This window comes from Mesorhizobium sp. M0664, assembly GCF_040320565.1.
GTDB lineage: Bacteria > Pseudomonadota > Alphaproteobacteria > Rhizobiales > Rhizobiaceae > Mesorhizobium.
The window spans coordinates 172030-227731 of the sequence record NZ_JAMYPW010000002.1 but is presented as its reverse complement, the minus strand read 5'-3'; the positions used below and the strand labels follow the sequence as shown (position 1 = coordinate 227731).

At 62.8% G+C, this 55702-nt stretch carries 56 protein-coding genes and 1 pseudogene (2 of these 57 running past the window's edge); 39 read left to right on the top strand and 18 right to left on the bottom strand.

Annotated elements, in window-relative coordinates; translation table 11 throughout:
- Positions 1-220, top strand: partial view of an adenylate/guanylate cyclase domain-containing protein gene (locus tag NKI39_RS03830; protein WP_352748784.1) — the 3' portion only. Its footprint begins 1511 nt before the window's first position; the window shows 220 of its 1731 coding nt (coding positions 1512-1731); its start codon lies off the left edge, out of view; the stop codon is at positions 218-220.
- A gap of 10 nt (positions 221-230) precedes the next feature.
- On the opposite strand, the gene NKI39_RS03825 is transcribed toward NKI39_RS03830, so the two are convergent.
- A complete protein-coding gene (locus tag NKI39_RS03825; RefSeq protein ID WP_352830723.1) occupies positions 231-809 on the bottom strand; it encodes a hypothetical protein in 579 nt (192 codons plus the stop codon).
- A gap of 173 nt (positions 810-982) precedes the next feature.
- Here NKI39_RS03825 and NKI39_RS03820 point away from each other — a divergent pair, with 173 nt between their 5' ends.
- The 4 genes from NKI39_RS03820 (at position 983) to NKI39_RS03805 (ending at position 5469) form a co-directional block, all read left to right on the top strand.
- Entirely contained in the window at positions 983-2350 is a 1368-nt protein-coding gene (locus NKI39_RS03820) for a S8 family serine peptidase (RefSeq protein ID WP_352748778.1), read from the top strand.
- Positions 2341-3498, top strand: a complete 1158-nt coding sequence (locus NKI39_RS03815) for a DUF1501 domain-containing protein (RefSeq protein ID WP_352748772.1) — start codon at positions 2341-2343, stop codon at positions 3496-3498. Before NKI39_RS03820 ends, NKI39_RS03815 begins: the two co-directional genes overlap by 10 nt.
- A 530-nt stretch (positions 3499-4028) precedes the next feature.
- Complete coding sequence (gene fabI / locus NKI39_RS03810; protein WP_352830720.1) at positions 4029-4850, top strand: enoyl-ACP reductase FabI; 822 nt, start codon at positions 4029-4031, stop codon at positions 4848-4850.
- Between the two features lie 31 nt (positions 4851-4881).
- Positions 4882-5469, top strand: coding sequence for a histidine phosphatase family protein (locus NKI39_RS03805; RefSeq protein WP_352456876.1), 588 nt, complete (start codon positions 4882-4884; stop codon positions 5467-5469).
- Between the two features lie 63 nt (positions 5470-5532).
- On the opposite strand, the gene NKI39_RS03800 is transcribed toward NKI39_RS03805, so the two are convergent.
- Positions 5533-5796, bottom strand: a complete 264-nt coding sequence (locus NKI39_RS03800) for a DUF1344 domain-containing protein (RefSeq protein ID WP_023716902.1) — start codon at positions 5794-5796, stop codon at positions 5533-5535.
- Between the two features lie 275 nt (positions 5797-6071).
- Here NKI39_RS03800 and aroC point away from each other — a divergent pair, with 275 nt between their 5' ends.
- On the top strand, positions 6072-7172 hold the full coding sequence (aroC, locus tag NKI39_RS03795; RefSeq protein ID WP_352830718.1) for a chorismate synthase: 1101 nt from the start codon (positions 6072-6074) through the stop codon (positions 7170-7172).
- A gap of 128 nt (positions 7173-7300) precedes the next feature.
- Positions 7301-8401 (top strand): 3,4-dihydroxy-2-butanone-4-phosphate synthase, encoded by a 1101-nt coding sequence (gene ribB / locus NKI39_RS03790; protein WP_352449900.1) that lies wholly within the window; start codon positions 7301-7303, stop codon positions 8399-8401.
- A 58-nt stretch (positions 8402-8459) separates the two neighbouring features.
- Here ribB and NKI39_RS03785 read toward each other — a convergent pair whose 3' ends face one another.
- A complete protein-coding gene (locus NKI39_RS03785) occupies positions 8460-9683 on the bottom strand; it encodes an MFS transporter (RefSeq protein ID WP_352737068.1) in 1224 nt (407 codons plus the stop codon).
- A 118-nt stretch (positions 9684-9801) separates the two neighbouring features.
- Here NKI39_RS03785 and NKI39_RS03780 point away from each other — a divergent pair, with 118 nt between their 5' ends.
- The 7 genes from NKI39_RS03780 (at position 9802) to NKI39_RS03750 (ending at position 15574) form a co-directional block, all read left to right on the top strand.
- The gene (locus tag NKI39_RS03780; RefSeq protein ID WP_352830716.1) at positions 9802-10413 is read left to right on the top strand and encodes a TetR/AcrR family transcriptional regulator; all 612 of its coding nucleotides are present in this window, start codon (positions 9802-9804) and stop codon (positions 10411-10413) included.
- A gap of 175 nt (positions 10414-10588) precedes the next feature.
- A complete protein-coding gene (locus tag NKI39_RS03775; protein WP_023674116.1) occupies positions 10589-11515 on the top strand; it encodes a histone deacetylase family protein in 927 nt (308 codons plus the stop codon).
- A 3-nt stretch (positions 11516-11518) separates the two neighbouring features.
- A complete protein-coding gene (locus NKI39_RS03770) occupies positions 11519-11770 on the top strand; it encodes an exodeoxyribonuclease VII small subunit (RefSeq protein WP_031211056.1) in 252 nt (83 codons plus the stop codon).
- A gap of 109 nt (positions 11771-11879) precedes the next feature.
- The gene (locus NKI39_RS03765; RefSeq protein ID WP_023716908.1) at positions 11880-12146 is read left to right on the top strand and encodes a DUF2277 domain-containing protein; all 267 of its coding nucleotides are present in this window, start codon (positions 11880-11882) and stop codon (positions 12144-12146) included.
- A 9-nt stretch (positions 12147-12155) separates the two neighbouring features.
- On the top strand, positions 12156-13076 hold the full coding sequence (locus NKI39_RS03760) for a pirin family protein (protein WP_352540104.1): 921 nt from the start codon (positions 12156-12158) through the stop codon (positions 13074-13076).
- An 81-nt stretch (positions 13077-13157) separates the two neighbouring features.
- Entirely contained in the window at positions 13158-15071 is a 1914-nt protein-coding gene (gene dxs, locus NKI39_RS03755; protein ID WP_023674120.1) for a 1-deoxy-D-xylulose-5-phosphate synthase, read from the top strand.
- Positions 15072-15280: 209 nt separating this feature from the next.
- Positions 15281-15574 carry a hypothetical protein gene (locus NKI39_RS03750; RefSeq protein WP_352830714.1) on the top strand — a complete coding sequence of 98 codons (294 nt, stop codon included), beginning with the start codon at positions 15281-15283 and terminating at the stop codon, positions 15572-15574.
- Between the two features lie 27 nt (positions 15575-15601).
- On the opposite strand, the gene NKI39_RS03745 is transcribed toward NKI39_RS03750, so the two are convergent.
- Positions 15602-16003 (bottom strand): GFA family protein, encoded by a 402-nt coding sequence (locus NKI39_RS03745; RefSeq protein WP_352830713.1) that lies wholly within the window; start codon positions 16001-16003, stop codon positions 15602-15604.
- A gap of 175 nt (positions 16004-16178) precedes the next feature.
- Here NKI39_RS03745 and NKI39_RS03740 point away from each other — a divergent pair, with 175 nt between their 5' ends.
- From NKI39_RS03740 to NKI39_RS03730, 3 genes and pseudogenes are all read left to right on the top strand, one after another.
- Positions 16179-16958, top strand: a complete 780-nt coding sequence (locus NKI39_RS03740) for a TlyA family RNA methyltransferase (protein WP_352678148.1) — start codon at positions 16179-16181, stop codon at positions 16956-16958.
- Positions 16955-18196 carry a class I SAM-dependent RNA methyltransferase gene (locus NKI39_RS03735; RefSeq protein ID WP_352830710.1) on the top strand — a complete coding sequence of 414 codons (1242 nt, stop codon included), beginning with the start codon at positions 16955-16957 and terminating at the stop codon, positions 18194-18196. Before NKI39_RS03740 ends, NKI39_RS03735 begins: the two co-directional genes overlap by 4 nt.
- A 96-nt stretch (positions 18197-18292) precedes the next feature.
- Positions 18293-18644: pseudogene (locus tag NKI39_RS03730) on the top strand (antitoxin Xre/MbcA/ParS toxin-binding domain-containing protein).
- A gap of 54 nt (positions 18645-18698) precedes the next feature.
- Here the strand turns inward: NKI39_RS03730 and NKI39_RS03725 are convergent.
- From NKI39_RS03725 to NKI39_RS03710, 4 genes are all read right to left on the bottom strand, one after another.
- On the bottom strand, positions 18699-19088 hold the full coding sequence (locus NKI39_RS03725; protein ID WP_023674128.1) for a type II toxin-antitoxin system VapC family toxin: 390 nt from the start codon (positions 19086-19088) through the stop codon (positions 18699-18701).
- Positions 19075-19350, bottom strand: a complete 276-nt coding sequence (locus NKI39_RS03720) for an AbrB/MazE/SpoVT family DNA-binding domain-containing protein (RefSeq protein ID WP_352449889.1) — start codon at positions 19348-19350, stop codon at positions 19075-19077. Before NKI39_RS03720 ends, NKI39_RS03725 begins: the two co-directional genes overlap by 14 nt.
- Before the next feature lie 141 nt (positions 19351-19491).
- Complete coding sequence (tldD, locus tag NKI39_RS03715) at positions 19492-20904, bottom strand: metalloprotease TldD (protein WP_352501957.1); 1413 nt, start codon at positions 20902-20904, stop codon at positions 19492-19494.
- 128 nt (positions 20905-21032) lie between these two features.
- Complete coding sequence (locus tag NKI39_RS03710) at positions 21033-21557, bottom strand: invasion associated locus B family protein (protein ID WP_352449887.1); 525 nt, start codon at positions 21555-21557, stop codon at positions 21033-21035.
- 372 nt (positions 21558-21929) lie between these two features.
- On the opposite strand from NKI39_RS03710, the gene coxB reads away from it, so the two are divergent.
- From coxB to rnhA, 11 genes are all read left to right on the top strand, one after another.
- Entirely contained in the window at positions 21930-22808 is an 879-nt protein-coding gene (gene coxB / locus NKI39_RS03705; protein WP_352830708.1) for a cytochrome c oxidase subunit II, read from the top strand.
- A 38-nt stretch (positions 22809-22846) separates the two neighbouring features.
- Positions 22847-24499 carry a cytochrome c oxidase subunit I gene (gene ctaD / locus NKI39_RS03700; protein WP_352470655.1) on the top strand — a complete coding sequence of 551 codons (1653 nt, stop codon included), beginning with the start codon at positions 22847-22849 and terminating at the stop codon, positions 24497-24499.
- Positions 24500-24575: 76 nt separating this feature from the next.
- Entirely contained in the window at positions 24576-25520 is a 945-nt protein-coding gene (locus NKI39_RS03695) for a heme o synthase (RefSeq protein ID WP_352470654.1), read from the top strand.
- Positions 25517-25684, top strand: a complete 168-nt coding sequence (locus NKI39_RS03690) for a cytochrome c oxidase system small membrane protein (protein WP_023674135.1) — start codon at positions 25517-25519, stop codon at positions 25682-25684. Before NKI39_RS03695 ends, NKI39_RS03690 begins: the two co-directional genes overlap by 4 nt.
- A gap of 7 nt (positions 25685-25691) precedes the next feature.
- The gene (locus tag NKI39_RS03685; RefSeq protein WP_352593359.1) at positions 25692-26324 is read left to right on the top strand and encodes a cytochrome c oxidase assembly protein; all 633 of its coding nucleotides are present in this window, start codon (positions 25692-25694) and stop codon (positions 26322-26324) included.
- Between the two features lies 1 nt (position 26325).
- On the top strand, positions 26326-27207 hold the full coding sequence (locus tag NKI39_RS03680) for a cytochrome c oxidase subunit 3 (RefSeq protein ID WP_352449883.1): 882 nt from the start codon (positions 26326-26328) through the stop codon (positions 27205-27207).
- Positions 27208-27289: 82 nt separating this feature from the next.
- Positions 27290-27676, top strand: coding sequence for a DUF983 domain-containing protein (locus NKI39_RS03675; protein WP_352449882.1), 387 nt, complete (start codon positions 27290-27292; stop codon positions 27674-27676).
- Entirely contained in the window at positions 27673-28428 is a 756-nt protein-coding gene (locus tag NKI39_RS03670) for an SURF1 family protein (protein ID WP_352830706.1), read from the top strand. The genes NKI39_RS03675 and NKI39_RS03670 overlap by 4 nt, the downstream gene beginning before the upstream one ends.
- 107 nt (positions 28429-28535) lie before the next feature.
- A complete protein-coding gene (ispH, locus tag NKI39_RS03665) occupies positions 28536-29540 on the top strand; it encodes a 4-hydroxy-3-methylbut-2-enyl diphosphate reductase (RefSeq protein WP_254818458.1) in 1005 nt (334 codons plus the stop codon).
- A 5-nt stretch (positions 29541-29545) separates the two neighbouring features.
- Complete coding sequence (locus NKI39_RS03660; protein ID WP_352830705.1) at positions 29546-30508, top strand: homoserine kinase; 963 nt, start codon at positions 29546-29548, stop codon at positions 30506-30508.
- Positions 30505-31044, top strand: coding sequence for a ribonuclease HI (gene rnhA / locus NKI39_RS03655; protein ID WP_352470651.1), 540 nt, complete (start codon positions 30505-30507; stop codon positions 31042-31044). Before NKI39_RS03660 ends, rnhA begins: the two co-directional genes overlap by 4 nt.
- Positions 31045-31062: 18 nt before the next feature.
- Here rnhA and NKI39_RS03650 read toward each other — a convergent pair whose 3' ends face one another.
- The 3 genes from NKI39_RS03650 to NKI39_RS03640 form a co-directional block, all read right to left on the bottom strand.
- Positions 31063-31542: a DUF2938 domain-containing protein gene (locus NKI39_RS03650; RefSeq protein ID WP_352470650.1), complete on the bottom strand. Its 480-nt coding sequence runs from the start codon at positions 31540-31542 to the stop codon at positions 31063-31065.
- Positions 31543-31690: 148 nt separating this feature from the next.
- Complete coding sequence (locus NKI39_RS03645; protein ID WP_352612420.1) at positions 31691-32191, bottom strand: peroxiredoxin; 501 nt, start codon at positions 32189-32191, stop codon at positions 31691-31693.
- Positions 32192-32273: 82 nt separating this feature from the next.
- Positions 32274-33080, bottom strand: a complete 807-nt coding sequence (locus NKI39_RS03640) for a protein-disulfide reductase DsbD domain-containing protein (RefSeq protein WP_352456894.1) — start codon at positions 33078-33080, stop codon at positions 32274-32276.
- Positions 33081-33227: 147 nt separating this feature from the next.
- Between NKI39_RS03640 and NKI39_RS03635 the strand changes: the two genes are divergently transcribed.
- A complete protein-coding gene (locus NKI39_RS03635; RefSeq protein ID WP_031211061.1) occupies positions 33228-33836 on the top strand; it encodes a YqgE/AlgH family protein in 609 nt (202 codons plus the stop codon).
- Positions 33837-33859: 23 nt separating this feature from the next.
- Here the strand turns inward: NKI39_RS03635 and NKI39_RS03630 are convergent, their stop codons facing one another.
- Genes NKI39_RS03630 through thrC form a run of 4 tightly spaced genes read right to left on the bottom strand, consistent with a single transcriptional unit; the run spans position 33860 to position 40067 of the window.
- On the bottom strand, positions 33860-36748 hold the full coding sequence (locus NKI39_RS03630; protein WP_352612424.1) for an EAL domain-containing protein: 2889 nt from the start codon (positions 36746-36748) through the stop codon (positions 33860-33862).
- A gap of 2 nt (positions 36749-36750) precedes the next feature.
- Entirely contained in the window at positions 36751-37347 is a 597-nt protein-coding gene (locus NKI39_RS03625) for a GNAT family N-acetyltransferase (protein WP_352470647.1), read from the bottom strand.
- 15 nt (positions 37348-37362) lie between these two features.
- Positions 37363-38655, bottom strand: a complete 1293-nt coding sequence (locus tag NKI39_RS03620) for a M16 family metallopeptidase (protein WP_352470646.1) — start codon at positions 38653-38655, stop codon at positions 37363-37365.
- A gap of 14 nt (positions 38656-38669) precedes the next feature.
- On the bottom strand, positions 38670-40067 hold the full coding sequence (thrC, locus tag NKI39_RS03615; protein ID WP_352501950.1) for a threonine synthase: 1398 nt from the start codon (positions 40065-40067) through the stop codon (positions 38670-38672).
- A 128-nt stretch (positions 40068-40195) separates the two neighbouring features.
- On the opposite strand from thrC, the gene NKI39_RS03610 reads away from it, so the two are divergent.
- Entirely contained in the window at positions 40196-40894 is a 699-nt protein-coding gene (locus tag NKI39_RS03610; RefSeq protein ID WP_352830703.1) for a hypothetical protein, read from the top strand.
- Positions 40895-40932: 38 nt separating this feature from the next.
- On the opposite strand, the gene NKI39_RS03605 is transcribed toward NKI39_RS03610, so the two are convergent.
- Entirely contained in the window at positions 40933-41622 is a 690-nt protein-coding gene (locus NKI39_RS03605) for an HAD family hydrolase (RefSeq protein ID WP_254818468.1), read from the bottom strand.
- A gap of 180 nt (positions 41623-41802) precedes the next feature.
- On the opposite strand from NKI39_RS03605, the gene NKI39_RS03600 reads away from it, so the two are divergent.
- On the top strand, positions 41803-42936 hold the full coding sequence (locus NKI39_RS03600; RefSeq protein ID WP_352470643.1) for a site-specific DNA-methyltransferase: 1134 nt from the start codon (positions 41803-41805) through the stop codon (positions 42934-42936).
- Positions 42937-43001: 65 nt separating this feature from the next.
- Here the strand turns inward: NKI39_RS03600 and NKI39_RS03595 are convergent, their stop codons facing one another.
- Together NKI39_RS03595 and mutY are read right to left on the bottom strand one after the other, a co-directional pair.
- Positions 43002-43613, bottom strand: a complete 612-nt coding sequence (locus NKI39_RS03595) for an HAD family hydrolase (RefSeq protein WP_352830701.1) — start codon at positions 43611-43613, stop codon at positions 43002-43004.
- Between the two features lie 11 nt (positions 43614-43624).
- A complete protein-coding gene (mutY, locus tag NKI39_RS03590; RefSeq protein ID WP_352830700.1) occupies positions 43625-44737 on the bottom strand; it encodes an A/G-specific adenine glycosylase in 1113 nt (370 codons plus the stop codon).
- A 49-nt stretch (positions 44738-44786) separates the two neighbouring features.
- Here mutY and NKI39_RS03585 point away from each other — a divergent pair, with 49 nt between their 5' ends.
- The 8 genes from NKI39_RS03585 to nadE all read left to right on the top strand — a co-directional run.
- Positions 44787-45287, top strand: coding sequence for a DUF721 domain-containing protein (locus NKI39_RS03585; protein WP_023674157.1), 501 nt, complete (start codon positions 44787-44789; stop codon positions 45285-45287).
- A gap of 129 nt (positions 45288-45416) precedes the next feature.
- Complete coding sequence (locus NKI39_RS03580) at positions 45417-46142, top strand: DsbA family protein (RefSeq protein ID WP_023674158.1); 726 nt, start codon at positions 45417-45419, stop codon at positions 46140-46142.
- A gap of 117 nt (positions 46143-46259) precedes the next feature.
- Positions 46260-49718, top strand: a complete 3459-nt coding sequence (smc, locus tag NKI39_RS03575) for a chromosome segregation protein SMC (protein ID WP_352830698.1) — start codon at positions 46260-46262, stop codon at positions 49716-49718.
- A 109-nt stretch (positions 49719-49827) separates the two neighbouring features.
- Positions 49828-50799 (top strand): NAD-dependent epimerase/dehydratase family protein, encoded by a 972-nt coding sequence (locus tag NKI39_RS03570; RefSeq protein WP_352470637.1) that lies wholly within the window; start codon positions 49828-49830, stop codon positions 50797-50799.
- Between the two features lie 185 nt (positions 50800-50984).
- Positions 50985-52922: an asparagine synthase (glutamine-hydrolyzing) gene (gene asnB / locus NKI39_RS03565; protein ID WP_352470636.1), complete on the top strand. Its 1938-nt coding sequence runs from the start codon at positions 50985-50987 to the stop codon at positions 52920-52922.
- 19 nt (positions 52923-52941) lie between these two features.
- Positions 52942-53205 (top strand): acyl carrier protein, encoded by a 264-nt coding sequence (locus tag NKI39_RS03560; protein ID WP_352470706.1) that lies wholly within the window; start codon positions 52942-52944, stop codon positions 53203-53205.
- A 22-nt stretch (positions 53206-53227) separates the two neighbouring features.
- Positions 53228-54790 carry a class I adenylate-forming enzyme family protein gene (locus NKI39_RS03555; RefSeq protein WP_352470635.1) on the top strand — a complete coding sequence of 521 codons (1563 nt, stop codon included), beginning with the start codon at positions 53228-53230 and terminating at the stop codon, positions 54788-54790.
- Positions 54787-55702, top strand: the 5' portion of a protein-coding gene (nadE, locus tag NKI39_RS03550; protein ID WP_352470634.1) for an NAD(+) synthase. The gene runs 92 nt beyond the window's last position; the window shows 916 of its 1008 coding nt (coding positions 1-916); the start codon lies at positions 54787-54789; its stop codon lies beyond the right edge, outside the window. The genes NKI39_RS03555 and nadE overlap by 4 nt, the downstream gene beginning before the upstream one ends.

Below are 55702 nucleotides of genomic sequence, written 5' to 3'. Positions count from 1 at the left end.
GGGCCGCTCGTCCACCATGCCGACCTGGGTTAAGGTCTATCTGGCCGCAGCGAACGCCCTACTTGGCCGAAGCCAAGAGGCGAAGAGCTACACGTTGCTGGTTCTGCGTGGCGCACCGGAGTTCTCCCGGCGGCGGTTCGCCGCCAAGGAACCTTACAAGCTGGACGGAGACCGCAACACGCTGCTCAACGGCATGCGGGAAGCGGGATTGCCCGAGTAGGGACTGGCGACTATCTGCAGCCAAAGAGCACGGCCGTGGCGAGCTCGTCATGGTAGTGCCTGCCCTGGGCGTATTTGTGATAGTCGTGGAGATAATCGATCAGATCGCTGCGGGTCAGGACCCCCCTCGGCACCTGGGGCACCACCACGTTGATCAAGTTCGGTTCGTCCACGTGAACTTCGACAGACACTCCCGTTTCCACGATGTCTTCCAGCACCAATTTGAGATCACGCTTCAGGTCCGCATACGCGACAGCATTCGGGATCGCGTCGCCCCCGTCGAGAGGGTCATCCTCGTATTTTATGGGCTGACCATTCAGATCTTCTATCGTCAGCGTCTGCGAATGTGGCGCTGTTCCGGCGGCGGCGGTCCGGACCCTGATGTTGCCGATGGCACGGCCTGCTTCCGGCCGAAGTCTGATAGTATCACCGACGGCGAAAATCTGCCGATCAATGGTAATTGTTAGGGGATCTGTTGAATCCATGGACAAGATACGTGACGAGGCCGGCAAAAGCTTGAGCCAGGCCCCTACGATCGCTGCGCCGATCTCTTGGACTTGCCGACCTGGCTTCAATTCTGCCCTGGGCATCGCCGAGGCTCCCCTCCGAGGTCAATGCAAATAGCCTAAACGCATTTTGCATCTGTCGCAAGCAATGCGCAGGCGGCATGCTCGCATCGACTCGATGTTTTCATGGACAGAAAGCCGTATTGGGAGCATTCTGATCCTCGCGGTATCAGTAACGACAGCCGGAGGGTGTACGAATGATACTTGCTCAACTTCGTGTGCTGTTGCTCGGCTGTCTCCTCGCCGTTGTCGGAACAGCGAGACCGGAAGCGTCAGGCGAGGAGGGCTTCACCGACAGCGGTGACATCGAAAAGACTTTCATCGTCGACATCGCCAGGGCGGCGGAGTTACGCAAGGATATCGGCGCGCTAAACAAGTTCATCGCAGGCAAGGGCAAGCTGGACGCGGTGGACATGCCGGATATCGGTATCAGCATCGTGACGGGGACCTTTTCCGAGAGCGAGATCGAAGAGCTGCGCTCCAGGGGATATGAGGAGCCGGATCCTTTCGTGGTGAACCTGTTCGATGGTGCCACCTGCGAGGGGCCGGAACTCCTGGGCATCTCGCCGACTGCGGATGTTGTCCCTCCGAGCGTCTGCAGGGTCGTCGGGTCACCACAGCCGGTGGCTTCAGGATCGCCCACCGTATGGATCATCGACAGCGGAGTGGATTGGAGCGTTGTCACCGCCGGGCTCCTTAAGGTTCAGGAAGCCATCGATTGCACGAGCAGCCCATGCCAGACCGTGTCGAGCCTCGACGACACAGTAGGGCACGGGACGATGGTGGCAGCAGTTATCGGCGGAAAGCGTGTCAAGCAGGGCGACCAGTATATAGGTCTGGTTGGTGTCAGCCCCGACGCCCCGCTCAAGATCGTAAAGGCCTTCAGTAAGCTGAAGACCGAAATTTTCGGCCCGCCTCTTCTCGCGCTTCGCCATGTTCGGGACAACGCGGTCGCTGGGGATATTCTGAACTTGAGTTGGGGTGCATTATATCTGGAGAGCACCAGACGCGGAAGCACGTTGCAAGATCTTAAATTTCTCGACGCCCTTCTTTATCAGATCGCCGACCGTCAGGTGCGCGTTGTGGTAGCTGCGGGCAACCCCCGGGAAGACGAAGAGGGCCCTTGGGTACAGTCTTATTTCCCGGCCAATGCGGCGACTTATTTTTCGCCTGTGACGACAGGAAACAAGGTGGGAGCGATATACAGCGCTTCGGCTTCCAACAGCGAATATATTCAGGTGGCAACTCCTGGGAAATGCCAAGGCATCAGCAACGCCTGGTGCGACACGCTATGGCGCGGGGGGGCGTTCGGCGCGTCCTATGCCGAACCGGGCGTCAATGTCCTGTCACTGTGGAAGAGCCGAAAGAACGGCAAGCTCCGGAGGAACATCTGTTCGGGCACATCTTTCGCAGCCCCGGCACTTGCCGGCCTTTTGGTTCGCAACGCGCAGCCGACTAACAAGGCTCTGACAACGGGAAGTCTTAGCCCGAATACGGATCTGCTAGGGTATATGACCGCGGGTACGCCGGTGAACCCAAGTTCGGACGAGCCTAAATGCAACTGACCCGAAGGGCAGCGCTGCAAGGTTTGGTCTTGGCGTCCGCGTTCGGTAGCGTGCGTCTGGCCGGTGCCTCGCTTGTGGACGAAGATCCTCGCCTTCTGCTCGTCCACGTGCGTGGCGGACTAGATGCACTAGCTGCTGTGCCGCCCTACGGCGATCCGCATTTTGCCTCGGTGCGCGGGCCCCTCGTGCCTTTCCCGAACTCTGGCGTCGCCGAGATGCTCAAGCTCGACGGGCTCTTCGCGCTTCATCCGGCGCTCGGGTCTCTCCTGCCCCACTACTCGTGCGGCGAGTTGCTCATCGTGCCCGCGACCGCCATTCCGGATGCGGGCCGGTCCCACGCGGCCGCCCAGGCGGCGCTGTTCGACGGCGATATCGACGGCGGCAGCGCCGGATGGCTCGACCGGGCTTCTTCTGTACTGTCGCGCCGGCAGAAGGCGGTGTGGCGGGGCAGACCGGCCGATCGATCGATGGACATGCTGGCCCATCTTGCGCTGGCCAATCCTCGGCTCGAACTCGTCCGCCTCTACGCCGAGGGCACTTGGCCGTCCGGCGCAAAGGGCAGCGAAAGCCTGCTGGAACAACATGCCGCATGCGACGCGGCTCGCTTCGGCGACGCGGCCAGGAGCGCGGCGCTTGCCCTGTCAGCTACGGGCGGACCGCGGATCGCGATGCTCGAGGTGGCCGGCTTCGACACGCATGTGGCGCAGGGAGCGGACTTCGGAAGGCTGGCGCGGAGTTTGAATGGGCTCGCGCGGGGCCTCATTGCATTTGCCCAAGCGTCCGGGCCTGCCTGGAACAGGACGGCGGTGCTGGTGGTCACGGAGTTCGGCCGTTCCGTGGTGCCCAACACCGACGGCGGCACTGATCACGGCGTCGCGAGTGTCACCTTGTTAATGGGTGGCGCCGTTGCCGGCGGGCGAGTAGGCAATCGCTGGCCCGGTCTTGCTCGAGACCTGCTTCATGGCGGAACAGACTTGGCTGCTACGACGGACGTACGATCGATCATAAAGGGCGTGCTGACGGAACACCTGCGTCTTCCTGACCGAGCAATGGCTGAAATTTTCCCAGGCGCTGCCGGGATACCGGCGGTGCGTGGACTGTTTATCGGGAGCCGTTGTCCAGGCGGAGGTCGACTGGCTTCGATATGATCTCCAGCGCGGTTTAGCTTCTTATCCGCGTTTTCGTCGGCTACGGGACGCATCGGACTGCAATAGGCGACACCTAGTCTTAAGTGGCCGCTTCTAAGAAGCTTCCGGAATCACGGCTATTGTGAAGGGTTTCGAATGCCGGCCCCCAGCGCGGTCGCCTATAATGTCCGGTTTAAGGGAATGGCCGAGCTAACTTGAATGGCCGAGATGAGGCGCAAAGCGATCGTCCACGGCCCAAAGCATGGAAGTCGGCTTGGGGTCATGAGCGTGACTTCGGCCGCTGGCCAACGAAACTTCCGCCAAAGGCTCATCTTCCGCCGTGCCACACGGACACCAAGTGTCGGGTTTGCCCACCGGCCCACGACCGCAAGGTCAAAGCGCTACAGCGTCCTTTGCACGTCCAAAGGACGCGCGGCGCTGTTGAGCAAACGCTTTTGTCCCCCGAACTGTCCGCTTTGAACGCTTGAAGGGGCACTGTGGCTGTGCGATAGGCACTCCACAAAGCAGAGAACCTTTCGGAGAGCGCTGACATGGCGGGTGGACGGGGCCTTATGGCCGGCAAGCGCGGCCTTATCCTTGGCATCGCCAACAATCGCTCGATCGCTTACGGCATCGCCAAGGCCTGTGTCGACCATGGCGCCGAGATCGCGCTGACCTATCAGGGCGAGGCGTTCAAGAAACGCGTCGAGCCGCTCGCGGCGGAACTGGGCGCGCATGTCGCCGGCCATTGTGATGTGACCGACCCGGCCAGCCTCGATGCGGTGTTCGAAAATGTCAGCAAGCACTGGGGTGGCAAGCTCGATTTCCTCGTCCACGCCATCGCCTTTTCCGACAAGGACGAACTGACCGGCCGCTATGTCGAGACGACGCGCGACAATTTCCTGCGCACCATGGATATTTCGGTCTATTCCTTCACCACCATCGCCAAACGTGCCGAGGCGCTGATGACCGACGGCGGCTCGCTGCTCACGCTGACCTACTACGGCGCGGAAAAGGTGATGCCGCACTACAACGTCATGGGTGTCGCCAAGGCGGCACTCGAAGCCAGCGTGCGCTATCTGGCCGTCGACCTCGGCGCCAAGAAAATCCGTGTCAACGCGATCTCCGCCGGCCCGATCAAGACGCTTGCCGCATCCGGCATCGGCGATTTCCGCTATATCCTGAAATGGAACGAATACAATTCGCCGTTGAAGCAGACGGTCACGCAGGAGGAGGTCGGCGATTCCGCCGTCTATTTCCTGTCCGACCTTTCGCGCGGCGTCACCGGCGAGGTCCATCATGTCGATTCCGGCTATCATGTCGTCGGCATGAAGGCGGTCGACGCGCCGGATATTTCGACGGTCAAGGACTGACGCCACCGCCTGACCTCTTCCGGAAGACCTGATGTACCCGCTCGTCTATATCGTGCGCCACGGCCAGACGGCGTGGAACGCCGAGGCCCGGCTGCAGGGGCAGGCCGATACCGACCTCAACGAGCTCGGCCGCGAGCAGGCTAGCCGCAACGGGCGCAGGCTGGCCGAACTCATCGACAAGCCCGAAGATTTCGACTTTGTCGCCAGCCCGATGCGGCGCACGCGCGAGACGATGGAGCGCCTGCGCGCGGCGATGAAGCTCGATCCGCACGCCTATCGCACCGAGCCGCTGCTCGTGGAATTGAGCTTTGGCGACTGGCAGGGTTTCACCTTTGCCGAACTCGAGGCGAACAATCCCGGTTCGACCAGGCGCCGCCGCCTCGATAAATGGAATTTCCAGCCGCCCGGCGAGGGCGCCGAAAGCTACCAGATGCTGCTCGAACGGGTGAAGCCGTGGTTCGACGCGCTCGATCGCCAGACGGTCTGCGTGACCCATGGTGGCATCATGCGCGTAATGTTCCGCTTGGTACTTGGGATGTCCGAACAAGATGCGGTCAGCATGGAAGTGCCGCAGGATCGCGTGCTCAGACTGGACGGCCGGCGCCTGGAGTGGCTCTGAGACCGATGACGTAGCGTATGTTGAGATCAGGTCGGGCCGGCATCAGCTGAATATCGACGCGTCCTACTCGGTCGATCCGGTGTCCGGCAGTTCCATATCGGTGACGACGTTCTCGCCATTGGTCACGTCGTAGGCGAGGACGATGTCCATGCCTGGCTTCAGCGCATCGAGGTCGGTTTCGGCGTTCAGCTTGTAGGACTTGCCGTCGTCCAGCGTCAGCGTCAGCGCATCCTTGTCGACCTTCTTGATCAGGCCTTCGGTCTGGCCGGCGAAGGCGGCGGTGGAAATCAACAGCGTGGCGGCAACAGCGCCAATCAGGATACGCATCATCGTCCTCTTTAATCATTGCCGGTACAGCGGCTCGGTCCAACGGAACGGAACTGAGCAGAAACCAATCGAATGTGTCAAAACTAAATCCGCGGGATCACAGTTTGACCACTGTGGAAAACGCCAATAGAAGGCAGGCGACAGCGCCGCGCGTCCTCCTGGACGCGCAAGGGACGCTGTAGCACTTTTGATTTTGTGCATGATCCTTTCCGAAAATCGCTCCGATTTTCGGGCTCATGCGCTGAGCCGGCTCCGACGCCGGCAGGGCTGGTTCCATGTCGCACAACACGTTCGGCCATCTTTTCCGCGTCACCACCTGGGGCGAAAGCCACGGGCCGGCGCTGGGCTGCGTCGTCGACGGCTGTCCGCCAGGCATCCGCTTCACTCGCGACGAGATCCAGGCCGAACTCGACAAGCGCCGCCCCGGCCAGTCACGTTTTGTAACGCAGCGTCGCGAACTTGACGAGGTGAAGGTCCTGTCCGGCTTCATCCTCGATGAGGACGGTGAGACGATGGTCACCACCGGCACGCCGGTGTCGATGCTGATCGAGAACGTCGACCAGCGCTCCAAGGACTATGGCGACATCGCCCGCCAGTTCCGGCCGGGCCATGCCGATTACACTTACGAGGTCAAATACGGCCTGCGCGATTACCGCGGCGGCGGTCGCTCCTCGGCGCGTGAGACGGCGGCGCGGGTGGCCGCCGGGGCGCTTGCCCGAAAGGTCGTGCCCGGCATGGTGGTGCGCGGCGCGCTGGTGTCGATGGGCGATAAATCGATCGATCGCGCCAATTGGAACTGGAATTTCGTCCGCGACGCCGAAAACCCGTTCTTCACGCCTGATCCGGCATCCGTCGCCGTCTTCACGAAATATCTGGACGGCATCCGCAAGGCGGGCTCCTCGGTCGGTGCGGTCATCGAGATCGTCGCCGACGGCGTTCCGGCGGGGCTTGGCGCGCCGATCTATGCCAAGCTCGACCAGGACATCGCCGCCGGCCTGATGTCGATCAACGCCGTCAAGGGCGTCGAGATCGGCAACGGTTTCGAGGCCGCCCGCATCACCGGCGAGGAGAATGCCGATGAGATGCGCATGGGCAATGACGGCAAGCCGGTCTTCCTGTCCAACAATGCCGGCGGCATCCTCGGCGGCATCTCGACCGGCCAGGCGATCGTCGCGCGTTTCGCCGTCAAGCCGACCTCGTCGATCCTGACGCCGCGAAAGTCGATCGACAAGGACGGTAACGACGTCGAGATCATGACCAAGGGCCGGCACGATCCATGTGTCGGCATCCGCGCCGTACCGATCGGCGAGGCGATGGTTGCCTGCGCCATTGCGGATCATTATCTGCGTCATCGGGGACAAACGGGAAGGGAGTAGGGGAGTAGGGGAGTAGGGGAGTAGGGGAGTAGGTTACGCAGCTCCCACGACAGCATTTTTTCCTTTTCCCTACTCCCGTACTGCCCTACTCCCTTACTCCCCTGTTCCCGCGAGCGAAGCGAGCACCCATGCCTTACGACCAGAAGAAAATCGTCGAAGCCCTGCGCGCCTTCGAGCGCGGCGAGATCGTCGTCGTTATGGACGATGACGGCCGCGAGAACGAGGGTGACCTGATCGTCGCCGCCGTCCATTGCACGCCGGAAAAGATGGCGTTCATCGTCCGCAACACGTCGGGCATCGTCTGCACGCCGATGCCGCGCGAGGAAGCAAAGCGGCTCAACCTGTCGCCGATGGTGGCTGACAATGATTCCGCCCACACCACCGCCTTTACCGTCAGCGTCGACTTCAAGCACGGCACCACGACCGGCATTTCGGCGGACGACCGCACGCTGACGGTGCGCAATCTCGCCAATGGCAATGTCGGTGCTTCCGATTTCGTCCGCCCCGGCCACATCTTTCCGCTGATCGCGCGTGAAGGCGGCGTGCTGATGCGTTCGGGCCATACCGAAGCCGCTGTCGACCTCTGCAAGCTCGCCGGCCTGCCGCCGGTCGGCGTCATTTCCGAGCTGGTCAATGATGACGGCACCGTCATGCGTGGCCCGCAGGTGCAGGCCTTCGCCGAAAAGCACGGGTTGAAGCAGATCTCGGTTGCCGACCTTATCGGCTACCGGCAACGCAAGGAAACGCTCGTCGAGCGCGTCGCCTGTTCCGACATCGAGACGCCCGGCGGCAAGGCACAGGTCTTCACCTACACGCTGCCCTGGGATTCCATGCATCACGTGGCGGTCGTCTTCGGCGATATCCGCGACGGCGTCGAGGTGCCGGTGCGCCTTCATTCCGAGGACGTGGTCAGCGACGTCTTCGGAACCAGCCACAGGCTGGACGCCATCATGAAGGCGATGGGCGAGCGCCAGCGCGGCGTCATCGTCTATCTGCGCGAAGGCTCGGTCGGCGTCGCCCATCAGGAGCGCAAGCGCCCGGCTGCCGGCGACCGCGAGGATCACGAAGAGGCTCGCCGCCGCGAAAACGAATGGCGCGAGATCGGCCTCGGCGCGCAAATCCTCAAGGATCTCGGCATTTCCTCGATCAACCTGATCGCCTCGCGCGAGCGCCATTATGTCGGCCTCGAAGGTTTTGGCATCCACATTGCCAAGACCGAGATTCTTTAAGCCATTCTCACGATGCTGGTATGCGTCCGGCCCGACTCGGGACCGGACGCGCCGGAAACTATTCCGCAGCGACCGCCGCTGCGTCGCATGCAGCCATGTCGCAGCCCGGCGCGGCAAGGCTGCGCTGGCCGGCGAGCACGATGACCAGCGCGATTGTGCCCGATGCCACCGATACCCAGAACCCGTTCTGCGCGCCGAAAGCGTCCACCACCCAGCCGGCGGCGAACGAGCCGAGCGCCATGCCGATGCCGATGCCGGTCATCACCCAGGTCACGCCTTCGGTCAGCACCGCCTCGGGCACGCGCCGTTCGATCAGGCCGAATGCCGTGATGAAGGTCGGCGAAATCGCCACGCCGCTGACGAAGACGGCCAGTGCCAGCAGCGGTACTGTGTCGGCGACGAGCAGCGGCAGCGTGGTAAGCGCAATGATGGCGATTGCGATGGCAAGCTGAATTTGCAGCGGCAGTTTCAGGTTCAGGGCGCCGATGATGATGCCGACGACGAACGATCCGAGCGCGTAGACGCCGATGACGAAGCTGGCGGCCCCTGGCTGGCCAAGCTCCTTGGTGATCGCCACCGTGCTCACCTCCGTGGTGGCGAAGGTCGCGCCGATGAAGATCAGGGCCAAGGTGATGATCTGGACCGGCCGCAGGCGGATTGCCGAGCCGCCTGAACCATGTTCCACCGGTCGGGCTCGCGGTTCGGTCGAGCGCTGCAGGATGAAGGCCGTCGAACCGAAGGCGAGGAACAATGTGCTCGCGAGCACTCCCGCTTCCGGAAAAAGCGCAACGCTCAGCCCTACCGACAGCGATGCGCCGGCGATGTACACCAGTTCGTCCGCCGCCGACTCGAAGGCGAACGCCGTGTTCAGCTCGGGGCGGTTGCGAAAAATCTCGGTCCAGCGTGCGCGCACCATTGCCGGGATGCTGGGCATGACGGCGGCGAGCAGCGCCGAGACGAATAGCGTCCATATCGGCCAATGCTGATTGGCCGCTGCAATCAGGATCGCGAAAGCGAGCGTGGAAATCATGGTGGTCGGCACCACAATCCGCGTCTGGCCGAGGCGGTCCACCAGCCGTGATACCTGCGGGGCGACGAAAGCGTTGGCCAGCGCATATGTCGCTGAGACGGCGCCGGCCAGCCAGTATTCGCCATCGGTCTGCGACAGCATCGCGACGATCCCGATCGGAGCCATGGCCATCGGCAGCCGGGCAACGAAGCCGGCCGCGGCAAAGCCCTTGGCGCCGGGCGCGCGAAAGATCTGGGAATAGGGATTTTGCATGGTCTGGCTCCTCGACAACGGCCGGTTCGGCGATTACATACGTGGCGTATGAGTTTAAATAGATCATACGCGGCGTATGTCAATTGGCATACGAGACGTATGTTAATAGGGCCAGAGCATGCATAGACCACGCAAGGAGATGATTGCCGAAACCCGCGCCAAGCTGATTGCCGCGGCACGCCACGCCTTCGGTACGCTCGGCTATGCCGAAGCCTCGATGGACGATTTCACGGCATCGGCCGGGCTGACGCGCGGTGCGCTCTATCATCACTTCGGCGACAAGAAGGGCCTGCTCCAGGCGGTCATTGCCGAGATCGATGCCGAAATGTCGGCCCGGCTGAAGGTCGTTTCGGCCAAGCCGGACAATCTCTGGCAGGGCTTTGTCGACGAATGCACCGCTTATATCGAGATGGCGCTGGAGCCGGAGATCCAGCGTATCGTGCTTCGCGACGGGCCGGCGGTGCTCGGCGATCCATCGCAATGGCCAAGCCAGAGCACATGCATCCGCTCGATGACAGAGAGCCTGCAAAGACTGAGCGACGAGGGGACAATTCTCGCCGTCGATCCCGAAGCCGCGGCAAGGCTGGTCAGCGGCGCCTCGCTGCATGCGGCGCAGTGGATCGCAAATTCGAACCATCCCGAAGCGACGTCGAAGAAGGCAGTGAAGGCGTTCAAGGTTCTTCTGGAAGGGCTGCTCAATCGCACCGGCAAGCTGCCTCAGCCTGACTGACCGTCGGCGATGCAGCCCGAGGTTGACCGATCACCGGCCTGAGGTCATCTTTTCGCCGATCCCAAGGCGGCTCGCGGTGGGCTCAGCCGACGCCGGTTGCCTAAACCCTGTTGAACATCGCGTCACCAGCGCGCGAAAACATGGCCAAAGCGGCGAGGCGCGCCTATATCGGGGCATGGTCACGAGACTTTACACCCACCCGATTTTTCTCGAGCACATAACCCCGCCCGGTCATCCGGAGCGACCGGACCGTCTGCGCGCCATAGAGCGTGTGCTTGACGACGAGGCCTTCGCGGCGCTCGATCGCGTCCAGGCGCCCGAAGGCGACGAGGCAACCATCCTCTACGCGCATCCGCCCGAATTCGTCGAACGTGTCCGCGCAGCGATTCCGGACACCGGCATCGCCCGTATCGACGCCGACACCACCGCCAGCCCGAAGAGTTGGCAGGCGGCCGTGACCGCGATCGGCGCAGCCAACGCCGCGGTCGACGACGTCTTCACCGGCCGTGCCGAAAACGTCTTCGTCGCCGCACGGCCGCCCGGCCATCATGCCGAAAAGACCACCTCAATGGGCTTTTGCCTGTTCAACACCGCCGCGATCGCGGCACGCTACGCGCAGAAGAACCATGGCGCCGACCGCGTCGCCGTCGTCGATTGGGATGTGCATCACGGCAACGGCACGCAGGACATTTTCTGGGACGATCCATCGGTGCTCTATTGCTCGACACACCAGATGCCGCTTTACCCGGGAACCGGGGCCGTGAGCGAAACCGGCGCCGGCAACATTGTCAACGCGCCGCTGGCGCCGCAGAGCGGCAGCGATAGTTTCCGCGACGCCTTTCTGTCACGCATCCTGCCGGCGCTCGACAATTTTGCGCCCGACCTCATCATCATCTCCGCCGGTTTCGATGCCCACCACCGCGATCCGCTGGCCGAGATCAACCTGACCGAGGATGATTTCGACTGGGCGACCGGCCAGTTGCTCGAACGAGCCGGGCGCCGTAGCCGCAACCGGCTCGTCAGCGTGCTCGAGGGCGGCTACGATCTGCAGGGATTGGCATTTTCAGTCGCCGCCCATGTCGGGCGGCTGATGAAGGGATAGACGATGGCTGGTGAGACCAACGAGGATGTCAAGGCGATGAGCTTCGAGCAGGCGCTCGAGGCGCTGGAGAGGATCGTCGACGATCTGGAGCGCGGCGACGTTCCGCTCGACCAGTCGATCCGCATCTACGAGCGCGGCGAGGCGCTGAAGGCGCATTGCGACCGGCTGCTGAAGGCGGCCGAGGACAAGGTCGAGAAAATCAGGCTGTCGCGTGACGGCAAGCCGGTGGGGACAGAGCCGTTGGACGCGGATTGAGGCGCGGCCTCGAACGACAATTTTGCTTACCGGCTTTGGACATCATCACGATTGAGGATAAAACTCATCCCGTTTGAAACGGCTCCAGGACGAGAGGAGATTGCGAACGATGTGCAGAAACATCAAAACCCTGTTCAATTTCGATCCGCCGGCAACCAATGACGAGGTCCGCGATGCCGCGCTTCAGTTTGTCCGCAAGCTGAGCGGAACGACGCGGCCGTCGAAACAGAACCAGCATGCGTTCGACCATGCCGTCGAGGCCATTGCCGCCTCGGCGCGCGAATTGCTCGACAGCCTCGAGACGACACAGCATCCGCGCAATCGCGAAGAGGTGGCGGCCAAGGCGAAAGCCAAATCTGCACTTCGCTTCGCCTGAGGGGACCGCGTGAGCTTCTTTCCCGGAAACGATCCGCAGATGGGCGATGCCTTCGCCAGCGATCAGATCGAGCTGATGGTCATTCCGAATGCCAAGGACATCGGCGGATTTCAGGTTCGCCGCGCCTTGCCGACGGCCAGGCGCCGGCTGGTCGGACCCTTCATCTTCTTCGACCGCATGGGTCCAGCCGTTCTGCGAGCGGGCCAGGCGCTCGACGTGCGTCCGCACCCACATATCGGCCTGTCTACGGTGACTTACCTGTTCGACGGCAAGATCAGGCACCGCGATTCGCTCGGCACCGAGATGGTAATCCAGCCCGGCGATGTGAATTTGATGACCGCCGGCCGTGGCATCGTCCATTCGGAGCGGACACCGGAAGAATTGCGCGGCGCGCCGATGTCGGTTTCCGGCCTGCAGACATGGCTGGCGCTGCCGGACGGCAAGGAGGAGGTCGCGCCGGTCTTCGAGAACACCGCAGCCCTGCGCCTGCCCGAAGTCGAGGCCGAGGGGGTCAGCGGCCGTGTGATCATCGGTGCGTTTTCCGGACTGCGCTCCCCGGTCGCCACCGCTTCGGACACGCTTTATGCCGATCTCAGGCTGGCGCCGGGTGCCAGCGTGAAAATCCCGGCCGATGCCGAGGAGCGCGCCATCTATACGCTGGAAGGCGAGGTTTCGATATCCGGTGACCGCTTCCCGGCCGAGCGGCTGCTGGTTTTCCGGCCCGGCGATGAGATCGTTGTCTCATCGGAACGCGGCGCCCATTTCATGCTGTTTGGCGGCGCTTCGCTCGGTTCGAAACGTTATATCTGGTGGAATTTCGTATCGTCCTCAAAGGAACGCATCGAGCAGGCGAAAGAAGAATGGAAGACGGGCCGCTTCGATATCGTTCCTGGAGACGAGCAAGAGTTCATCCCGCTGCCCGAAAGCTGATGCGCGTTACCGCCACATTTACATTCGCCGGCCAGCGGCATATTTCACGATGAACAGAAAATCTGACCAGGCTCGCAAACAGTGAACGCAAAGCCCGATACGCCGCTTCTCGACAAGGTCCGCGTCCCAGCCGATTTGCGCACGCTTGCCGAAGGCGACCTGCCGCAGCTGGCTTCCGAGCTTCGCGCCGAACTGATCGACGTCGTTTCCCACACCGGCGGCCATCTCGGCGCCGGCCTTGGCGTGGTCGAGTTGACCGTCGCGCTGCACTACGTCTTCAACACGCCGGACGACCGGCTGATTTGGGACGTCGGCCACCAGGCTTATCCACACAAGATCCTGACCGGCCGCCGCGATCGCATCCGCACGCTGCGGCAGGAGGGCGGCCTGTCCGGCTTCACGCGTCGCGTCGAGAGCGAATACGATCCGTTCGGCGCAGCCCACTCCTCGACCTCGATTTCAGCCGGCCTCGGCATGGCGATGGCGCGCGATCTGTCCGATGGCCGCAACAATGTCATTGCCGTCATCGGCGACGGCGCCATGTCGGCCGGCATGGCCTATGAGGCGATGAACAATGCCGGCGCACTCGATGCCCGGCTGATCGTCATCTTGAACGACAACGATATGTCGATCGCTCCGCCGACCGGTGCAATGAGCGCCTATCTGGCCCGTCTGGCGTCGGGCAAGACCTATCTGGGCTTGCGCGATTTCGGCAAGAAGCTGACGTCCTATCTCGGCGAGCGCGCCGATCGCGCCATCAAGCGAGCGGTCGAGCATGCGCGCGGTTACGTCACCGGCGGCACGTTGTTCGAGGAGATGGGGTTCTACCACATCGGCCCGATCGACGGTCACAACCTCGAGCACCTGATCCCGGTGCTGAAGAACGTCCGCGACAATGCCGACGGCCCGGTGCTGATCCATGTCGTGACCCAGAAGGGCAAGGGCTACGCCCCGGCCGAGGCGGCGGCCGACAAATATCATGGCGTCAACAAATTCGACGTCATCACCGGCGCCCAGGCCAAGGCGCCCGCCAATGCGCCGAGCTACACCAAGGTGTTTGCCGAAAGCCTGATCCAGGAGGCCCGAGAGGACGACCGCATCGTCGCTATCACCGCCGCCATGCCGAACGGCACTGGGCTTGATCTGTTCGGCGAAGCGTTTCCGGCGAGGACCTTCGATGTCGGCATCGCCGAGCAACATGCGGTGACCTTCGCCGCCGGCCTTGCCACGGAAGGCTTCAAGCCTTTCGCGGCGATCTACTCGACCTTCCTGCAGCGCGCCTACGACCAGGTCGTCCACGACGTGGCGATCCAGAAATTGCCGGTGCGCTTTCCGATCGATCGCGCCGGCTTCGTCGGCGCCGATGGTGCCACCCATTGCGGCGCCTTCGACACGACCTTCCTGGCGACGCTGCCCGGTTTCGTCGTCATGGCCGCGGCCGATGAGGCCGAGCTGCGCCACATGGTACGCACCGCTGCAAGCTACGATGACGGCCCGATCGCCTTCCGATACCCGCGCGGTAACGGCGTTGGTGTCGAGATGCCGCAACGCGGCTCGGTATTGGAGATCGGCAAGGGTCGGATCGTCAGGGAAGGCACCAAGGTTGCGCTGCTTTCCTTCGGCACCAGGCTGCAGGATTGCCTGGCCGCGGCCGAGGAGCTTGGCGCGGCCGGGCTTTCGACCACGGTCGCCGATGCCCGTTTCGCCAAGCCGCTCGACGAGGACCTGATCCGGCGGCTGGCCCGTTCACACGAGATACTGGTGACGGTGGAAGAGGGCGCGGTCGGCGGCTTCGCCAGCCATGTGCTGCAGTTCCTGGCCCATGAAGGGCTGCTGGAGAGCGGCCTGAAGGTGCGCCCGCTGGTGCTGCCCGATACATTTGTCGACCATGCCAAGCCGGAAAAGATGTATGCCGATGCCGGGCTGGACAGCGCCGGCATCGTGCGCACCGTGTTCGTGGCGCTGGGGCATACCGCGCAGGCCCAGCGCGCCTAGCTTTTAGACGCATTCCCACGACGCCGACGCGATTCAACTTGGCTGCAAGATGCTAGTCTGAATCAATATCTCAAACGCTTGAATCAAATTGCCGGCGAACAGTCGTAACATGCTGTTTACGCTGCCGTTTGGCGATTTGCTTACCGTGTCCTTTGGCCGTTCTTCAACGCTGCCCTGCTAGAAGGCAACAGGCAGGGGAAAGCAGACCAATGAGATCGCTTTTGGGCGGCATCGCGCTTGCGGCCATCGTCGTCTTGTCGGCTACAGCCGAAACGCGCTACGACCGCAAACTCGAAGAGGCGGTGATGGGCGTCGTCGCCGGCAAGATCGGCGAGATCCGTGGCGGCTTCTCCTACAAGCAGGCGCCGCAATTCGTCGTCGTGCCCGATACCTTGCCGAAGGCGTCCAGTTCCGCTGACCGGCCGCGCACACAGGTGTCCGGCGACAGCAGCGACGGTCTGACGCCGGCCGTCGAACGGCGGGTTTCGCGGACCATCTTCTAAAGCATGATCCCGAAGAGACTCTAGAAACTAGAACCACATGTCCCGCACATAGCGACCATCTCTCGGCAAATCCTCGAATGTATCGAGACCCTCGAAATGGTCGATCGGGAGATCGGCGACGGCCTCGGGCGGCGCAAGCCTCACATTGACGGCGATGCGGTAGCGCCCAGCCGCATCGGGATGCAAACCGCGCCAGGCCAGGACGCAAGCGCAGGTTGGGCAGAAGAGAATCTCAAGCGAAGGATGAGCCTTTCCGACGCGCCGATAGGCGCTTACGGGCCCGGCAAGGCGGATGCGTTCGTCGACATAGTCGTAAGCCCAGAGCGTGCCGTAGCGACGGCAAAGTGTGCAATTGCAGGCAGTGATCGAACCGGGATCGCCCTCCAGGGTCCAGTGGGCTGCGCCGCAGTGGCAGGTTCCCGTCAGCATGTTCCTCCTCCACGTTTCGACGGCTAAACGGCATCTCTTTCTTAGCATTGCGTCGGGTCTCGTGCGAGGCTCGACAAACAGCGCAGCGGCTTGATGCGCTCACCGCCTTTCCAACCATGCCTTGTCTGATCGCCAAATTCCTTGCCATCATCGTTGGCTTTCGCCATGAAGGCCGATGACTTCCCTTCCGCCAGCCAGCATACGCCAGCGGCTCGACGAATTGCTCGTCCAGCGCGGCCTGTTTGCCAGCCGCTCGCGTGCCCGCGACGCGGTCGAGCGCGGCACCGTGACGGTCGATGGCATCGTCGCCCTCAAGCCGGGCCAGGCCGTTCTGCCTGAGTGCAACATCGTCGTTGACGATCCGGCGCAAGGTTACGTGTCGCGCGCTGCACTGAAGCTGAAGGCTGGTCTTGACCATTTCGCCCTCGACCCCACCGGCAGCGAAGCGCTCGATGTCGGCGCCTCGACCGGCGGCTTCACGCAGGTGCTGCTCGAACGCGGCGCGGCGCATGTCACGGCGATCGATGTCGGGCACGGCCAGATGCACTCCAACATCGCCGGCGATCCGCGCGTGACGGTAATTGAAGGCCTGAATGCGCGCGAACTATCGGCCGCCGATCTCGGCGGCCGTGTGCCGGATTTCATCGTCTCGGATGTCAGCTTCATATCGCTGAAACTGGCGCTGCCGCCGGCGCTTGCCTTGGCCAGGAATGGCGCAAAAGCTGTGTTTCTGGTCAAGCCGCAATTCGAGGCCGGCCGCGAGGCGATCGGCAAGGGCGGCCTGCTGAAGGACCCCTATGATGCGGCGCGCATTGCCGGCCTGATGCAGGACTGGCTCGATGCCATTCCCGGCTGGCGCTCGCTGGGGCTTCATCTGTCACCGATAGAGGGCGGCGACGGCAACCGCGAGTTCCTGCTCGGCGGCATCAAGGACGTCGAGACCCAGAAGCGATGAGCACCCGTTTCACGATCGCAAGGTTGGGCTCGCAGGGCGACGGCATCGCCGAGACGGAAACCGGCGAGGTTTTCATTCCGTTCGCGCTGCCGGGAGAGGTCGTCACCGCCGCGCGGGAGAAAGATCGCGCCACCTTGATGTCGGTCCTTGAGGCTTCGCCGTTGCGGGTCGATCCGCCGTGCCGGCATTTCGGCGCGTGCGGCGGCTGCGCCGTCCAGCATCTCGAGACTGAAGCCTATCACCGGTGGAAGCGCGAAAAGGTCGTGCATGCGCTGAAGAGCAAGGGCATCGCTTGCGATGTCGGGGCGCTGGTGCCGTGCGCGCCGCACACGCGCCGCCGCGTCGTCTTCACCGCCCGGCGGAGCGAGGCGCGAATGCAGTTCGGCTTCGTTCGCGCGCTGTCATCCGAGATCATCTCGATCGAGGAATGCCCGATCTCGGCGCCGCAGATCGTCGCTGCGCTCGACCGTTTGAGGATGCTTGCCGGACTGATCTGCACCACGACCAAATCGTTCCACATGGCGGTGACGGTGACCGGTTCCGGCCTCGATGTCGCGGTTCACGATTCCGGCAAACTCGGCGAGAACCAGCGCCGCGTCGCCTCCAACTTCGTCATCGCCGAGGGGCTAGCCAGGCTGTCGGTCGACGGCGAGGTCATTATCGAACCAAACAAACCGGTCGTCCTGTTTGGCGGCGTCGCCGTCGCAGTGCCTCCGGGCGCTTTCCTGCAGGCGACCGAAGCTGCCGAACAGGCGATGGCCAACATTGTCGGCCAGCATTTCGCGCGCGCCAAAAAGGTCGCCGATCTCTTCGCCGGCTGCGGCAGCTTCGCGCTGCGCCTGGCCGCAAGATCGGAGGTTCACGCGGTGGAAGGCGATGCGGCAGCACTCGCGGCGCTCGACCGGGCATTCCGTTTCGCCAGCGGCCTGAAGCGGGTGACCGGCGAACGTCGCGACCTGTTCCGGAGGCCGCTCACATTCAAGGAGTTGAATGCCTTTGACGGCGTTGTCTTCGACCCGCCTCGCGCCGGCGCCGAGGACCAGTCGAAGCAGATCGCGCGCTCCGACGTGCCGCTCGTCGCCGCGGTGTCTTGCAATCCGGTAACGCTGGCGCGGGACCTACGCATCCTCATGGACGGCGGCTATACCCTGAAGAGCGTGACGCCGATCGACCAGTTCCTGTGGTCGCCGCATGTCGAGGCCGTGGCGCTGTTGGAGAAGCCGAGACGAAGACGCTAGCAGCCAGGGCCTGAAACGCGCACCAAAAAAGCACATTTTTAGCGCACGTCGTTCAGACCGTGCTAGGGAATTGCCACGAGCACCGCAGCCTTCGAAATTTCGCCATCGTGCTTCGGCGAGGAGCGGGCGCCGTTTCTCTCGCCAAGGCGGGTCGCTGAACTGCTAGGGGGTCAATACGACAGAACTGGCGGGGCTGACCGGTCTCGCGCGCAACACGCTTGCCGCCGAGTCCGGTGCGCGCAAGGTCGACGCCGCATTGAGTCCCATCGTCCGTATCCTGGCGATGGCCGGCGAGATGGCCGGTGATGAACATCGTGCGGCGATCTGGTTCAAGCATCAGCCGATCCCCGGTTGGGCCGGAAAGACCGCCTACGATCTGGTTCGCGAAGGCAAGACGGACAAGGTGCTTGCCTATCTGGAGGCAGTCCGCTCCGGCATCTATGCCTGAAACCAGGCTGACCCTGTGGCGCGCTTTTGTGCCGCGCTGGGCCGCTGTGAGCTGCTATGCTTCTTGCACGCGTTCGTATCCGGCCGCCTTCGCGGCCCTGACGAACTTGCGGTCAAAAGTCGCGAAGCCAGCGCAGTGAGCGGACTTGCCCAGATGCAGCGCATCAGCGAAATCCAACCCCTGTTCCGAGAGGTCGAGCGCGGACGACACGACCGCCCCGTCTTCCACCTCTACCGTGGGAAGCCCGCTAAACACCCGTAGCGTACGGGCGATTTCAAGCGGCGCAAAACCGTAGGCGCTGCGCAACACCCATTCGACTTCCAGCATCACCGTGACGGCGACAAAGACCGGCTGGCTATCGATCAGCGCCCGGGCGCGGGAAGACTGCGACGGGTGATCGCCCGTCAGGTAGCGGACGATCAGGTTGGTATCAATTGCGAGCATGGCGCCGCCGCGCTTCGGCGAGCACGCCCGCGTCCATTTCCTCCAACGTCTTCGGCCTGCCACTATAGCGCAGCGATCCAAACACGTCCTCTGGCCGTGTCTCGGCGAAGACTGGCGCAGGCTTCAGTAGCACGCCCTCCGGGGTATCCTCGACCAGAAGGCGTGTGCCGGCATGCCATTCCCTCCGTTTCCGGATCGCGCTGGGCAGGATGACCTGTCCCTTGGTCGAGACCGTAGTTACGAGCTTCTTTGCGGCAGCCATCTGCGCACGTCCTTAGGTGTAAGACGAATGTAAGATAGTCGAAGCTCTCCGCAAATTCAAGGCGCAAGCTACTCCTACTTCAATGCAGTGGGCGGCGGGGATTGGTTGTTCCGGAGCGGCGATAATTCGGCGTCAACTCCATCAAACCCTGGTGCCGCCGACTGTCATCTGGTTCATCCTGAGATGCGGCTGGCCGACGCCGACCGGCACGCCCTGTCCGGCCTTGCCGCACATGCCGATGCCGGTGTCGAGCTTCATGTCGTTGCCGATCATCGCCACACGATGCATGGCATCCGGCCCGTTGCCGATCAGCATGGCGCCCTTGATCGGTTGCGTCACCTTGCCGTTCTCGATCATGTAGGCTTCGGTGCAGCCGAACACGAACTTGCCCGAAGTGATGTCGACCTGGCCGCCGCCGAACGACACGGCATAGATGCCGTTCTTGACCGAGGCGATGATCTCGTCCGGCTCCATGTCGCCCGCTGTCATGTAGGTGTTGGTCATGCGCGGCATAGGCTCGTGCGCGTAACCTTGGCGTCGCCCGTTGCCGGTGGCTTTCATGCCCATCAGCCGGGCGTTCTGGCGGTCCTGCATGTAGCCGACCAGCTTGCCATCGTCGATCAGCACGTTATGGGCCGATGGCGTGCCCTCATCGTCGACGGTAAGCGAGCCACGCCGCTCGGGCAGGGTGCCGTCATCAACGACGGTGACGCCTTTCGCTGCCACCTGCTGGCCAAGCAGGCCGGCAAAGGCCGACGTCTTCTTGCGGTTGAAATCGCCTTCCAGCCCGTGGCCGACGGCCTCGTGCAACATGACGCCCGGCCAGCCGCTCGACAGCACGATGTCGAAAGTGCCGGCAGGTGCTGGAACCGCTTCGAGATTGACCAGCGCTTGCCGCAATGCCTCCTTGGCCGCGTGCCGCCAGCTGTCCTCGATCAGGAATTCACCAAAATCCTTGCGGCCTCCCATGCCGTAGGAGCCGCTCTCCTGGCGGTCGCCGTCGCCGACCACCACCGACACGTTGATCCTGACCAGCGGACGGATGTCGCGCACCATCTGGCCGTCGGCGCGCATGATCTCGACATGCTGCCAGGAGGCGGCGAGCGACGCCGTCACCTGCCTGACGCGCGGATCCTCGGCCCGCAGCCATGCATCGATTTCCTGAAGCAGCTTGGCCTTGGCCTCGAAGGAAGGCGAGGGGATAGGGTTTCCGTCGCCGTAGAGGTGGCGGTTGGTGCGGGCAGGCGCTGCGGCAAGCGTGCCGGAATAGCCGCTCTTCACCGTCGAAACGGCATCGGCGGCGCGCAGCAGCGAGGCTTCGGAGAGATCGCTGGAATGGGCGTAGCCGCTGGCTTCGCCGGCGACGGCGCGCAGGCCGAAACCCTGGTCGGTGTTGAAATTCGCGGTCTTCAGCTTGCCATTGTCGAACATCAGCGATTCGCTTTCGCTATATTCGAGAAACAGTTCGCCGTCGTCGGCGCCGTTAATAGTTTCGGCAACGATTTGCTTGATGCGATCGTCGGAAATGTCAAATTGGCCGATCAGGCTGTTCATGGCAGGTCCATTCGCAGGAGGATTGTTTCCCACGATGTAGGCGCGAAGGCCCGCACAGACAATCTGAAATGAGATTTGCCGTGACCTCGGCCGGTCAACATCACTGGATCGTGTTACAAGACCCAGTCTCAAGGCAGGGCGGCAAAGCCGTCGGCGAAACCCTTGAGGTCGACGGGAATGCCGATGCCCTCTTCCGGCGTCTGGAAAACGATGAAGGTGGCGGACGTACCGGTCTTCAGCGTGTCGAGCAGCGGCTTTTCCAGGATGACCTCGGCATAGCAGCCGTCCTGGAAACAGCGCACGAAATAGGCGCGGCCGATATCCTTGCCGTCGACATTGAGGCCGAGGCCGTTCGGCAACAGCACGCCGAGCGGCGCCAGCACACGCAGGATTTCGGCCTTGTTGTCGGCTGTGCGCAGCACGACGACGGAAAGACCCATTTCCGGACGGTCCTCGGCGACGACGTTCTGCATCATCACGCATTGTTCGGATGTAGCACCGGCGGGCGTATCGCAGATAATCGACCACGCCCCATGCGTTGACTTCACCGTGCCGCTTGGCTGCGCGGCATTGGCCAGGCCGGCGCCGGACAAGCCTATTGCGGCGGCAACAAAGATGACCTTCGCCAAGGTTCTCGAAAGCCAAGGGTTCATGACGGCTCCATTGCGAATCACGGCACTTTAAGCCGCACTAAACCCAAGTAAAGGACGAGACCCCGGCGATCTGCCCCGACACAGGCGACAATGCGCTTTTCAGTGCCAATTTCGCCCTAATTGCGACAGCTCCGCACGCCGCGCGGCTCATTCTACCCGGATGCCGCTCTGGTGATTCGCGGCGAGCCGTCACCGCACGAAGCCAGCGCCGCACTTGCGCGCAAAAATGCCGCACGGGTTCCGGCGCTCCTTTCTTGCGGAGGCAAATAGAGTATGGTTTGAACCAGCCTTGAATTGTCCGGGATTCCCGTCCCGGCCATTGTTCGACATTCTTGCGGTCCGATCGCGAGGAACTGGGAGATGACGAGGGCGATGAGAAAATTCCTGGCAACCGCCAAAATCGTAGCTAGTGCCGCCGCCACATTGTTTGCCGCTGCATCCGCTCATGCAGCCCAGCCCCAACCTTGGGAAACCAGTTTTCAGCCTCCGGCGACCGACATTATGCGGCAGATCGAGTGGTTCGGGAACTACTCGTTCGCGTTCATCATTGTGATCATCGCCTTGGTGCTTTTCCTGATTGCCTACTGCATTTTGCGGTTCCGGGCGAGCGTCAACCCGACGCCGTCGCGCACCAGCCACAACACGCTGATCGAGGTCATCTGGACTGTCGGTCCCGTGGTTATCCTGCTCTGTCTCGCCATTCCCTCGTTCCAACTGCTGACCGCGCAATACACGCCGCCGGAAGAAGCCAAGCTGACCGTCAAGGCGACCGGCAATCAGTGGAACTGGGACTACGAATACCAGGTCGACAACACGCTTTCCTTTAATTCCGCGATCCTTCAGGATGCCGACAGGGCTGCTGCCGGCAAGGAAGATCGCGCCGAGTATCCGCGCCTGCTCGCCGTCGACAATGAGATGGTGGTGCCGGTCAGCACCATGACCCGCGTGCTGGTGACGGCGACCGACGTCATTCACGCCTTTGCCATGCCGTCCTTCGGCATCAAGACCGACGCGGTGCCGGGCCGCATCAACGAGGTCTGGTTCAAGGCCGACAAGGAAGGCCTCTATTACGGCCAGTGCTCGGAACTCTGCGGCAAGGACCACGCCTTCATGCCGATCGCCATTCGCGTCGTCTCCGATGCACAATACAAGACCTGGCTGGCGGCAGCCAAAACCGACCTTCCCGGCGCCAACAAGGCGCTGATGGCCGAGGTCGATGGCACGAACAAGGTAGCGGCCGCCGGCAATTGATGCCGCGACCAGAAAAGATTCAGGGAACGGAGCCGACCATGGCGCACGCTGCAGCTCACGACGACCACGACCACAAGCCGTATCATGGCTGGGTCCGGTGGGTGTATTCGACCAACCACAAGGACATCGGCACGCTTTATCTGATCTTCGCGATCATGGCGGGCTGCATCGGTGGCGCCTTGTCGGTCGTCATGCGCATGGAATTGCAGGAGCCGGGCATCCAGATATTCACTGGCCTGGCGCAGATGGTCTACGGCATGAATGGCGACGCCGCCATCGACGGGGGCAAGAGCATGTACAATGCTTTCACCACCGCGCATGCGCTGATCATGATCTTCTTCATGGTGATGCCGGCGCTGATCGGCGGCTTTGCCAACTGGATGGTGCCGATCATGATCGGCGCGCCGGATATGGCCTTCCCGCGCATGAACAACGTCTCGTTCTGGCTGCTGCCGCCGGCTTTCATCCTGCTGATTTTCTCGGCCTTCGTCCCGAGTGCGCCCGGCGCCTACGGCGTCGGCGGCGGCTGGACGCTTTATCCGCCGCTGTCGACATCGGGCCAGCCCGGACCGGCCATGGACCTGGCGATCCTGTCAATCCACATCGCCGGCGCCTCCTCGATTCTTGGCGCTATCAACTTCATCACCACCATCTTCAACATGCGCGCGCCCGGCATGACCATGCACAAGATGCCGCTTTTCGCCTGGTCTGTGCTGATTACCGCCTTCCTGCTGCTGCTGTCGCTTCCGGTGTTGGCCGGCGGCATCACCATGCTCTTGACCGACCGCAATTTCGGCACCACCTTCTTCGCCCCGGACGGTGGCGGTGATCCGATCCTGTTCCAGCACCTGTTCTGGTTCTTCGGCCATCCGGAGGTCTACATTCTGATCCTGCCGGGTTTCGGTATCATCAGCCATATCATCTCGACCTTTTCGAGGAAGCCGGTGTTTGGCTATCTCGGCATGGCCTATGCGATGGTTGCCATCGGCGCGGTGGGCTTCATCGTCTGGGCCCACCACATGTACACGACGGGCCTATCGCTCGACACCCAGCGCTATTTCGTCTTCGCCACCATGGTCATCGCGGTGCCGACGGGTGTGAAGATCTTCTCGTGGATCGCCACTATGTGGGGCGGGTCGATTTCGCTCAAGACCCCGATGCTGTGGGCGATCGGCTTCATCTTCCTGTTCACTGTTGGCGGCGTCACCGGTGTGCAGTTGGCCAATGCCGGCCTCGACCGCCCGCTGCACGATACCTATTTCGTGGTCGCGCACTTCCACTACGTGCTGTCGCTGGGCGCGGTCTTCGCGATCTTCGCCGGCTGGTACTACTGGTTCCCGAAAATGACCGGCTACATGTATTCGCCCGTGATCGCCAACACCCACTTCTGGGTCACTTTCGTCGGCGTCAACCTGGTCTTTTTCCCGCAGCACTTCCTCGGTCTTTCCGGTATGCCGCGTCGCTATATCGACTATCCGGATGCCTTCGCCGGCTGGAATATGGTGTCGTCCTACGGCTCGTACATCTCGGCTATCGGCGTCGTCATCTTCCTGTTCGGCGTCTTCGAGGCGTTCCAGAAGAAGCGGGTCGCCGGCGCCAATCCTTGGGGCGAGGGTGCGACCACGCTGGAATGGCAGCTGCCTTCGCCGCCGCCGTTCCACCAGTGGGAACAGTTGCCGAAGATCAAGTAGGCGGTTGCCTCCTTTAATACGGAACCGCCGGCCGACCGGCGGTTTTGGCCAACGGAATGATGGACTTTAAGTACGCATGGCCCTTGCCGAAGACAGACTGATTGACGAGCCGGGCTTCCGCATGTCGGAAGCGACAGCGGGCGATTTCTTCGCCCTGCTGAAGCCGCGCGTCATGTCGCTGGTGGTGTTCACTGCGTTTGTCGGCATGGTCGCCGCTCCGGTGACCATCAATCCGCTGCTGGCGGTGATCGCGATCCTAGCTATTGCCATCGGCGCCGGCGCCTCCGGTGCGCTCAACATGTGGTATGACGCAGACATCGATGCGGTGATGACGCGCACCGCCGGCCGTCCCGTGCCGGCCGGCCGTATCCGGCCAGGCGAGGCATTGAGTTTCGGCCTGGTGCTGTCGGTTCTGTCGGTGATGACGCTCGGCGTGCTGGTCAACTGGTTGGCAGCATCGCTTCTGGCCTTCACCATCTTTTTCTATGCCGTCATCTATACGATGTGGCTGAAGCGCTGGACGCCGCAGAACATCGTCATCGGCGGGGCTGCCGGTGCCATTCCGCCGGTCATAGGCTGGGCGGCGGTAACCGGATCGGTCAGCCTCGAAAGCTTGGTGCTGTTCCTGGTCATCTTCCTGTGGACGCCGCCACATTTCTGGGCGCTCGCGCTGTTCAAGTCGGAGGACTACGCCAAGGCAGGCATTCCGATGATGCCGAATGTCGCCGGCCAGGCCTCGACCAGACGCCAGATCTTTGCCTATGCGCTGGTCCTCGCGCCGGTTGGCGTGCTGCCCTGGGTTCTCGGGTTCACCACGCCGGTCTATGGCATCGTTGCATTGCTGCTCGGCGCCGGCTTCGTCTGGTATGCGTGGAGGGTGCTGCAAATGGCCGATGACGACCGGGCGATGAAGCCGGCCAAGGCCTTGTTCGGCTATTCGCTGCTCTATCTCTTCGCCATCTTCGCCGCCTACCTTGGCGATTGTGTCGTCGCGCGCGCGCTGACCATTGGTGGAGCATGAGCATGGCCGAAAAGAAGCTTGAACTGGTCACGTTGACCGAACGTCAGCAGAAGGCCCGCCGCAATCGCTCGGCCGCAATCGGTTTCGCGCTGGCGGCGCTGGTCGTCATATTCTACGTCGCGACCATCGTGAAATTTGGTCACAGTTTCCCCGGCTCGATGTGAGCTTAACATGACCAGGCAAACAGTCACCGATCCTAAGAAGAAGAATACGAACCGCGTCGTCGCCGGCGTCTGCATCGCGTTCTTCGGCGGCATGATCGGCATGGCCTACGCCGCGGTGCCGCTCTACGCGATGTTCTGCCAGGCGACAGGCTACGGCGGCACCGTCAAACGGGCGACCCAGCAATATGCCGATCGGGTGCTCGATCGCGACATCACCATCCGCTTCGACGCCAACACCGCCGGCGTTCCCTGGCAATTCCAGCCGGTCGCTCGCTCGATCACCATCAAGATCGGCGAAACCGCCGAGGCGCATTTCAGCGCGACCAACAAATTCAGCCGTCCCATCACTGGACGCGCCACCTTCAACGTGCAGCCGGAACTGGCCGGACCTTACTTCAACAAGGTCGAGTGTTTCTGCTTCACCGACACGACGCTGAAGCCGGGCGAGACACTGGACATGCCGGTCGTCTTCTATGTCGATCCCGACATCGTCAACGCGCCGGAATTGAAGGATCTGACGACGATTACCCTGTCCTACACGATGTTCCCGGTCGACAAGACCAAGCCGGTCGCATCATCGGTGCCGGCCGACGGCCGCCGCAACAAGATTTCAGATACCGAAGCAAGCCTCGGGGGTTGATATGGCAGACGCACACGCAAAACCACAACATGACTACCACCTCGTCGACCCGAGCCCGTGGCCGTTCCTGGGCTCCGTCGGGGCGCTGGTGACCGCGTTCGGCGGCGTCTGTTACATGCAATACCTCAAGGGCGGCGATTTCCCGATCTTCGGTTTCAATGTCGCCAATCCATGGCTGTTCTTCATCGGCCTGCTGATCGTCATCTACACGATGTTCGCCTGGTGGTCGGATACGATCAAGGAGGCGCATGAGGGACACCACACCCGTGTCGTGTCGCTGCATCTGCGCTACGGCATGATCATGTTCATCGCCTCCGAGGTGATGTTCTTCGTCGCCTGGTTCTGGGCCTTCTTCGACGCCAGCCTGTTTCCGGGCGAGGTCCATCAATACGCCCGTACTGCCTTCACCGGCGGCGTCTGGCCACCCAAGGGCCTCGAAGTTCTCGACCCTTTCCATCTGCCGCTCTACAACACCGTCATCCTGCTTCTGTCGGGTACCACGGTGACCTGGGCGCACCACTCGCTCATCCACGGCGACCGCAAGGGCCTGATCAATGGCTTGGTGCTGACCGTCGGCCTCGGCATGCTGTTCACGATGGTGCAGGCCTACGAGTACATGCACGCGCCGTTCGGCTTCAGGGATTCGATCTACGGCGCCACCTTCTTCATGGCGACCGGCTTCCATGGTTTCCACGTCATCATCGGCACGATCTTCCTGTTGGTCTGCCTGATCCGCGCCATAAAGGGCGATTTCACGCCCAAGCAGCATTTCGGCTTCGAGGCCGCCGCCTGGTACTGGCACTTCGTGGACGTGGTGTGGCTGTTCCTGTTTGCCTCGATCTACGTCTGGGCATCGAACGGCGCGATGATCGAACCGCACTGAGATCGAACTGAGGAAATCGACAAGGCGGCTGCGGCGACGTGGCCGCCTTATCTTTTGCGGCAAATGCTCCTAGGATGATCCCATGAGCGACGACAAGGCGATCTGGCCACCAATCGATCCGATCTCGGCCGGCTTGCATGGCCGCTGCCCCCGCTGTGGCGAGGGCAAGCTGTTCTCCGGGTTCCTCACGGTCGGCAATCGCTGCAGCAATTGCGGCCTCGATTATTCTTTCGCCGATGCTGGTGACGGGCCGGCGGTGTTCGTTATCCTGATCATCGGCTTCATCGTCGTCGGCCTGGCGTTGTGGATGGAGGTGACGCTCAATCCACCGCTTTGGCTGCATCTGCTGCTGTGGATTCCGCTGACGCTGGTGCTTTGCCTGGCGGCGCTCCGGCTGATCAAGGGCGTGCTGCTGACGCTGCAATACCGCAACAAGGCGGCCGAGGGCCGGCTGGACCGCGGCGAATGAGCGAGGCATCAGGTTCGGTGGCCGGCCGGTCGCGGCCCAAGCGCGCATTGGCGCTCGGCCTGGGTATCGTCGTGTTTTTGATCCTGCTGGCGCTCGGCACCTGGCAGGTTCAGCGCCTGCACTGGAAAGAGGGCCTTCTCCAGACGATCGACCAGCGCACGCATTCGGCGCCCGTGCCATTGGCCGAGGTCGAAAAGCGGTTTGCTGCCGCCGGCGACGTGGACTACACGCCGGTGATAGTGACCGGCACTTTCCTGCATCAAGACGAGCGGCATTTCCTCGCCACCTGGGAAGGCCAGTCCGGTTTCGACGTTTTCACGCCGCTGCAGCTCGACGATGGCCGTTTCGTGCTGATCAACCGCGGCTTCGTGGCCTACGATTTCAAGGATCCAGCCAAGCGGCCGCAGGGGCAGGTAACGGGCAAAGTGACGGTGACGGGGCTCGCCCGCAACCCGCTGCCGGCCAAGCCCTCGATGATGCTTCCCGACAATGACCCGCAGAAGAACATCTTCTACTGGAAGGACCGTGACGCGATGGCCTCGAGCGCCGGCCTGCCGACAGGTGCGGCGCTGGTGCCGATCTTCATCGATGCGAACGCCACGCCCAACCCCGGCGGGCTGCCGGTTGGCGGTGTCACCGTCATCGACCTGCCGAACAGCCATCTGCAATATGCGATAACCTGGTACGGCCTTGCCGCCGCCCTTGCCGGCGTCCTGATCTCCTGGCTCCGCCGCCCGGCGAAAGACCAATGATCGCCGCCACTACCCTTGACAGGGCAGGGCCGCGCACCTCATTTCGCGCCTTGAGCTCAGAAGTCATAGTCCGATCAACCGGCCCACAATCAGCGTAAGATGCAATCATGCTTCACACAAAGCCGCCGCTGACCATCCGGCTCTGCCAGCCCCGCGGTTTCTGTGCGGGCGTTGACCGTGCCATCCAGATCGTCGTGCTGGCGCTGAAGAAATACGGCGCGCCGGTCTATGTCCGCCACGAGATCGTGCACAACCGCTACGTCGTCGAAGGGCTGCAAAGCCTTGGCGCGGTGTTCATCGAGGAGCTCTCCGAGATCCCGCCCGAGCATCGCCAGAGCCCGGTCGTCTTTTCGGCGCATGGCGTGCCGAAATCGGTGCCGGCCGACGCCCAGTCCCGCAACCTGTTCTATCTCGACGCGACTTGCCCGCTGGTCTCGAAAGTCCACAAGCAGGCGATGCGCCATCAGCGGCTTGGCCGCCACGTGCTCTTGATCGGCCATGCCGGGCATCCGGAGGTGATCGGCACAATGGGCCAGTTGCCGGACGGCGCGGTAACTCTGATCGAGACCGAGGCCGACGCCGCAAGCTTCGTGCCCGCAGACCCACAAGCGCTCGGCTTCGTCACCCAGACGACGCTGTCGGTCGAGGATACCGCCGGTATCATCCGCGCCCTGCAGCAGCGTTTTCCCGAGCTGCACGCGCCGGCGGCGGAATCGATCTGTTATGCCACCACCAATCGCCAGGAAGCGGTCAAGGAAACAGCGGCCGGCGCCGATCTCTTCCTGGTTGTCGGCGCACCTAACTCGTCCAACTCGCGGCGCCTGGTCGAAGTGGCCGAGCGCGCCGGCGCCTCGATGTCGCTTCTCGTGCAGCGCGCCTCCGAAATTCCGTGGAATGAGATTGCCGGCATTTCGACGCTCGGCCTGTCGGCGGGCGCCTCGGCGCCGGAGATCATCGTCGACGAGATCGTCGATGCGTTCAGGCAGCGCTTCGACGTGACCATCGAGCTGGCCGTGACGGCGACGGAGACGGAGGACTTTCCGGTGATGCGGGTGTTGCGCGATGTCGAACTGACGGCTGCCGACATGGCCTTCGTCAACGGGGCCGCGTAGCAACGATGGCGGTTTACACCGACGTCAACGAGGGCGAGCTCGGCGCATTCCTCAGGAACTATCCGGTCGGCGACCTCTTGTCCTACAAGGGCATCGCCGAAGGCACCGAAAACTCGAATTTTCTGCTGCACACCAGCAGCGGCTCCTACATCCTGACGCTTTACGAGAAGCGCGTCGACAAGGCTGACCTGCCGTTCTTTCTCGGCCTCATGGCCCACCTCGCCAGAAAGGGCATTTCATGTCCGCTCCCGGTCACCGCACATGATGGCGGCGTGATCGGAACACTTGCCGGCCGGCCGGCGGTCATCATCACCTTTCTCGAAGGCCTGTCGCTGCGGCGGCCGACGGCTGCACATTGCGGCGAGGTCGGCAAGGCGCTGGCGGCACTGCATCTCGCCGGCGCGGATTTTCCGATGACCCGCCCCAACGCCCTTGCCATCGATGGCTGGCGCAAGCTGTGGAATGCCGCCCGCGCCCGCGCCGACGAGGTCGAGCCGGGACTGGCGGCCGAGGTCGATGCCGATTTCGCCGATTTCGAGCGGAACTGGCCGAACGGTCTGCCGCAAGGCATCATCCATGCTGATCTTTTCCCGGACAATGTGTTTTTCCTCGGCGAGAAACTGTCCGGGCTGATCGACTTCTATTTCGCCTGCAACGACCTCTATGCCTATGACGTTGCCACGTGCCTGAACGCCTGGTGCTTCGAGAAGGATTTTTCCTTCAATCTGACCAAGGGCACGGCGCTGCTTGCCGGCTACCAAAGCGTGCGGCCGTTGAGCAGTGACGAGAAAGCTGCGCTGCCGATGCTGGCGCGCGGTTCGGCGCTGCGCTTCATGCTGACCCGGCTCTACGACTGGCTGACGGTCCCGGACGGCGGCCTGGTGATGAAACGCCACCCGACCGAGTATATCCGCCGGATGCGCTTCCACCGGGCGATCAACTCTCCTTCCGAATATGGACTGACATGACCAAGCGCGTTGAAATCTTCACCGATGGTGCCTGTTCGGGCAATCCCGGGCCTGGCGGCTGGGGCGCAATCCTGCGCTTCAACGGCGCAATCAAGGAGCTCCATGGTGGCGAGGCTCTGACCACCAACAACCGCATGGAGTTGTTGGCGGCCATCTCGGCGCTCAATGCGCTCAAGGAGCCTTGCGTCGTCGATCTTTATACCGACAGCAACTACGTCAAGGACGGCATTTTCGGCTGGATCGACGGCTGGAAGCGCAACGGCTGGAAGACGGCCGCCAGGCAGCCGGTGAAGAATGCCGAGCTGTGGCAGCAGCTCGACGCTGCGCGCAACCGCCACCAGGTCACCTGGCATTGGGTCAAGGGCCACGCCGGCCATCCCGAGAACGAGCGCGCCGACGAATTGGCGCGGCTCGGCATGGCGCCATTCAAGACGAAGTCGGCGAAACCCGTGCTCGCGTCCGTGCCGCCGGAGGAAGGCACCCACTCCAGGCAATCGGCGGCCAAGAAGGTTCGGCGCTCGACCCAGAGTTATTGATCCGGTTGAACTGGCGTGTCAGCGGATCAGAAGAGCGGTGCCGAACAGTCCGATGGCAAACACCGTATGCGACACAAGATTGAGGGCGCGGACCTGCATCGGATTGGGCCGCTTCGAAGCGGCCCAGCCGGCGCCCATGCCGGGCGCCAGCAGAAACCACCCGGCGCCGACGGTGACGATGCCGAGCATAAAAGCCGGCAGGAAGGTCGGCGCGGTGAGCCAGGCCGTTCCGGCCAGCACGACCAGTATGACGCCGTAGACGATGCCGACAGCATAATGAAAGGCCCAGCCAAGTACTGATTCATGCGGGTAGGGCGAGGCCTCGCCAATGTCGTCATGGAAGACCTTGCCTTCCCTGAGATGCCAGACCCAGCGGCCGACCAGCCCCCAGTTCGGCCGCGGCTGAGCAAACGCCTTGTTCAGGAAAATCGCCCAGACATCCATAAGCGCGGTTGCGCCGATGCCGATCGCGACGCTGCGCCAGACGATGTCAGACATAATCGAGGTCCCCAGAAGCAAGCAGTCCCGAAGGGCCGACGCATGGTCCCGAAAAACCGGGTCGGCTTTCGGAAGGATCATGCGCCGATGCAAAAGTCAGCGTCCTTTGGACGTTGAGCGCTCGAAGGCGCCCTTTGCCGTGCCTGGCCTAGGCTGTCGCCAGGACGGAAAGCTGTCCGAGAATGTGAGCCGCACCGGATTCGTCGACGCCGGGCTTTGTCTCGACATTGAGTGCGGTGACCTTGCCGTCATCGACGATCATCGAAAAACGCTTCGAGCGTAGCCCCATGCCGCCGCTGGAGAGGTCGGCGTCGAGGCCGACGGATTTGGCGAAATCGCCATTGCCATCGGCAAGATAAAGGATTTTGCCTTCACCGCCGCTGAAGCGGGCCCAGGCCCCCATAACGTGAACATCGTTGACCGAGACAACGGCGATAGTGTCGACGCCGCGCGCCAGGATGGCGTCGTAATTGTCCAGGTAGCCGGGCAGATGATTGTTGCTGCAGGTCGGCGTGAAGGCGCCTGGAACGCCAAACAGCACGACCTTCTTTCCTGAGAATATCTCGCCCGTCGTTATCGGCTTTGCACCGTCGGCGGTCATTGTCTTGAAGGTCGCATCGGGCAGTTTGTCGCCAACGGAGATCGTCATGATGGTCCTCGCTTGGAAATGGAAGGGAGTGTCCTTGCGATAGCGAATTAAGGCGCGCCCGGCAACCGTCCAGACGTTGGCATCACGGGAATGGCAACAGGCCTTCGACCGCGCCTGCGGCACTTGTCAGTGTGTAGTGCAGGCCGCCATCGGTTGGCGTTGTCGACGGCCTGTCGAGGATCGGCACAGTAAAGATCAGCTTGCCATCCTTTTCGCTGCGTGCCGGGGCACCGAACATGTAGTCGCGTTCGCCGGCAACGAAGAAGTCGGCGCCCTCGGGGCTGCCCGGAAAGCTCGCTTCGACAATCAGCGTTTCGTGGTCGCCCGGCAGTACGTTTATGCCGAAATCGGGCGTTGCCGTGGCGGGCAGGGTGGCAAGGCCTGCCTTGACCAGTGCCGCGTCCTCGGCGTTGTCCGGATCGGCGCCGGGATCGACGGTCAGCCTTGTCTGCACCGGGATGCAGATGGTTTCGCAGATGCCGAGGAAAATGTCCGCATCGATGACGGCCGGCTGGCCGGGCGCGGCAAGCGTGAACGTCACCGGCAACGAAACGGGGTGGTCGTAGCCGGCCCATTTGCCGTAGCCGTCGTCGTGGCGCTGCGGCGGCGGAAACGAAAGCGTCGCGTCGGCAATGTTGGTGCTGGCCGAGACGTCGATCTGTGGCGGCACGCCCGCATCGCCCGGATCGCGCCAATAGGTCTTCCAGCCGGGCTTCAGCGCAATGTCGAGGACGCCCTGGAGACGCCCGGCCTCATCGGCCTTGCCGCTCGTCACCAGCCGCACCCTGCCGCCTTCGCTGTTGTACCAGGCCGATGAGGAGGCTGAGGCGGGGAGGCCGGTCGCCGATCCAATGGCTACGCCAAGCAGCAGGATTTTCAAGCTTTGCATGGCAATGATTTGATCGTCTGTTGATGGCCGCACAATGATTTCATGACGCCGCCGGCATCATATTTGCGTGACCTTCGATTTACGAGCCTGATCAAATCGGGCGCCGCCCATCTTTTCGACGCCCCGGAAACGCGTTACGCTGTGGCCATGGATTTGTTGCGCCATAAAAGGACGGCCGCAGGACCCGGCTTTCTCGACGATCAGTTCCTGATTGCCATGCCCGGCATGAAGGATGACCGCTTCACGCGCTCTGTCATCTACATTTGCGCGCACAGCGACGAAGGCGCGATGGGGCTGATCATCAACCAGACGCAGCAGATGCTGTTTCCGGACCTGCTCGTGCAACTCGGCATCATGAACGAGCTGGAGGCAATTCGCCTGCCGCCACCGGCGCGCGACTTCGTCGTGCGCAATGGCGGACCGGTGGATCGTAGCCGCGGCTTCGTTCTGCATTCGGGCGACTACCGGGTGGAATCCTCGCTCGCCGTGTCCGACGATGTCTGTCTGACCGCGACCGTCGACATATTGCGCGCCATCTCCTCCGGCCGCGGACCCCGGCGGGCTCTGATGGCGCTTGGCTATGCCGGCTGGGGTGCGGGCCAGCTTGAAAACGAGATCGTCGAGAATGGCTGGCTGACTTGCCCGGCAAGTGCCGAGCTTCTGTTCGACGCCGACATCGATCGCAAATATGACCGGATCCTCGCCTCGATCGGCATTGATCTCGCGCATCTCAGCCTGGCTGCCGGTCACGCCTGAACCTCATTACGTCCTGAAACTTGTCACGCTTGGGTCAACGGATACTGTTCCTTCAGCGTCTTCAGCACCTGGTCGCCCGGCATCGGCGCGCCGAACATGAAGCTCTGCACGTACTCGCAGCCCATCTGCCGCAACTCCAGCGCATCGCTCTCGTCCGAAATGCCTTCGGCGACAACCGACAGGCCGAGTTCATGCGCCATATTGACCATGGATTTGAGCAGCACCGCACGTTTCGGCGTCGCGTCGTCGACGAAGCTCTTGTCGATCTTGATGGTGTCGAATGGAAAGCGCGTCAGATAGGCCAGCGATGAATAGCCGGTGCCGAAATCATCCAGCGACAGGCCGATGCCAAGCTGCTTCAGCTTGGTCAGCACATGGGCGGTCTGCTCGGGATTGTCCATCACCAGCGATTCGGTGAGTTCGAGCCGGAAGCAGCGCGGTTTCAGGTTGGCTCGCGCGATCACCGAGCGGACGTCGCTGACCAGGTCGCGGCGGATGAGCTGACGGCTGGACAGATTGACCGAGACCGACAGCGGCGCATCGCCGATCTGCTTTTGCCATCCCGCCAGGTCTTCGGCAGCCTGTTGCATGGCGAACAGCCCAAGCTGCACGATCAGGCCACAGTTTTCGGCGACCGGAATGAAATCAGCCGGCGGGATCATGCCGCGACGCGGATGGTCCCAGCGCAGCAGCGCTTCGAAGCCTGCGACGCTGCCGTCCTCCAGCCGCACGATCGGCTGGTAGGCAAGCGTGAATTCGCGTCGTTCGATGGCGCGGCGCAGATCGGACTCGAACTGCAGCCGGTCGGTGCCGACGGTGCGGAAGGCGGGACGGAACGGCTCGATCCGGTCGCCGCCGAAGCGCTTGGCCTGATGCATGGCAAGCTCGGCATCCTTGACCATGTCCTCGGCCGAGGTCTGCGTGGCGGTCCAGGTGATCAGCCCGATCGAGGCCGTCAGCACGATCTCGCGCTTGGCGAAGGTGATCGGGTTGTTGATGGCGTGCTTGATGGCATCGGCAATGGCCGCGATGCGGGCCGGATCCTGCTCCGACAAAAGCATCAGCGCGAACTGGTCGCCGGCAAAGCGCGACAGCGAATCCTTCGGCTTGAGCAGTCGGTGCAGCCGCCGCGCGATAGTCAAAAGGATGGTATCGCCGGCCGAGATGCCGAGCCCGTCATTGACCTGCTTGAAGCGGTCTATGTCGATGACGAAGACGGTCGGGCGCACCTTCTCTTCGGTGCGGGCGATCGAAATGATCGCCTCCAGCCGGTTCATGAACAACTCGCGGTTGGGCAGGCCGGTCAGATTGTCGTGCACGGCGTCATGCAGCAGCCGTTCCTCGGACTTCTTCTGCTCCGTCACGTCGACCATGGTGCCGACGCAGCGGATGACCTCGCCGTCCGAGCCGATCACCGGCCGGGCGCGCAGCGAAAACCAGTGATAGTGCCCGTCGGCGCCGCGCAGGCGGAAGTTTTGCGACACCCGGCCGCGCCGGTGCTCGAGCACCACGTCGAGTGTCGTGCGAAACGTGTCGCGGTCGTCGGCATGCAGCACCGGCAGCCAGTTGCGGGCGGGCCCGCCGAGACTGTTGGGGGCAAGGCCGAGCTGACTGCTGACGTCGGGACGAGTGACGACGCGGTCGCGCAGCACGTCCCAGTCCCACACGGTATCGCCCGATCCGGCAACCGCCAGCGCCTGCCGCTCGAGATCGGAGAACAGGCCCTGATGCAGGGCGCCGCCGGCAAAAGCGTGCTGCATCACCGTGAAGCCGATCAGCAGGATGATGAGGATCAGCCCGCCGCCCAGCGCCGGCTGGGCGATATCGTTGTCCAGCATGCCGGTGATTGCCATCCACGATCCGCATAGCCACAGCAGAACCATCACCCAACTGGGCACCAGCATGATGGCGCGGTCGTAACCGCGGATACCGAGGAAGATGATCAGGCCGAGCCCGGTCAGCGCGGTGGCGGCGAAGGACAGCCTGGCAATGCCGGCGGCGACCGCCGGATCGATGATGGCGACACCGGCGATCAGCACCAGCCCGAGAATCCAGACCAGCGCGCCGTAGCTGAAATGGCCGTGCCACCGGTTGAGGTTGAGATAGGCAAACAGGAACACCACGAAGGTCGCCGCGAGCGCCACCTCCGTTCCGGCGCGCCACATCTGCTCATTGCCCGGTGAGATCTCTATGATCTTGTTGAGAAAGCCGAAATCGACGCAGATATAGGCAAGCACCGCCCAGGCTAGGGCCGCCGTTGCCGGGAACATCGAGGTCCCCTTGACGACGAAAAGAATGGTCAGGAACAGCGCCAGCAGGCCGGCAATGCCGATGACGATGCCACGAAACAGCGTGTAGGAATTGACCGAGTCCTTGTAGGATTCAGGGTCCCACAGATAGACCTGCGGCAGCTTGGGCGAGGCGAGCTCGGCGATGAAGGTAATCACCGTTCCGGGGTTCAACGTCACCCGGAACACGTCGGCGTCGGGGCTGGTCTGGCGGTCGAGCGCAAAGCCTTCGCTGGGCGTGATCGCGGCGATACGGGTCGAGCCGAGATCCGGCCAGAACAGGCCGGAATTCACCAGCCGGAAATGCGGTGCGACAATCAGCCTGTCGAGCTGCTGGTCGGTGGTATTGGCCAGCGCGAACACCGCCCAGTCACCGCTCGAGCGCGCATCATTTGCCTCGACCTCGATGCGCCGCACGATGCCGTCCGGGCCTGGCGCGGTCGACACCTGAAAATTCTCGCCCTGGTTCCGGTAGATCAAGACGGCCCCCGAAAGATCGAGCGCAACGTCGTCGCGGGCGATCTTGATCGGTTCTACGGCAAAGGCCGAGGACGCCGCGCAGAGCGTGACGATTGCCGCCAGCATAAAGGCAAGCAGCGACCCCTTGCGCAGAAAATTCGTCAAAATCAGCCCTTTGTTCCAACGCCCGGCGGATCGTCCGCGATTCGGGCGTATAGGTAATGGTCCTGCCAGATGCCGTTGATCCTGAGATAGGATCGTAGCAGTCCTTCGCGCCGGAATCCGGCTTTTTCAAGCACGCGGATCGACCGGGCGTTGTCGGGAATACAGGCAGCTTCGATCCGGTGCAATCGCAGCGTTTCGAAGGCGAAACGCGTCACCACTCTTACGGCATCGGTCATCAGGCCGCGTCCGCTGAAGCGCTCGCCGATCCAGTAGCCGATATGGCCGCTTTGGGCGACCCCGTGGCGGATATTGCCGAGGGTGATACCGCCGGCCAGCTTGCCGCTGCTTTTCTCGAAGATGAAGAAGGCGATCGCCGTCCCCTGCGCGTAGTCCTCGCGGTAGCGCCCGATACGATGCCGCCACGCCGTGCGGTCGAGTTCGTCAGGGGTCCATCGCGGCTCCCACGGCTCAAGGAAGGCGCGGCTTTCACTGCGCAGCACCGACCACTCGCGATAGTCGTTGGTCAGCGGTACGCGCAGCGTGACAAGCTCGCCCTTCAGTGCCGGCAGGTCGCGGCGAAAGAAAGGGAGCGCGAACACGACGCTCGAGTAGGCTTAGACGGCGAGCTTGCGGGCAGTGGTCTGCGTGCCCGAAAGCGAATCGAGGATCGCCTCATAGGGCGCGAGCGTACCCACCGGCCCGACGGCTGTAAGCGTCGGCTTGGTCGAAAAAAGCCGCGACGACAGGTCCGTCAGCCGCTCGACCGTCAGCGCCGACAGCCGCTCCATCAACTCTTCCTTGGCTATCGGCCTGCCGAACAGAAGCAACTGCCTGGCGATCTGCGAGGCGCGGCTGGCCGGGCTCTCGGCCGACATGATCAGCCCGGCGCGGTACTGCGCACGCGCCCGGTCGAGCTCCTCCTGCAGGATGTTTTCACCGGCCTTTTGCAGCTCGTCGATGATCACAGGCACCAGCTCGGCAATATCGCTTTGTCCGGTCGCCGCATGGACCCCGAAGACGCCCGTGTCGGAAAAACCCCAATGGAAGGCGTAGACCGAATAGCACAGGCCGCGTTTCTCGCGGACTTCCTGGAAAAGCCGCGACGACATGCCGCCGCCCAGGATCATCGACAGGACCTGGGAGGCGTAGAAATCGCGGACGTGATAGGCGCGGCCCTCGAAACCCAGCACGATCTGCGCGTCCATCAGGTCGCGGTCCTCGCGAAAATCGCCGCCGACATACTGCGCATATTGCGGGATGGTGCCGTCGGCCTTGCCGCGGAAGCTGCCGAGACGCTTTTCGACCTCCCGCACGAAATCGTCGTGCTTGATATCGCCGGCCGCCACCATCACCATGTTCTCGGCGCCGTACTGTCGTTCGATGAAGTCGTGCAGCTGCTTCGAAGTGAAGGATTTGACGGTTTCCGGCGTGCCAAGAATCGAGCGGCCGATAGTCTGGTGGCGGAAGGCGGTCTCGGTAAAGTGATCGAAAACGACGTCGTCGGGCGTATCGTGCGCGGCGCCGATCTCCTGCAGAATCACATGCTGCTCTCGTTCCAACTCCTGCGGATCGAATTCGGATTCCTGCAGGATGTCGGAAAGGATATCGACGGCCAGCGGCACGTCGTCGCTCAGAACCCTTGCATAATAGGAGGTCGTCTCGACGCTGGTGGCGGCATTGATCTCGCCGCCGACGTCCTCGATCTCCGAGGCGATCTCGAAGGCGCTTCGCCGACTGGTGCCCTTGAAAGCCATGTGCTCGAGCAAGTGCGCCATTCCGTGCTCTTCGTCACGCTCGTTGCGTGCGCCCGACTTGACCCAGGCGCCAAGGGCAACAGATTCGAGGCTTGGAAGGGTTTCGGTGGCGACTGTCAGGCCGTTCGACAGACGGCTTACCTCAACACCCATATGGCAATTACTCCCTAACGCGCCGCCCGCGTGTGGCGGCCGACATAATCTTCCACCATTTTCAGGTCGGATGGAAGTACCGTGTATTTTTCCTCGGCACTCATCAACCCGCCTAGCCATGCAGGCAGGGCAGGCGACACGCCGCTGGCGGCTTCGACGGCGGCGGGAAACTTTGCCGGGTGCGCAGTGCCCAGCACCACCATCGGCACCTCACCCGCAGCCTTGCCGGCGGCCACATGCACGGCCGCGGCGGTATGCGGGTCGAGCAGATAGCCGCTCGCCGCAAGTGTGGTGCGGATGGTGGCGGCGACCTCGTCCATGGTGGCGCGGCCGGCGTCGAATTCGGACCGGATCTTGGCGATTTCGCCGGCCTCGATGGTGAAGGCGCCGGACTGCTTGAGCCCGTTCATGTAGCGCCGCACGGCCGAGGCATCGCGGCCGGACGCTTCGAACAGCAAGCGTTCGAAGTTCGAAGACACCTGGATGTCCATCGAGGGGGACGTGGTCGAAAAGACCCCCTTCATGCGGTATTCGCCGGTTGCCAGCGTGCGCGCCAGAATATCGTTGTCGTTGGTGGCGATGATCAGCCGTTCGATCGGCAGCCCCATCTTCTTGGCGGCATAGCCGGCGAAGATGTCGCCGAAATTGCCGGTCGGCACGGTGAAGGAAACCGGCCTGTCGGGCGCGCCGAGCGACAGCGCGGAGGAGAAATAATAGACGATCTGGGCCATGATGCGGGCCCAGTTGATCGAGTTGACGCCGGACAGCGATACCCGGTCACGAAAACCGTGGTCGTTGAACATGTCCTTTACCAGGCTCTGGCAGTCGTCGAAATTGCCTTCGATCGCCAACGCATGGACGTTTGCGGCGGTCGAGGTCGTCATCTGCCGCTGCTGTACCGGCGAGACGCGGCCGTGCGGGAAAAGCACGAAGATGTCGGTGCGGTTGCGCCCGGCAAAGGCATCGATGGCGGCCCCTCCGGTGTCGCCGGAGGTGGCGCCGACAATGGTGGCGCGCTGGTCACGCTCGGCCAGCACATGGTCCATCAGCCGTGCAAGAAGCTGCATCGCCACGTCCTTGAAAGCGAGCGTCGGGCCGTGGAAGAGCTCGAGCACGAAGCTGTTCGGCCCGGTCTGCACCAGCGGGCAGACGGCCTCATGGCGGAAGGTTGCATAGGCTTCGCGCACCAGCCGTTCGAACACCGGCGCCGCGATCTCGCCGCCGAGGAACGGCGACAGCACGCGGATGGCAAGATCGGGATAGGCAAGGCCGCGCATGGCGCGGATCTCGGCTGCGGAAAAATGCGGCCAGGCGCTCGGCAGGTAGAGCCCGCCGTCGCGCGCCAGTCCGGCCAGCACCGCGTCGGAAAATCCAAGCGCGGGCGCTTCCCCGCGGGTACTCACATATTGCATCGTCACGTTTCCATTGCTGCCGGGAATTTTCGCCCGCCGCGAGGTGGTGGATTTCTGCGCTGGATCAGTCGCATTTTTGCCGCGCGGTTGATATACGTCACCGGCTTTGCGAGAGGGAAGTGCAGTTCATGGCGTTTCATTCATTCAACGGTCGTTTTGTCGCGGGTGTGGCGCTCACCGGCTTTATGCTTGCCGCCGCAGGTTGCCAATCGAGCGACAATGGAATTCTCGGCTTCGGCAAAAAGGATGCGACGCCGCCACCGCCACCCGATCCAAAGGTGCTTTCCAGCCAGTTGCAGGCCTATTGCCCGAAAGTGACGTTGCGTGACGGCACCGCCTTCTTCAATACCTACGCCAAGAGCGGTCCGAAGCCGAAGAAAAAACCCGATGTTGCCGCCGAGGAAGCCGCCCAGCCGGCAGTGGACGCGGCAGGCGTCGATCAGCCGGACGATTCCGCCAAGATCATCTATCAGGCTTCGATCACCGATGTGACCCGCGACTGCAGCCGCGCCAACGGCTCCTTGTCGATGAAGATAGCCGTCGCCGGCAAGGTCGTGCCTGGCCCGATGTTCACCCCCGGGACCATCACCATGCCGATCCGCATCGCGGTGATGCACGGCACCGAAGTTCTCTATTCGCAGCTTCACTCCTATCAGGTCCAGGTTACCGATCCTTCGAGTGCCACGCAGTTCGTCTTCACCGATTCCAACGTCGTCGTTCCGGAGCCGACGGCGAAGGACTACCAGGCATATGCCGGGTATGACGAGGGCGCTCCGAAAGTAGCGACAGACAAGCCGAGGAAGAAGAAAGCCGCCGCGACCAACTAAGCCGCTGCATTCGTGCCACGGCGGTTGGAGGCGGCCTCTCAGGCGTCCGCCGACCATTCCGACAGCGCGGCGATCACGCTTTTCAGCTCCGCCCAGCGGCGGATGACCGTTTCCGCGCCGGCCTCGGTCAGCGCATCGGCGTGGCCGGGATAGCTGTGCGCCGCGCCGGTGAAGCCGATGACGCGCATTCCCGCCGTCTTGGCGCCGGTGACGCCATGCACCGAATCCTCGATGACAAAGGTGTTCGCAGGATCGGCCTTGAGCTTTTCCGCGGCGAACCGAAACACGTCCGGCGCCGGCTTGGTTTTCCCGGTCGGAGTTTCCAGCGAGGAAAAGATACGGCCGGCAAAGAACGGCAAAAGCTGCACCTTCTCCAGCATGAATTCGATCCGCTCCGAGCGCGAATTCGAACAGACGCAGCGCGGCACTGCTACCGCGGCGACAGCCTCGTGCGCCCCGTCGATGGCACGCACGTCGCTGCGCAGCCTACGATCGACCAGCTGTTCCTCCTTGTCGATCAGCGAGGCCTGGAACGGGATCCGGGACTTTTCCTCGACCCGCATCATGATGTCCTTGAAAGTCAACCCGGCATAGACCTCGGAAATCTCCTCGGCCGATATCTCGTAGCCGGCCGAGGTCAACAGCTCGGCATCGATCCGCGCGGCGATGATTTCGGAATCGACGAGCACGCCGTCGCAATCGAAGATGACAAGGTCTGGCTGGGGCATGGTGATCCGGAAAGCGGGATGAAGGGAATGCCGAGGGCTTTTTGGTCCAAACGGCTCAGGCGGCGCGGCATACACCAACAGGCCGGGCTTCGCAAATTCGGCGGGCTGCTTCACTGAATATTTACGCTGATCGGTAACCATAACGGACAGTAAACAGTAACGCGTGCCTTGGGTGTCACAATGTCTGCCGTGCGTCTTCTCGACGAGCTTTCCGATGTTCCCCAGCAATCCGAGTGGCTGGATACGATCCTGAAGGGCGACTGCGTCGCCGCGCTCGAACGGCTGCCGGAAAAGTCGATCGACGTGATCTTCGCCGATCCGCCCTATAATTTGCAGCTCGATGGCGATCTGCACCGGCCCGATCAATCCAAGGTCGATGCCGTCGACGACCATTGGGACCAGTTCGACAGTTTTGAGGCCTACGACGCCTTCACCCGCGCCTGGCTGCTGGCGGCGCGCCGTGTGTTGAAGCCCAACGGCACGATCTGGGTTATCGGCTCCTACCACAATATTTTCAGGGTCGGGGCCAAGATGCAGGACCTGGGCTTCTGGATCCTCAACGACGTCGTCTGGCGCAAGACCAATCCAATGCCGAATTTCCGTGGCCGCCGTTTCCAGAACGCGCATGAGACGATGATCTGGGCATCGCGCGACCAGAAGGGCAAGGGTTACACATTCAACTACGAGGCGCTGAAGGCGTCGAACGACGACGTCCAGATGCGCTCGGACTGGCTGTTTCCGATCTGCACCGGCGGCGAGCGCCTGAAGAACGACAATGGCGACAAATTGCATCCGACGCAGAAGCCGGAAGCGTTGCTTGCCCGCGTCATGACGGCATCGACCAGGCCGGGCGACATCGTGCTCGACCCGTTCTTCGGTTCAGGCACCACCGGGGCTGTGGCCAAGCGGCTTGGCCGCCACTTCGTCGGCATTGAGCGCGAACAAACCTATATCGATGCCGCCATGGAACGTATCGATGCGGTCCGGCCGCTGGAAGGCGCCAATTTGACGGTACTGACCGGCAAGCGCGCCGAGCCGCGCGTCGCCTTCGTCACCCTTCTCGACAATGGCCTGGTGGCGCCAGGCGCCACGCTCTACGACGCCAAGAAGCGCTGGGCGGCAAAAGTGCGCGCCGACGGCACGCTGGCCATCGGCGACAGTGCCGGGTCGATCCACAAGATCGGCGCCGAGGTGCAGGGGCTGGACGCCTGCAACGGATGGACCTTCTGGCATTATGAGCGCAGCGGCGGCCTGACCCCGATCGACGAGCTTCGCCGCATTGCTCGGCTAGGCATGGAGCGGGCGGGCGCCTGACGGCTTCCGAGTTGCGGCAGATCGGTTAATGCGAAGGCTCAACCAACTCCTGGAACCGATTCAAATCACATTTTGATCCCAAGACTCTCAAGGTCCGCCCTGAGCGTCTTTGCATCGGTGAACAGCACCGACTGCCAGCCCGCCGCCTTGGCGCCGTCGACGTTCTTCTGGCTGTCGTCGATGAACAGCGTCGCTGACGGCTCGAGGCTGAACGCGGCGACGTGGTGGTCATAGATGGCGCGATCCGGCTTGATCTGGCGGATGTCGCCGGAAACGGTGACGCCGCGCGGCCGATTGAGGAAATCGAAGCGCTCGCGGGCCTCGGCGAGCGTATCTGCAGCGAAATTGGTGAGCATCGTCACGTCATGGCCGCTGTCGATTAGGCCGATCATGATGGCGACGCTGTCCTCATAGGCGTGAGGCACCATCTCGTGCCAGTGCCGGCGGAAATTGCGGATATTTTCGGCGTGCTCGGGATATTGCGCGATCGCCAGCGCTTCGGCCTCTTCCCAACTGCGGCCGCGATCCTGCTCGATGTTCCAATCATGCGTGCAGACATTGTCGAAGAACCATTTCCGTTCGTCGGGATCGGGGATCAAGCGACTGAAGGGCAGGTCCGGATCATAGTGGATCAGCACTTTGCCGATATCGAAAACGATGTGGCGGATTTCAGTCATTCTTCTCTCTTTCAACGCGGCCGCTGCTTTTTCGTCGCGCCCGGTATCGCCGCTTCGATTACCTTTTTCACGACGCTCGGCAGCGCTTCCCCGGAAATTTCATGGGCCAGCGACCAGAAATGCCCGACCGGGGCGGCACTGTCGGTGTCCGCCTTGAACACGTCGAGTTCAAGCGCAAAATGGGTGAAGACATGGCCGATGCGTCCGGCCTGCCGCCAGTTGCCGGGGAAGGGGGCTGCCGCTTCCGTGGTGGCGCCGTCTATGCGCGCCGTCCAGCCGGTCGTCGGCACCTCAGTCATGCCGCCGAGCAGGCCTTTGTCCGCGCGCTTGCGCAGAAGGATGGCGCCGTCGCGCCTGACGGCAACGAAGGCGGCACCGCGGCGTAAGGGTCTTTCGGCCTTGGGCAGGCGGACCGGAAAGCGTTCGGGGTCGCCCGAGGTCGTGGCGCTGCAGCCCTCGCGAACGGGGCACAGCATGCAGCGGGGCCGGCGCGGCGTGCAGATCGTCGCGCCCAGGTCCATCATCGCCTGCGCGAAGTCGCCGGGCCTTGTCGGGGGAACCATGCGTTCGACCTGGCCGCGTATCTCGCCCTTGGCTTCGCCCCGCGGCGTGGCGATCGAAAACAGCCGAGAGACGACCCGTTCGACATTGCCGTCGACGACCGCGGCTGGTCGGTCGAAGGCGATCGCTGCGATCGCCGCCGCCGTATAGGCGCCGATGCCGGGCAGTTCCTTCAAGCCGGACTCGCTGTCCGGAAAGCGGCCGCCTTGCCGCGCGACGAGATCGGCACAGGCTTTGAGGTTACGGGCGCGGGAGTAATAGCCGAGCCCGGCCCAGGCCTTCATGACGTCTTCGGTCGGTGCCGCCGCCAGCGCCTGGATCGTTGGCCATTTCTCTGCGAACGCCCGGAAATAGGATTTTACCGCCTCGACCGTGGTTTGCTGCAGCATCACCTCGGAAAGCCAGACCAGATAGGGATCGGGCCGCGCCCCGCCCGCCAGCGCGCGCGGCGAAACGCGCCAGGGCAGGTCGCGGTGATGCGCGTCGTACCAGCCAAGCAGCCGGGAGGCGATCTCGACATTGTCTCCGGATACGGCCTTGCGGGTCTGGTCGTGCAGTGCCATTGATCGAGGGTCGGCCCTAATCCATTGGTGCTGAAGCTGGAGAACGCACATGGCAGGGAAAAGGCCCTTCGGCAATCCCGTTCCGGTGAGCGATCTCGCAACCGAGATCCTCGACCCGGTGCTGCGCAAACGGGCCGGTATGTCGATCGGACTGGTCCAGTCATGGGAAGAAATTGCCGGGCCGCGGCTTGCCGGCCGCTCGCGCCCGGAAAAGATCCAGTGGCCGCGCCGCATGCATGAGGACGATCCTTTCGAACCGGCGGTGCTGGTGATTGCCTGCGAGGGTGTAGCGGCACTGCATCTGCAGCACGAGACCGGCGAGATCATCAACCGGGTCAATGCCTTCCTCGGTTTCAATGCGATCGGTCGGATCAGGATCGTGCAGAAGCCGGTAATGGCGGGCAAGGACAAGCCGAAACCCAGTTTGCGGCCATTGACTGCGGCCGAGAAAGCGAAGCTGTCGGGCACCGTTGGTTTGATCGAGGACGGCGGGCTGCGCGCCTCGCTAGAGCGGCTTGGCGCCACCATTCTCGGTCAAAAGAAACCGTGATCTCGCGCTATCGTGATGGTATGCCCGGATTTGGCGATTGGAATAGGGGCGGTAATGCCTTAATTCGCGCCAACTCTCGCTTTTTGTAGACTTTGCATTGCAAAATCCAACTATTGCCAGGTGATTCGTATGATCCGTTCCTTGTCCCGCAGAAACCTTTTGACTTCGCTGGCCGCAATACCAGCGGTGGCGCTGCTTGCCGCCTGCAGCGACTCGGGCGAGAAAGCCGAGGCGCAGGATGTGAAGCCTGCGGCTCCGGAACCTGCGAAGCCGGCCGCTCCGGCCGCCGCGGCGGCGCCGGAGGCTCAGGGCACGGTCGATATGGCGGCACTGCTGAAGCCCGGCGCATTGCCCGACATGCAGCTCGGCAAGGACGATGCAAAGGTCACTATCGTCGAATATGCATCGATGACCTGCCCGCATTGCGCGCATTTCGCCGAGACCACTTTTCCGGAGCTGAAGACGAAATATATCGATACCGGCAAGGCCCGTTACATACTGCGCGAGTTTCCGTTCGATCCCAGCGCCGAGGCCGGTTTCATGCTGGCGCGCTGCTCCAAGGACAACTATTTCCCGATGGTCGACGTGCTGTTCAGGCAGCAGGCGAACTGGGTTGGTGTGAACAATACCAAGGACGCATTGCTGCAAATCGCCAAGCTTGCCGGTTTTACACAGGAGTCCTTCGAGGCCTGCTTGACGGACCAGAAACTTCTGGACGATGTGAGATCCGTCCAGAAGCGTGGCGCCGACGAATTCAAGGTCGATTCCACACCGACCTTTTTCATCAACGGAAAGACCTACAAAGGGGCGATGTCGATTGCGGAAATGTCGGCCATCATCGACCCTCTGCTCTGACGTTTCGGCAGCGCCGAAGCGGCGTCGCTTCGGCGTGCGCACTTCTTTGTCTTGCCGCGGGGTCTCCTTGCAAAACCGCGGAACAGCGTTGCGAAACTTGGCTATGGGCCGGCGCGAATGAAGTTCTCGCGCCTTCGCCTGCTCGGCTTCAAATCCTTCGTCGAACCCGGCGAGTTCGTCATCGAACGCGGCCTGACCGGCGTCGTCGGGCCGAACGGCTGCGGCAAGTCGAACCTGGTCGAGGCGCTGCGCTGGGTTATGGGCGAAAGCTCCTACAAGAACATGCGTGCGTCCGGCATGGACGACGTCATCTTTTCCGGCTCGGGAACGCGTCCGGCCCGCAACACCGCCGAAGTCACGCTGTTCCTCGACAATAGCGACCGCACCGCGCCGTCCGCCTTCAACGACGCCGATGAGTTGCAGGTCTCGCGCCGCATCGAGCGCGAGGCCGGCTCGCTCTACCGCATCAACGGCAAGGAGGCTCGCGCCAAGGACGTTCAGCTGCTGTTCGCCGACCAGTCGACCGGCGCCCGCTCGCCCTCGATGGTCGGCCAGGGCCGCATCGGCGAGCTGATCCAGGCAAAGCCACAGGCGCGCCGCGCGCTGCTGGAAGAGGCGGCCGGAATTTCCGGCCTGCATACGCGCCGCCACGAAGCCGAGCTGCGGCTGAAGGCGGCGGAACAGAACCTCGAAAGGCTGGACGACGTCGTCGGCGAGCTGGAAAGCCAGATCGAAAGCCTGAAACGCCAGGCCCGCCAGGCCTCGCGCTTCAAGAACCTGTCGGCCGACATCCGCAAGGCCGAAGCGACGCTGCTGCATCTGCGCTGGACGCTCGCCAAGACACAGGAAGGCGAAGCGCGTTCAGCGCTGGCGATTGCCACCGCGCTGGTCGGCGACCGTGCCGCCGCCCAGATGGCTGCCGCCAGGGAACAAGGCATCAACGCCCACCGGCTGCCGGACTTGCGCGATGCGGAAGCCGCTGCCGCCGCCGCCTTCCAGCGTCTATCGATCGCCAAGGCGCAGATCGAGGAAGAGGCGGGCCGCATCCGCGCCCGCCAGGCAGAGCTCGACCGCCGACTGCAACAGCTCGATGGCGACCTTGCCCGCGAGGAGCGCATGGTCCGCGATAATGCGGATATCCTCGAACGCCTCGCCGCCGAAGAAGCCGCGCTCAATGCCGAAAACGCCGGCGCCGCCGAGCGCGAGGCCAGCACCCGCGCGGCTTTCGAGCAGACGGCATCGACGCTTGCCTCGAGCGAGGCCAGGCTCGCCGCGCTGACCGCCGAACGGGCGGAGGCTGCCGCCTCGCGCAACCAGATCGAACGGACGCTGCGCGACACCGCTGAGCGCCGCGACCGCTTTGCCCGCCAGCTTGCCGATGTCGACCGCGAACTGTCGGAGATCGTCTCCAGGGTCGCCGGCCTGCCCGATCCCGCCGAGAAGCGGCTACTGGTCGATCAGGCGCTGGCGCTGCTCGAAAAGGCCGAGGCAGCCGCCATTGCCGCCGAACAGGCGGTCGCCGAGGCGCGTGCAGACGAAAGTGCTGCCCGCCCACCGGTTCAGGACACAAAGGCCGAGCTGGCGCGGATCGAAACCGAGGCCCGCACGCTGGCCAAGATCCTCAACGCCGCCAGCGGCGATCTATTTCCCTCGGTGCTGGAGCAGATCAGCGTCGAGCGTGGCTACGAGACGGCGCTGGGTGCCGCGCTTGGCGAAGATCTCGACGTGCCGCTCGACCGCAGTGCGCCGGTGCATTGGGGCCAGAGCGAAATCCAGCCTGCCGACGCCGCATTGCCCGAAGGCATAAGGAGCTTCGCCAGCGTTGTGCGTGCGCCGGCACAGCTGGCCCGCAGGCTGGCCCAGATCGGCATTGTCGAAGCCGCCGACGGAAGACGGCTGCAGACGCTGCTTGCTCCCGGTCAACGGCTGGTCAGCCGCGAAGGCGCGCTCTGGCGTTGGGACGGCTTCACCGCCAGCGCCGATGCCCCGACCGCCGCCGCGCAGCGGCTGGCGCAGAAAAACCGGCTGGCCGAACTCGATGCCGAAGCAGTCCATGCCACGCGCACCCTGCGCGAAGCTGAACAAGCCCTTGCCCAGGCCGAACAGGCGCTTGCCCAGGCGAGCGAGGCCGAACGCAACGCCCGACAGGCCGGGCGCGACGCCCAGCACGGGCTCGACGCTGCCCGCAACACGCTGGCCGAGGCCGAAAAAGCCGGCGGCGAGCTGTCGAGCCGGCGTGCCGCACTTGACGAGGCGCGCGCACGCATTGTCGACAGCCATGAGGAAACGGCGGCGGCATTCGTCGAGGCGGAAATGCTGCTGCAAGACGCGCCCGATCTCGGCGACCTGCAGTTGCAGCTCGAGCAGTCGGCGGCCAATGTCGCCCGCGACCGCGCCGCCCTTGCCGATGCGCGTGCCGTTCACGAGGGCCTGAGGCGGGAGGCCGAGGCACGTGCGCGTCGGCTCGATGCCATCGGCGCGGAACGGCGCAACTGGGTGGAGCGCGCCGAAAACGCCTCGACACAGATCGCGGCGCTCGGCGAACGCAAGGCGGAGGCCGAGGCCGAGCGCGAGCAACTGGCCGACGCCCCCGACGAGATCGACGCCAAGCGGCGCGCCCTGCTGTCGCAACTCGCCGAGGCCGAAAGCCTGCGCAAGGCAGCAGGCGACCGCTTGCAGGAAGCGGAGAACCGCCAGTCCGAGCTGGACAAGGCTGCGACTGCTGCCATCCAGTCGCTGGCCGAGGCGCGCGAATCCCGCGTTCGCGCCGAAGAGCGGCTGACCGCCGCCGACGAGCGTCGGCTGGAAGTCGAGGCGCGCATCCAGGAAACGCTGAACACGCCGCCGCATCTGGTGATCCGCCACACCGGCCTCGAACCCGACAGCCCGATGCCCGAAATGGCCGAGATCGAGCGTCAGCTCGACCGGCTGAAGGTCGAACGCGAACGGCTCGGTGCCGTCAATCTGCGCGCCGAGGAGGAGCAGAAGGAACTGTCGGACCGGCTGGAGACCATCGTCTCCGAGCGCGACGACATCATCGAGGCGATCCGGAAGCTGCGACAGGCGATCCATAGCCTGAACCGCGAAGGCCGCGAGCGGCTGCTCGCCGCCTTCGAGGTGGTTAACGGCCATTTTCAACGGCTGTTTTCGCATCTGTTCGGCGGCGGCACCGCCGAGCTGCAACTGATCGAGTCCGACGATCCGCTCGAAGCGGGGCTCGAGATCCTGGCGCGTCCGCCCGGCAAGAAGCCGCAGACGATGACGCTGCTGTCCGGCGGCGAGCAGGCGTTGACGGCGATGTCGCTGATCTTCGCCGTGTTCCTGACCAACCCGGCGCCGATCTGCGTGCTCGACGAAGTCGACGCGCCGCTCGACGACCACAATGTCGAGCGTTTCTGCAATCTGATGGACGAAATGGCCGCAACCACCGAAACGCGCTTCGTCATCATCACACACAACCCGATCACCATGGCGCGCATGGACCGGCTGTTTGGGGTGACCATGGCCGAGCAAGGCGTCAGCCAACTGGTGTCGGTTGACCTGCAGGCGGCCGAAGCCATGCGCGAGGCAAGCTGACGCATCAGCTTAATGGTGGTCTCCACCTCGGCTTTCGACTATAGCACGACAAAATGGGCCGGATCTGCCGCTCCAGATGCCGGCCCGGCTATGCGCGTGGAGAAGCTTGTTGCCTATACTTGTCACCGGAGCCGCGGGGTTCATTGGCAGCCACGTTTGCCACCATCTGCTCGACCGGGGAGAAGCGGTCGTCGGCGTCGACAACATGAACGACTATTACGACCTGGCGCTCAAAAAGGGGCGGCTTGCCGGCCTTCTGCCCCATAAGGATTTTTCGTTCCACCAGATCGATATTGCCGAACAGGGCGCGCTTGCAGCCGCTTTGGCCGGGCAAGGCATCGTTAGGATCGTGCACCTTGCCGCGCAGGCGGGCGTGCGCCACTCACTCGACAATCCGCGGCTCTATATCCGCTCCAATGTCATGGGCCACCTCGAAGTGCTCGAATTCTGTCGCGCCGAACCGGCATTCGAGCATCTGGTCTATGCCTCGTCGAGCTCGGTGTATGGCGGCAACCGCAGCGTGCCGTTCAGCGAAGCCGATCAGGTCGACAAGCCCGTTTCGCTTTACGCCGCCACCAAGAAAACCGATGAGTTGATGAGCCACACCTACGCCCATCTGTTCGGCATACCGCAGACCGGCCTGCGGTTTTTCACGGTCTACGGTCCCTGGGGCCGTCCCGACATGGCCTATTGGATGTTCACCCAGGCGATGCTCAAGGGCAAGCCGATCCGGGTCTTCAACAATGGCGAAATGTGGCGCGATTTCACCTACATAGACGATGTTGTGAAGGCGGTTGTCGCCGTGCTCGACAAGCCGCCGGCGGCTGACGTTCCGCCGAACAGGCTCTACAATGTCGGCAACAACCGGCCGGTGCGTCTGGGCGACTTCATCGACATTCTGGAAAGGCTGCTCAAGGTCAAGGCAATCCGCCACAACGAGCCGATGCAGGCGAGCGACGTCGAGAAGACCTACGCCGACATGACCGCGCTGGAGCGGGATTTCGGCTTCAGGCCTAGCGTTTCGATAGAGGACGGGCTGAAGAAGTTTGTCGACTGGTACCGGCCGTACTCGAAGCAGTGATTTGCACCGCTCGCCGTGATGCCTTCAAGCTGACATCTGAAGTGGGGCGCAAGTCGGTCCGCAAAAAGCATCATTTTGTCCTAACATCCTGTTAACCACATGCTCGCTGAAACGTATCCGATTAACCTTTGAGGCGCTTATGACCGCTATGTTTCGTGGCTTGCTGTTCAGTATGAGCTGTGTGGATGTGCGGATTCGGGGGCTATTTCGGTTCAGTCCGGGATGCGGAAGCTTTGCTTGCGCGCATGACGTCTGCGATCGCCCATCGCGGGCCGGATGAACAAGGGAAATTCGTAGCGCCCGAGGCTGGACTTGGGCATGCGCGGCTGTCGGTGATTGGGATTGGTGATGGCCAGCAGCCGATGTCCGACGAAACCGGCGATTTGACGGTTGCGTTCAACGGCGAGATCTTCAACTACGTGGAATTGCGCGAAGGGCTGCTGGCCAAGGGCCGACGCTTCCGCACGTCGAGCGACACAGAGGTTCTCCTGCAGCTGTATGACGAGATGGGCGAAGACTGTCTGTCGCTCCTGAACGGTGATTTCGCCTTCGCGATTTGGGATAACCGGCGGCGGCGGATGGTGCTTGCAAGAGACCGCATGGGTGTTCGGCCGCTGTTCTACACCAGCAAGGACGGGGTGCTCTACTTTGCGTCGGAGATAAAGGCCCTGCTGACGGTACCCGGCGTCTCGGCCGAAATCGATCCAATTGCACTCGACCAGATCTTTACGCTGTGGGCGCCGATCGCTCCACGCACGGCTTTCCGCAACATCCACGAGCTGGAGCCGGCAAGCGTGATGATCGCGACACAGGGGCAAGTCACGGTCAAACCATATTGGCACCTAGACTACCCGTATCCGGATAGGCCATCGAAGATCACCAATGAGGACGACGCGGCCGAGGAACTGCAGGCCCTGTTGACCGACGCGGTGAGGCTTCGCATGCGCGCCGACGTGCCGGTCGGTTCTTACCTTTCGGGCGGGCTCGATTCATCCCTCGTTTCGGCACTCGCGGCCGGCATGACTCCTCTTAAGCTGCAGACATTTTCCGTGACGTTCGACAGCGGCGAGCATGACGAAAGCGCCTTCCAGACCGAAATGGCGTCAGCACTTGGCACACGCCATCGAACCATTGCGTGTCGTGCCGGCGATATCGCCGGTGCGTTTCCCGAAGTCATCCGCTTTACCGAGCGGCCGATCATCCGCACGGCCCCAGCCCCCCTCTATCAACTGTCCGGCCTCGTTCGCCAGGCCGGTTTGAAAGTAGTGCTGACAGGCGAAGGCGCCGACGAGGTCTTTGCCGGCTATGATGTCTTCAAGGAAGCGCGGGTTCGCCGTTTCTGCGCGCGACAGCCGGCATCGCGCATAAGGCCACAACTGTTCCGCAAGCTTTATCCCTATCTGCCGGGCCTGCAACAGCAGTCCGTGGAGTACCTGGCTGCGTTCTTCGGAACCGGCAGCGCTGCCCTGGACGATCCGCTGTTCTCGCATCGGCCGCGTTTCAAGACCACATCAGCGGCGAAGATGTTCTTTTCCGGTGACCTGCGCGCGACATTGAAGGGGTATGACGCAGCCGAGGACCTGGCCAGCCGGTTGCCTGAGGCGTTTTCCCGGTGGCATCCGCTGCATCAGGCGCAATATCTAGAAACCCGCTTCCTCCTGCCGGGCTACATCCTCTCCAGCCAGGGCGATCGCATGGCCATGGCGCACGGTATCGAAGGGCGGTTCCCCTTCCTTGACCATCGCTTGGTGGAGTTTGCGGCAAGACTTCCGCCGGAGATGAAGCTGAAGGGACTGGTGGAAAAACACATATTGCGCAAAGCTGCCAAGCACCTGCTTCCGACGGCCATCCGCGAGCGCACCAAACAGCCTTACCGGGCGCCGGAAGCCCGCTCCTTCGTGGGAGCCGGAGAATTGGACTACGTACGCGACTCGCTGAGCGAGGCGAGTATCGCCTCCGGAGGACTATTCAACGCCAAGGCGGTGGCGAACCTGCACGAGAAATGCCGCTTGCAGCCAGCGTCCGGATTCCGCGACAATGCGGCTTTCGTCGGCATTTTGTCGGCGCAACTGTGGCAGAAGATTTTCACCGGCGAAAAGGTCGGTGAAGCACGAGCGGCCTGAGAAATCGAGGGAATGAAAAATCATGGTAGCAATCAAGGACAAGGTCAAAACCTTTATCGTCGACAACTTCCTGTTCGGCGACACGTCCTACGAGCTTGCAGACACCGCATCACTGATCGAGAACGGCATCATCGACTCGACGGCCGTGTTGGAGCTAGTGGCATTCATAGAGGATGATTTTGGCATAGCGATGGTCGATGCCGACATCGTACCGGCCAATCTGGATTCGATTGACCGTATCTCAGCCTTCGTCAAGGCAAAAGCAGAAGCGCTGGCAGCATAGGCGCCATCGGTGAGGAGCGTCCGTGCGGATCGAACATTTTCTGACGGCGAAGGCCGCTGCCCATCCAGCCAAAACGGCATTGATCACCGAGCACAAAAGGCTGTGCTACAAAGAGCTGGACGATCTCTCGAGCCGCTTGGCCGCCGCCCTTTTTTTGAATGGCGTCAGGCGCGACGACCGGGTGCTGATCTTCATGGACAATTGCTGGGAGGCTGCGGTTTCGATTTTCGCAGTTCTTAAAGCAGGCGCGACTTTCAGTCCGATCAACGCATCCACCAAGGCCGAAAAGCTAGCCTACATCATCGCCGATTGCGATGCCGCCGCGATCCTCACGCAAGCAAGACTGATGCCCGTGGTCGCCGAGGCGTCCGGATCCTCCGGCGAGACGTCCTCCGGCAAGACCGGCATCTTCGTGGCTTCCACCGTTGCTGCCGATAGCCAATGCCCGGCAGGGGCCACATCCCTGGCGGAGTGCTTGACGGTCCAAGTCAGGGAGATTGACCATCGCGGCGTTGACGTCGATCTTGCGATGTTGATCTACACCTCGGGCTCGACCGGCCGGCCCAAGGGTGTGATGATGACGCACCGCAATTGCGACGCGGCGGCCGACTCCATCACCAACTACCTGCGCAACTCGCCCGACGACATCATCTTGAATGTTCTGCCCCTCGCTTTCGACTACGGCCTCTATCAATTGCTGATGGCCGTCAGGCTCGGAGCCACGCTCGTGCTCGAGAAGTCCTTCGCTTTTCCCCAGGCGGTCTTTGAACGCATCCGCCAGGAAGGCGTCACCGGGCTTCCGCTCGTGCCCACGATGGCAGCGATGATCCTGCAGTTGAGGGACCTGGCGCCGGGCTTCCTGCCCAGCCTTCGCTATATTTCCAACACGGCGGCTGCCTTGCCGCCGCCTCACATAGAACGCCTTCGGTTCCTTTTCCCCGGTGTCAGGCTCTATTCGATGTATGGCCTGACGGAATGCAAGCGCTGCACCTATCTGCCGCCCGAGGAGCTCGACCGCCGGCCGGGCTCGGTCGGAATAGCCATTCCGAACACCGAAGCCTTTGTCGTCGACGACGAGGGGCAACGGGTGCCGCCGGGCGTAGCGGGTGAGCTGGTCATTCGCGGGCCGCACGTCATGCAGGGTTATTGGCGAAACGAAGCTGCGACGGCACGAGCCCTGCGCCGGGGTCCGAACCCTTGGGAGAAGGTTCTCTACACCGGCGATCTTTTCAGGGCCGATGAGGAAGGCTTTCTTTATTTCGTCGGCCGCAAGGACGACATCATAAAGTCGCGGGGAGAGAAGGTGGCGCCCAAGGAAGTGGAAGCCGTGCTTCACGCTCATCCGGGCATCGCGGAAGCGGTGGTTGTCGGTGTGCCGGATCCCGTGCTCGGGCATGCGATCGGCGCAGTTATAGTACGGTCCGACCCGGCGCTTACCGAAAAGGATATCATACGTCACTGTGCACGCCACCTTGAGGACTTCATGGTCCCCAAGGTCGTCGAGTTCCGCCGCGAGCTGCCGAAGACCGATACCGGCAAGGTCAGCCGTCGGCTTGCGGCAGAAACCATGGAGGCCGCGCAATGAATGTTCGCCCGACCGAGGATGCGCGGACCTTTCTGGCGCAGGCTCTGGCAATCGACCTGATCACCGAAACGGACCGTATCGTAACGGCCTTGCGCCAGCAGTTGCGCGGGCTTCGCAAGCGGGGCCTTGTGCTCGGTCTTTCGGGCGGGATCGATTCGAGCGTGTCGGTCGCGTTGGCGGTACGAGCCGTTGGCCCCAAGAATGTGCTTTGCCTGTTCATGCCGGAAAGCGATTCCGATCCTGAAAGTCTGCGGCTCGGCCGCCTCGTCGCCGAAACTTTCGGTGTCGAGGCTGTGACGGAGGATATCGGGCCGATCCTGCGCGCAATGGGCTGCTACAGGCGTCGCGACGCCTTCATCCGCGAATTGGTCCCGGAATACGGCGAAGGCTGGGCTTCGAAGATCGTGATCGCGAACGCCCTTGAGGGCGGGGGCTACAATATCTCGTCCCTGGTGGTGCAAGACCCGGAGGGCAAGCAGACGAAACGGAGAATGCCGCTGCCTGTCTATCTCGGCGTCGTCGCCGCTACCAATATGAAGCAGCGCACCCGCAAGCAGATTGAATACTATCATGCGGATCGCCTGAACTTCGCCGTTCTTGGAACCCCGAACCGGCTGGAATACGATCAGGGTTTCTTCGTGAAGAACGGTGACGGCGCCGCGGACGTCAAGCCGATTGCCCACCTCTATAAAACACAGGTCTATGCGCTTGCGGCCCATCTCGGTATTCCGGAAGAAATCCGCAACCGGCCTCCGACCACCGATACCTACTCGCTGGCGCAGACCCAGGAGGAGTTCTACTTCTCGCTTCCCTATGACCGTATGGATCTTTGCCTTTACGGTCTCAACAACGGCGTGGCGGCTGAGGTGGTGGGGCAGGCGGCGGGGTTGGCCGCCTCACAAGTGGAACACG

What these genes read in the sequence shown, in the direction of transcription:
- NKI39_RS03680 (WP_352449883.1), top strand. Translation starts at nt 26,326, where the DNA reads ATGGCAGACGCACACGCAAAACCACAACATGACTACCACCTCGTCGAC.
- NKI39_RS03610 (WP_352830703.1), top strand. Translation starts at nt 40,196, where the DNA reads ATGGCGTTTCATTCATTCAACGGTCGTTTTGTCGCGGGTGTGGCGCTC.
- NKI39_RS03820 (WP_352748778.1), top strand. Translation starts at nt 983, where the DNA reads ATGATACTTGCTCAACTTCGTGTGCTGTTGCTCGGCTGTCTCCTCGCC.
- asnB (WP_352470636.1), top strand. Translation starts at nt 50,985, where the DNA reads ATGTGCGGATTCGGGGGCTATTTCGGTTCAGTCCGGGATGCGGAAGCT.
- NKI39_RS03740 (WP_352678148.1), top strand. Translation starts at nt 16,179, where the DNA reads ATGACTTCCCTTCCGCCAGCCAGCATACGCCAGCGGCTCGACGAATTG.
- aroC (WP_352830718.1), top strand. Translation starts at nt 6,072, where the DNA reads ATGTCGCACAACACGTTCGGCCATCTTTTCCGCGTCACCACCTGGGGC.
- NKI39_RS03785 (WP_352737068.1), bottom strand. Translation starts at nt 9,683, where the DNA reads ATGCAAAATCCCTATTCCCAGATCTTTCGCGCGCCCGGCGCCAAGGGC.
- smc (WP_352830698.1), top strand. Translation starts at nt 46,260, where the DNA reads ATGAAGTTCTCGCGCCTTCGCCTGCTCGGCTTCAAATCCTTCGTCGAA.
- NKI39_RS03745 (WP_352830713.1), bottom strand. Translation starts at nt 16,003, where the DNA reads ATGCTGACGGGAACCTGCCACTGCGGCGCAGCCCACTGGACCCTGGAG.
- NKI39_RS03695 (WP_352470654.1), top strand. Translation starts at nt 24,576, where the DNA reads ATGGCCCTTGCCGAAGACAGACTGATTGACGAGCCGGGCTTCCGCATG.
- NKI39_RS03660 (WP_352830705.1), top strand. Translation starts at nt 29,546, where the DNA reads ATGGCGGTTTACACCGACGTCAACGAGGGCGAGCTCGGCGCATTCCTC.
- NKI39_RS03605 (WP_254818468.1), bottom strand. Translation starts at nt 41,622, where the DNA reads ATGCCCCAGCCAGACCTTGTCATCTTCGATTGCGACGGCGTGCTCGTC.
- NKI39_RS03645 (WP_352612420.1), bottom strand. Translation starts at nt 32,191, where the DNA reads ATGACGATCTCCGTTGGCGACAAACTGCCCGATGCGACCTTCAAGACA.
- NKI39_RS03640 (WP_352456894.1), bottom strand. Translation starts at nt 33,080, where the DNA reads ATGCAAAGCTTGAAAATCCTGCTGCTTGGCGTAGCCATTGGATCGGCG.
- NKI39_RS03650 (WP_352470650.1), bottom strand. Translation starts at nt 31,542, where the DNA reads ATGTCTGACATCGTCTGGCGCAGCGTCGCGATCGGCATCGGCGCAACC.
- NKI39_RS03670 (WP_352830706.1), top strand. Translation starts at nt 27,673, where the DNA reads ATGAGCGAGGCATCAGGTTCGGTGGCCGGCCGGTCGCGGCCCAAGCGC.
- NKI39_RS03780 (WP_352830716.1), top strand. Translation starts at nt 9,802, where the DNA reads ATGCATAGACCACGCAAGGAGATGATTGCCGAAACCCGCGCCAAGCTG.
- rnhA (WP_352470651.1), top strand. Translation starts at nt 30,505, where the DNA reads ATGACCAAGCGCGTTGAAATCTTCACCGATGGTGCCTGTTCGGGCAAT.
- NKI39_RS03635 (WP_031211061.1), top strand. Translation starts at nt 33,228, where the DNA reads ATGGATTTGTTGCGCCATAAAAGGACGGCCGCAGGACCCGGCTTTCTC.
- ribB (WP_352449900.1), top strand. Translation starts at nt 7,301, where the DNA reads ATGCCTTACGACCAGAAGAAAATCGTCGAAGCCCTGCGCGCCTTCGAG.
- NKI39_RS03800 (WP_023716902.1), bottom strand. Translation starts at nt 5,796, where the DNA reads ATGCGTATCCTGATTGGCGCTGTTGCCGCCACGCTGTTGATTTCCACC.
- NKI39_RS03750 (WP_352830714.1), top strand. Translation starts at nt 15,281, where the DNA reads ATGAGATCGCTTTTGGGCGGCATCGCGCTTGCGGCCATCGTCGTCTTG.
- NKI39_RS03765 (WP_023716908.1), top strand. Translation starts at nt 11,880, where the DNA reads ATGTGCAGAAACATCAAAACCCTGTTCAATTTCGATCCGCCGGCAACC.
- ctaD (WP_352470655.1), top strand. Translation starts at nt 22,847, where the DNA reads ATGGCGCACGCTGCAGCTCACGACGACCACGACCACAAGCCGTATCAT.
- NKI39_RS03725 (WP_023674128.1), bottom strand. Translation starts at nt 19,088, where the DNA reads ATGCTCGCAATTGATACCAACCTGATCGTCCGCTACCTGACGGGCGAT.
- mutY (WP_352830700.1), bottom strand. Translation starts at nt 44,737, where the DNA reads ATGGCACTGCACGACCAGACCCGCAAGGCCGTATCCGGAGACAATGTC.
- ispH (WP_254818458.1), top strand. Translation starts at nt 28,536, where the DNA reads ATGCTTCACACAAAGCCGCCGCTGACCATCCGGCTCTGCCAGCCCCGC.
- NKI39_RS03600 (WP_352470643.1), top strand. Translation starts at nt 41,803, where the DNA reads ATGTCTGCCGTGCGTCTTCTCGACGAGCTTTCCGATGTTCCCCAGCAA.
- fabI (WP_352830720.1), top strand. Translation starts at nt 4,029, where the DNA reads ATGGCGGGTGGACGGGGCCTTATGGCCGGCAAGCGCGGCCTTATCCTT.
- coxB (WP_352830708.1), top strand. Translation starts at nt 21,930, where the DNA reads ATGAGAAAATTCCTGGCAACCGCCAAAATCGTAGCTAGTGCCGCCGCC.
- NKI39_RS03690 (WP_023674135.1), top strand. Translation starts at nt 25,517, where the DNA reads ATGAGCATGGCCGAAAAGAAGCTTGAACTGGTCACGTTGACCGAACGT.
- NKI39_RS03685 (WP_352593359.1), top strand. Translation starts at nt 25,692, where the DNA reads ATGACCAGGCAAACAGTCACCGATCCTAAGAAGAAGAATACGAACCGC.
- NKI39_RS03805 (WP_352456876.1), top strand. Translation starts at nt 4,882, where the DNA reads ATGTACCCGCTCGTCTATATCGTGCGCCACGGCCAGACGGCGTGGAAC.
- NKI39_RS03815 (WP_352748772.1), top strand. Translation starts at nt 2,341, where the DNA reads ATGCAACTGACCCGAAGGGCAGCGCTGCAAGGTTTGGTCTTGGCGTCC.
- NKI39_RS03720 (WP_352449889.1), bottom strand. Translation starts at nt 19,350, where the DNA reads ATGGCTGCCGCAAAGAAGCTCGTAACTACGGTCTCGACCAAGGGACAG.
- NKI39_RS03825 (WP_352830723.1), bottom strand. Translation starts at nt 809, where the DNA reads ATGCCCAGGGCAGAATTGAAGCCAGGTCGGCAAGTCCAAGAGATCGGC.
- NKI39_RS03585 (WP_023674157.1), top strand. Translation starts at nt 44,787, where the DNA reads ATGGCAGGGAAAAGGCCCTTCGGCAATCCCGTTCCGGTGAGCGATCTC.
- NKI39_RS03595 (WP_352830701.1), bottom strand. Translation starts at nt 43,613, where the DNA reads ATGACTGAAATCCGCCACATCGTTTTCGATATCGGCAAAGTGCTGATC.
- NKI39_RS03675 (WP_352449882.1), top strand. Translation starts at nt 27,290, where the DNA reads ATGAGCGACGACAAGGCGATCTGGCCACCAATCGATCCGATCTCGGCC.
- tldD (WP_352501957.1), bottom strand. Translation starts at nt 20,904, where the DNA reads ATGAACAGCCTGATCGGCCAATTTGACATTTCCGACGATCGCATCAAG.
- NKI39_RS03735 (WP_352830710.1), top strand. Translation starts at nt 16,955, where the DNA reads ATGAGCACCCGTTTCACGATCGCAAGGTTGGGCTCGCAGGGCGACGGC.
- NKI39_RS03580 (WP_023674158.1), top strand. Translation starts at nt 45,417, where the DNA reads ATGATCCGTTCCTTGTCCCGCAGAAACCTTTTGACTTCGCTGGCCGCA.
- NKI39_RS03620 (WP_352470646.1), bottom strand. Translation starts at nt 38,655, where the DNA reads ATGGGTGTTGAGGTAAGCCGTCTGTCGAACGGCCTGACAGTCGCCACC.
- NKI39_RS03710 (WP_352449887.1), bottom strand. Translation starts at nt 21,557, where the DNA reads ATGAACCCTTGGCTTTCGAGAACCTTGGCGAAGGTCATCTTTGTTGCC.
- NKI39_RS03770 (WP_031211056.1), top strand. Translation starts at nt 11,519, where the DNA reads ATGGCTGGTGAGACCAACGAGGATGTCAAGGCGATGAGCTTCGAGCAG.
- NKI39_RS03775 (WP_023674116.1), top strand. Translation starts at nt 10,589, where the DNA reads ATGGTCACGAGACTTTACACCCACCCGATTTTTCTCGAGCACATAACC.
- thrC (WP_352501950.1), bottom strand. Translation starts at nt 40,067, where the DNA reads ATGCAATATGTGAGTACCCGCGGGGAAGCGCCCGCGCTTGGATTTTCC.